Raw genomic sequence first — 55,760 nt, 5'->3', positions numbered from 1 at the left:
GACGCCCGCAAGCACCGCGACACCCGCAAGCACCGCACGTTAGAAAGGGTCCCCTGCTATGCACCAGGCGATAGCAGGGGACCCTTCCTTACATCACATCAAGGCGTCGAGGGCGAGGTCTACGTCCTCGGGGGTGGTGTAGAGGTGGAAGGAGGCGCGGACCCGACCGGCCCGGACGGCTGCCCGCACCCCGGCCCGTTCCAGCTTGTGCTGCGCGTCGGGCACCTCGACGGTGACGATCGCGCTGTCGCCGGGCGGTCGCCCCAGGCCGGTGAGGAACCGGTTGGCCAGCGCCACGTTGTGCGCGTGCACGGTCGGCACCCCGATCTCCAGCAGCAGTTCCAGCGCCGGAGCCGCACCAACCCAGTTAAACCAGGACGGCGAGATGTCGAACCGGCGGGCGTCGTCGGCGAGCCGCAGCGGCGGCCCGTAGTACGACGCGTGCGGGTCACTGCCCGCGTACCAACCGGCGGCGTCGGGCCGCAGCCGCTCCCGTAGGGCCGGATCGAGGTACGCGAACCCGGTGCCCCGGGGACCCATCAGCCACTTGTATCCGCCGACCACGACCACGTCGGCCCGGCTCGCGTCGAACGGCAGCCAGCCGCACGCCTGGGTGGCGTCCACCGCGACGAGCGCGCCGTGGGCCCGGGCCGCCGCGACGATCTCGTCGTACGCGGCCACCGTGCCGTCGGCGGACTGCACCAGGCTGAACGCCACCAGGTCGGTGTCGGAGTCGATCGCGTCGACCAGCCTGTCCAGCGGCACGGTGCGTACCTGCACGCCCCGCTCCTCCTGCACCAGCCAGGGGAAGAGATTGGAGGTGAACTCGACCTCGGGTACGACGACCCGCGCCCCGGCGGGCAGTGCGGCGGCGACCGGGGCCAGCATCTGGGAGACGACCGCACCGACCGACACGTCGGCTACCGGTACGCCGACCAGCTTGGCGAACGCGGCCCGGGACCGGTCGGTCGTCTCGCTCCAGCCCTCCCAGGAGCCGCGTCCGACCCGCCACGCCGCGAGCGCGTCCTGCAACGCCTCCCAGGTCGGGTCCGGCGGCAGCCCGTAGCTGGCGGTGTTCAGCCAACCGGGCTGTGGTTGCCACAGTTTCTGCGCCTGTTCCAGTTCCACGCCCCGACGCTAACCCTCGCCACACCCACTACCCAGCGCCAATCCTCGCCCGCTGGCTCCCGCAATCCCCGGCATCCGAAACCCCAGACATCCGACACCCAGACATCCGAAACCCCAGGCTCCCGAAACCCCCGGCGTCCGAAGCCGCCAGGCGTCCCGAAGCCGCCGAGTACCCGAGCAGGGTCAGCTCACGTTGGCGGGGCCGAGGACGCTCTTGAGGTCCCCCATCAGGGCGGTGGTCGGGGCGACGCGGAACAGGCCCAGTCGCCAGGTCTCGACGCGGCCGCTGCGGTGCAGCTTCACGTGCACCTCGGTGTCGCCGGGGTGCAGCAGCAGGGTCTCCTTGAGCCGGTCGGCGAGCGGTGGCGTGAGCCGGTTGACCGGGATCGTCAGGGTGACCGGTTTGCTCGCCGGGTTGCTGCTGACGTCCGGCAACTGCATGTCCATCGCCATGATGCGGGGGGTGTCGTCGCGCCGGTCGATCCGGCCCTTGACCACCACGATGGCGTCCTCGGCGATGTACTGCCCGATCACCTCGTAGGTGTTCGGGAAGAACAGCGCCTCCACCCCGCCGGCGAGGTCCTCCAGGGTCGCCGAGGCCCACGCCCGGCCCTGCTTGGTGACTCGACGCTGCACACCGGAGAGGATGCCGGCGAGGGTGACCACCGCGCCGTCGGGGACGGTGCCCTCCTCGGACAGGGTGGCGATGGTGCAGTCGGCCGCCGCGTTCAGCACGTGCTCCAGGCCGAACAGCGGGTGGTCGGAGACGTACAGGCCGAGCATCTCGCGTTCGAACGCGAGCTTGTCGCGCTTGTCCCACTCGCCGTCGCTGATGACGGGCATGACCGTGGTGGTGGTCGCCGTCTCGGTGTCGCCGAAGCCCGAACCGAAGAGGTCGTACTGGCCGACGGCCTCCTTCCGTTTGACGTCGGCGTACGCGTCGATGGCGTCGGCGTGCACGGTGAGCAGCGCCTTGCGCGAATGCTTGAGCGAGTCGAACGCCCCGGCCTTGATCAGCGATTCGATGGTCTTCTTGTTGCAGACCACCGCGTCCACCTTGGACAGGAAGTCGTAGAAGTCGGCGTACTCGCCCTTCTCGTCGCGGCACCGCATGATCGCCGCCACCACGTTGGCGCCGACGTTGCGGATCGCGCCGAGGCCGAAGCGGATCTCCTTGCCGACCGGGGTGAACGGCCCGGCGGAGGTGTTCACGTCCGGCGGCAGCACCTGGATGCCCATCCGGCGGCACTCCGACAGGTACATGGCCATCTTGTCCTTGTCGTCGCCGACGGAGGTCAGCAACGCCGCCATGTACTCGGCCGGGTAGTGCGCCTTGAGGTACGCCGTCCAGTACGACACCAGCCCGTACGCGGCCGAGTGCGCCTTGTTGAAGGCGTACCCGGCGAACGGGACCAGCACGTCCCAGACCTTCTGGACGGCCTCGTCGGAGTAGCCGTGTTCACGGCAGCCGTCCCGGAACGGGCCGAACTCCTTGTCGAGGATCTCCTTCTTCTTCTTGCCCATCGCCCGGCGCAGCAGGTCGGCCTGTCCGAGCGTGTAGCCGGCGAGGATCTGCGCGGCGCGCTGCACCTGCTCCTGATAGACGATCAGGCCGTAGGTGGGGGCGAGGATCTCCTTGAGCGGCTCCTCCAGCTCCGGGTGGATCGGGGTGATCTCCTGGAGGCCGTTCTTGCGCAGCGCGTAGTTGGTGTGCGAGTCGACGCCCATCGGGCCGGGACGGTACAGCGCCAGGACGGCGGAGATGTCCTCGAAGTTGTCCGGCTTCATCATCCGCAGCAGCGACCGCATCGGCCCGCCGTCGAGCTGGAATACGCCCAGGGTGTCGCCCCGGGCCAGCAGCTCGTACGCGCCCTTGTCGTCCAACGGCAGGCCCAGCAGGTCCAGTTCCTTGCCGTGGTTGAGCTCGATGTTCTTGACCGCGTCGTCGATGATGGTCAGGTTGCGCAGGCCGAGGAAGTCCATCTTCAACAGCCCGAGCGACTCGCACGTCGGGTAGTCGAACTGGGTGATGATGACCCCGTCGGAGTCTCGGCGCATCAGCGGGATGTGCTCGATGATCGGCTCGGCGGACATGATCACACCGGCGGCGTGCACACCGGTCTGCCGGATCAGCCCCTCGATGCCTCGGGCGGTGTCGATGACCTTCTTGACGTCGGCCTCGGACTCGTACATGCCGCGGATCTCGCCGGCCTCGGCGTACCGGGGGTGCTTCGGGTCGAAGATGCCTTCGAGCGGGATGTCCTTGCCCATCACGGCCGGTGGCATGGCCTTGGTGATCCGGTCGCCGACCGCGTACGGGTAGCCGAGCACCCGCGCCGAGTCCTTGATCGCAGCCTTCGCCTTGATGGTGCCGAAGGTGGCGATCTGAGCGACCTTGTCCTCACCCCACTTGTCGGTGACGTACTTGATCACCTCACCGCGCCGGCGCTCGTCGAAGTCGATGTCGACATCGGGCATGGAGACGCGCTCGGGGTTGAGGAACCGCTCGAAGATCAGCCCGTGCGGGATCGGGTCCAGGTCGGTGATGCCCAACGCGTACGCGACCAGCGAGCCGGCCGCCGAACCCCGGCCGGGGCCGACCGCGATGCCCTGGTTCTTGGCCCACTGGATGAAGTCGGCGACCACGAGGAAGTACGACGGGAAGCCCATCTGGATGATGACGCCCAGCTCGTACTCGGCCTGCACCACGTGGCCCTCGGGGATGCCCTGCGGGTACCGGCGGGCCAGACCGGCGAAGGTCTCCTTGCGGAACCAGGACTCCTCGGTCTCGCCCTCGGGCACCGGGAAGCGCGGCATCAGGTTGTGGAACTCGAACATCCCGGTCGGGTCGACCCGCTCGGCCACCAGCAGCGTGTTGCGGCAGCCCTCCAGCCAGACGTCGGAGCCGTCCACGCCGCGCATCTCGTCGGCGGACTTGATGTAGTAGCCGCTGCCGCCGAACTTGAACCGGTTCGGGTCGGCGACGTTGCTGCCCGTCTGCACGCAGAGCAGCACGTCGTGCGCCTCGGACTGCGCCTCGTGCGTGTAGTGCGAGTCGTTCGTGACCACCGGCGGGATGCCCAGCTTGCGGCCGATCTCGACCAGCCCGTCCCGGACCTTCTTCTCGATGTCCAGGCCGTGGTCCATCAGCTCCAGGAAGTAGTTCTCCTTGCCGAAGATGTCCTGGTACTTCGCGGCGGCTTCGAGGGCCTGCGCGTCGTGGCCCAGCCGCAGCCGGGTCTGCACCTCACCGGAGGGGCAGCCGGTGGTGGCCATCAGACCGTCGGCGCACTCGGCCAGCAGCTCGGCGTCCATCCGGGGCCACTTGACGAAGTAGCCCTCGGTGTACGCCTTGCTCGTCAGCGTGAAGAGGTTGTGCAGGCCGGTCTTGTTGCGCGCCCAGATCGTCTTGTGCGTGTAACCACCGCTGCCGGAGACGTCGTCGCTCTTCTGTTCCGGCCGACCCCAGCGCACCCGCTTCTTGTGGAACCGCGACTCCGGCGCGACGTACGCCTCGATGCCCAGGATCGGGGTGACCCCGGCGGCCATGGCCTGCTTGTAGAAGTCGTTCGCGCCGTGCATGTTGCCGTGGTCGGTCATCGCCACGGCGGGCATCCCCTGCCGCTTGACCTCGGCGAACAGGTCCTTGAGGCGGGCCGCACCGTCGAGCATCGAATACTCCGTGTGCACGTGCAGATGGGTGAACGAATCGCCCACGGAGCCCCCCGGGTCGGATGATCGAGACGGTCGGGGCTAACCCTAACCCCGCCGCCGGAGGCCGTTCCAGCGCGCCGCGCGCCCCCGGTCCGTCGGGGTGTCGTGGATCATGCTGGACCGGCCCACCGGCGACCACAGCGACGTGACGAGGCAAACACGACTGGTCACGAAGCGACGCGGCGAGTGGCCTACGGCAGTGGCCGGAGCGATGCGGGAGGTGCGGGCGGCCGCACGCGAAGCGGCGGCCGTATGTGCAGGCGGCGGGTCGCGGGGCGGCGCGGCGACGGCACTGCGGCGTAGCCTGGAGCGATACCAGCACGGGACGGCGCGATGACCCTGGCGGACGGGATCGACGACCTGGCCGGCGCGGCGGCGCGCGGCGACGCGGCGGCGCTCGACGCCCTGCTGACGGCGATCCGCCCCGAGGTGCTGCGGCTGTGCGGCCGACTGCTGCCCAACCGGGAGGATGCCGAGGAAGCCTGCCAGGACGCCCTGCTCGCGGTGGCCCGGGGCATCGGCCGCTTCGAGGGGCGCGCGTCGTTCCACACCTGGCTCTACCGGATCACCGCCAACCGGGCCCGCTCGACCTACCGCATGCTGCGGCGGCGGTGGCTCGTCGAGGCCGGCGGGGTGCCGCTGCCCGACCCGCCCGACCCGCGCCGCACCAGCGTGGTCGCCGGCACCCGGTTGGACCTGCTGGAGGCGTTGGACGCCCTTCGCCCCGAGTTGGCCGAGTCGCTCACCCTGCGCGACGTGCTCGACCTGGGTTACCGCGAGATCGCCGATCTGCTCGGCCTGCCCGAGGGCACGGTGAAGTCCCGCATCCACGAGGCCCGCCGACAGGTCCGGCAGAGGCTCACCGATGCGGGCGGCTGACCGGCCGTCGGCGGCCGGTGGGACCGGCGACCAGCGGGCCGGGCTCCGGCAGATCCGTTTCCGGTCGGCCATCCCGCTGGTCACCGTGTTCGTGATCGCCGCCGGTTGCGCCGACCAGCCGGTGTCGCCGCTGCCCGTCCGGCCCCCAGACCCCACTCCGCCGTCGTCGGCCGCGTCGTCGTCGCCGACTCCACCCACCACGGGCGCGCCACCGCTGGCCGGGCCGCCCACCACCGACGCCCGGCCGCCGACCAGCCGAGCCACGCGGAGCCCGTCGCCGCCCGCGCCGGTCTCCACCACCCGCAGGGGTACGCCCCACCCACCGTCCCCCACCCCGACCGACGCCTGCCTCGGCGCGGTCCGGTACGACCTGGTGCTCGCCGACATCGGCCCGATGCCATCGTCGCTCTGCTTCGCCACCGGCGGCGTGCTGCGGATCCAGGGCATCGGGCCCGGGCAGGTGACCGTGGACCGGCCGGAGCTGGCCGACAGTCACTACGAGGCCGGGGTGGTCGACGTCCGCTTCCTGCGCAGCGGCACCGTGGACGTCACCATCCCGCACGAGGGCACGGTCCACGTGGTCACCGTGGTCGTGCGTTAATCGACCCGTACCCCGTTCAGCAGGCTGTCGACGAACGCGTCGGCGGTGTCGGGTGGTGGCACCACCTGCGCGTACAGCAAACCGGCCGGGGCGCGGGCCGCCGCCTCCACCAGCACCGGCCGGTCCCGGGCACAGTCGAACCGGGCGACCACCCAGTCCAACCCGCCGCGACGTACCCGCCGCACCGGTGCCGGGGCGCAGTCGGCGTGCGGCTGCTCGGCGACGAACCCGGCCGGGTCGGTACGCCGCCCGGCCGACGCGGACAATCCCAGGAACGCACCCGGCACCCTCGGGTCGACGGCCCACCGGTCCGGCTCGGGCGAGACCACCAGGGCCGGTTCGAGCCGCCCGTCCCCGCCGTACCGGCCGGCCCAACCGGTGCCCGCCGCCCGCCACCCGGCCGGCAGGTCCACGCGCAACACTCCGCTCGTCGCGGTACGCGTCACCGCCGTCGCGTCGGCCGCCACCACACCCGCCGTAGTGGTCAACACCAGGACCAACCCGACCCCACCCCACCGCCAACGCCCCGACCGCACCAGCCCGCCGTCGTGCCCACCGTCCTGCTTGGCGCTCACGGCGGTTCCGGCAGCTCGGGTGGTTCCAGCGGTCCCGGCGGTCCCTACGGTCCCGGCGGTCCCGGCAGCTCGGGCGGTCCCGGCAGCTCGGGCGGTCCCGGCAGCTCGGGCGGTCCCGGCAGCTCGGGCGGTCCCGGCAGCTCGGGCGGTCCCGGCAGCTCGGGTGGTTCCGGCAGCTCGGGTGGTTCCGGCAGCTCGGGTGGTCCCGGCGGTTCGCGTGGTTCGCGTGGTCCCGGCGGTTCCGGCGGCGGCCCCGTCGAGGGCGTCGGCCGTCGCCCCGCCGACGGTGGTCCCGGTGGCGCCCGGGGGCGCAGTGGCAGTGTCGGCGGCGGCCAGCAGGGCGGCCCGGAAGGCGGCGGCGTCGGGATGGCGGTCGTCCGGTCGCTTCGCCCCGGCCCGGCGCAGCACTTGCGCCACGCCGGGTGGGACGCCCGGCCGCAGCCGCGTCCCGTCGACGTCCGAACGGTCGGCACGTCCGCCCGGCACGCCCGACGACATGGTCACGCCCTCCGGTCGAGGGTCGTCGGACAATGCCATCCCGGCCTCGGGGCGACGGTGCTCGGGCGTTGGGGACACGCCCTCGGGGCGACGGTGCTCGGGCGTTGGGGTGCCGAGTAGGCGCAGGCCGAGGCGGCTCAGCGCGTACACGTCGGCGCGCACGTCCACGACCGCGAGCGGGTCGTCCTGCTCCGGTGCCATGTAGCCGGGGGTGCCGGCGCGCACGGTGAGCCCGGAGGCGACAGCGAGCGCCTTGGCCAGACCGAGGTCGGCGATGAGGACCCGCACTCCGGCCGGTGTGCGGCGGAACAGAATGTTGCCGGGCGTGAGGTCGCGGTGCACCACCCGATGCCGGTGCAGCACGGCCACTCCGGCGGCGATCTCGCCGAGCACCGTCAGGGCGGTCGGCACCGGCAGCGGCCCGTCGGCGAGCTGGTCCCGCAGGCTGCCCCCGTCGGCCCAGTCCATCACCGTGTACGGCCGCCCGTCCGGCAGTTCACCGACGGCGCGTACCCGCACCAGCCGGTCGTCCTCCATTCGCCGTAGCAGCCGGGCCTCGTCCAGGAAGCGTTCCCGGACGCGTACATCGTGGTGCCAGTTCTCGGCCAGCACCTTGATCGCCACGTGGGCGTTCAGTCCCGGGTCGTGGGCCAGCCACACGGTCGCGAACGACCCCACTCCCAGCAGCCGCTCCACCCGGTACACCCCGAACCCCGCAGGCATCCCCACCGTCCCACCCTGCCCCTCCCCCACCACCCCCGGCAACCACCCCGTCCCACCTGCCCGCCCGCCCCACCCACGTGCACGTCCACGCCCGCCCCACCACGCCGGACCTGCCACACACCGCACCGCCCAGTCCCCCCACGCCACGCCCCGCCCGCCCCGTCCCGACTCGCCCCGCCCCGCCCCGCCCCGCCGATCATGGAGCTGTGGCAGTTCCATAACTCCTATATCAGTACAAAGTCAGAACCCTAACTCCATGATCGACGGAGCCAGCCATGGAACTCCCGACTGGTGCGGCCAACCCCTCGCCGGACCATCTACATCAGATCGCGTCATGCCGAGGACTGGGCGACGCAGCGGATGACCAAGGAGTTTGTGCCCTCGACACCGTTCCAAAGTGACCAAAACTTCTTGATCAACCCGGGCCAGGCGGGGTGCGGGGCCAGGCGGGGTGCGGGGCCGGGCGGGGTGCGGGCCAGGCGGGGCCGGGGCAGGGGCGGGGTAGGGAGGGGAAGAAAGGTGGGTGGGTTGGCGAACCGGGAGGGCCGGGGTGGAGACGAAGGGGGTAGGAACCCGATGCCGAGGAGGCGATCTCCGTGCACCGTCTCGTATATGTCGCTGTCGCGACCGTCCTGGCCCTCGTCGGGGCCACTCCGGCCCAGGCCGGGCCCGTATCCCGATCCGCCGCCCAGCCTGCGGCTTCTACCGGTGTCGCCGCTGTCCGGGCGGGTACCGATCTGTTGAGTGTCCAGGGGGCCGGTCCGTTCCGGATCGGCACGTCCCTGGACCGGCTGACCGCCGCCGGGCTCATCGACTGGACCGTCCCGGGCTGCGGGGGCGTGGTGGACGCCGGGGTGACCGGCGAGTGGGCGGGTGTCGTCCTGCTGACGTTCCAGCACGGGCGGCTGGTCCAGGTGTTCACGGCCACCGCGCCGCCGTACTCCCCGGCCGGGGCGGGCGTGGGGATGAGCTTCGACCGGTTGGAGGCGATCTACGGCCCGCGTGGTGAGTTGATCCGCAACGACGCCGACACCGCCAGCGCGTACCTGGTGCGGATCGGCTCGCGGGTGGAGTTGTTCACCGGGCACCCGATCCGGCCTGGAGTGGGTGGCTTCCAGGTGGGCCCGGCGGCCTACGTGGAGCGCACCTTCCGGCAGGGCACTGCCTGCTGACCGATCGCGCGAACAAAAGGCCGCGCGAGCAGAAGGACCGATCGCCCCGGGCGACAGTGCCCGGGGCGATCGGCGGTCGGCGGACCTCAGTGCATCGGCAGGCCGGCCTCCTGGCGGGCCCGCTCGTCGCCGCTGACGGTGTGCAGTGCCTTCTCGCGGATGAAGAGCACCGCGACCAGGGCGAGGAACGCGATCGGCGCGCCGATGAGGAACAGCTCGGAGGTGGCGGTGGCGTACGCGTCGCGCACGATCACCAGCACCGGCTCGGGCAGTGCGGACAGGTCGGGTACCTCGGTGGTGCCGCCGTCTGCGGCGCCTGCCGCCGGGCCGAGCTCTGCGGTCATCAGGCCGGTGACCCGGTTGGCCAGGACCGCGCCGAGGGCGCTCACCCCGATCGCGCCGCCCATGCTGCGGAAGAAGGTCAGCACGGAGGTGGCTGCGCCCAGTTCGTGGGCGGGTACGTCGTTCTGCGCCGCCAGCACCAGGTTCTGCATGAGCATGCCGACGCCGGTGCCGAGGATCGCCATGTAGGTGAAGAGCAGCGGCAGCGGGGTATCGGTGCCGATGGTGGAGAGCAGGAGCATGCCGACGACCATCACGGCGGCGCCGGCCACCAGGTACGCCTTCCACCGGCCGTACTTGGTGATGAGCTGGCCGGCGACCGTGGAGGAGACCAGCAGGCCGAGGATCATCGGCAGGCTCATCAGTCCGGCGATGGTCGGTGACTTGCCCAGCGAGGTCTGGAAGTACTGGGACAGGAAGACGGTGCCGCCGAAGAGGGCGACGCCGACCAGCATGCTGGCGATGGTGGTGAGCGCGACGGTCCGGCTGCGGAAGATCTTCAGGGGGATGATCGGCTCGGGGACCCGGGCCTCGACCCAGATCGCCGCGCCGAGCAGCGCCAGGCCGCCGACGACCATCAGCGCGGTCCAGCCGGAGGCCCAGGCGAACTTGTGCCCGGCCAGCGAGGACCAGATCAGCAGCGTGGACACCCCGGCGGTGATCAGTGCGGCGCCGGCCCAGTCGATGCGTACCCGGCGGCGGGTGACCGGCAGGTGCAGGGTGCGCTGGAGCAGCACGATGGAGAGGATGCTGAACGGCACGCCGATCAGGAAGCACCAGCGCCAGCCCAGCCAGGAGGTGTCCACCAGGACGCCGCCGATCAGCGGGCCGGCGATGGTGCCGACGCCGAAGACGGCGCCGAAGATGCCGGCGTAGCGGCCCAGTTCGCGTGGCGGGATCATGGCCGCCATCACGATCATCGCGAGCGCGGTCATGCCGCCTGCGCCGATGCCCTGCACCACCCGGCTGAACAGCAGCACCTCGACGGTGCGGGAGAGGCCGGCGATCAGCGAGCCGACCACGAACAGGCCGAGGGAGAGCTGGATGAGCAGCTTCTTGCTGTAGAGGTCGGCCATCTTGCCCCAGAGCGGCACGGTGGCGGTCATCGCCAGCAGCTCGCTGGTCACGATCCAGGTGTAGACGGTCTGGCTGCCCTGCAGGTCGGCGATGATGCGGGGCAGCGCGTTCGCCACCACCGTAGAGGCGAGAATCGCCACGAACATGCCGACCATCAGCCCGGAGAGTGCCTGGAGGACCTCCCGGCGGGACATCGTGCCGCTGCCCGCCTCGGGGGCGCCGATCGGCTCGGTTGTTGCGGTCATGGACGCTTCCTCACGCGTGGTTCTGCCCGGGGCACGGTCGCGCCCGCGGGTGGTGGCAGGTCGGTGTGCGGCGGCGGTCAGCCGGTACGCGGGTCGGGCAGTCCCGCCGCGACGGTGGCGAACGCCTCGTCGAGCAGCGCGGCGAGGGAGCCGGCCCCGTCGCAGGTCGCCCAGCGGATCATCGCGGTACGCAGTGCGGCCCCAGCGACCGCGACGACGAGCGCCGGGTACGCGTCGGTGGCCGGGCACCCGGTCCGGGCGGCGACCGCCTCGACCAGCGCCCGTTCGGTGACCGCGTTGCCGGTGATCAGGCGGGCCAACAGCACCGGGTGCTGGCTGACCACCCGCATCCGCAGCAGCGACAGTTCGGCGTTGCCCTGCACCTCGTCGACGACCTCGGCGAAGGCACGCCGGAGCGCCTCCAGTGTCGGCAGGTGCGCGGGGACGGCGGCGAGCGCGCCCAGCACCACCTCCCGGTCGGCCTCGGTGTCCCCGATCAGGGCGTCGTCCTTGGTCGGGAAGTAGTTGAAGAAGGTGCGCGAGGAAACGTCGGCCGCCTCGCTGATCTCCTCGACGGTGACCTGGTCGAGTCCGCGTTCGGCGACCAGGCGCAGCGCGGCGGTGGCGAGAGCGGCGCGGGTCTGCCGCTTCTTGCGGTCGCGCCGCCCCAGCGGCGTGGAGTGTTCCGAGGTCACGGCAGAACTGTAGGGCTAAAAATGCAGCCTCTGCAAAGTTTTATTTTGTGACGTGAAACGCTTCGTTTCGACACCATGTCGCGCAGCAGACACTATTGCGCGCTAGACAATGCTGTGTGGCACACACTATCGTGTGATGCATGGTCAGCGACGACGTCCTGCGGACACACCTCCAGGAACTACGCCGGGGAACGGTGGTGGTGGCCAGCCTGGTCGCGCTGCGCCGACCCGACTACGGCTACGCGCTCCTGCAACGGCTCACCGGGCACGGCTTCCCGGTGGACGCCAACACGCTCTATCCCCTGCTGCGACGGCTCGAGGAACAGGGGCTCCTGAGCAGCGAGTGGAACACCGAGGAGAGCCGGCCGCGCAAGTTCTATCGCACCAGCGAGTCCGGCGAGCAGGTGCTGCGCCGGCTGCTCGACGACCTCTCCGCCGTACAGACCTCCCTGACCGACCTGATCGAAGGAGCCCCGCGATGACGACCTCCCTGACCGACCGGTATCTCGCCGCCACGCTGCGTTCCGTGCCGACCGGACGGCGTGCGGAGATCGCCGACGAGCTGCGCGCGTCGATCGCCGACATGGTCGACGACCGGACCGCCGCCGGGCTCGACGCCACCACCGCCGAGCGCGAGGTGCTCACCGAGCTGGGCAACCCGGCGCAGTTGGCCGCCCGCTACCGCGACCGGAGACTCCAACTCATCGGCCCGGAGTACTACCCGTCCTGGCAACGCCTGATGATCGTGCTGCTGAGCACCGTGCCCGCCGTCGTCGGCGTGCTGATGGGCGTGCTGGAAGCCACCACCGCCGAGAACCCGGCCGGCGCCGTCGGCGAGGGCATCGGGGCGGCGTTCAACGTCGCGGTGCACATCGGCTTCTGGGTGACGCTGGTCTTCGCGGCGATGGAACGGTTCGGCACCCCGCTGCACCTGCCGGAATGGACCGTCGACCAACTACCCGAGGAGCCCGTCGAGCGGGACGTCACCCTCACCGACGTGTGCGCCTCGATCGTGTTCCTGGTCCTGCTCATCGCCTTCCTGCCGTGGCAGCAGTTCCAGCGGGTGCTCGGTGACGGCGACCGGCTGCCGATCCTCGACCCGGCGCTCTGGTCGTTCTGGCTGCCGGTGTTCCTCGTGGTCCTGGTCGCCAGCATCGGTCTGGAGTTCGCCAAGTACCGGGCCCGCCGGTGGACCTGGCCGCTGGTCGGCGTCAACGTCCTGCTCAACCTGGGCTTCGCGGTGCCGGCGATCTGGCTGCTCCAGGAGGAGCGGCTGCTCAACCCGGAGTTCGTGGACCGCTTCACCTGGCTGAGCGACGGCGGCCTCGCCACGGTCAGCCGGATCAGCATCGTGGTGATCGTCGCGATCGCCCTCTGGGACATCGGCGACAGCGCGGTCAAGGCGTACCGGGCCGGACGCTGATCCGACAGTCGGGTGAGGGCGGGACGCATGGCGTTCCCGCCCTCACCGGGCGTACACCTCAGGGGAGAACGGGCAGCTCTGGACCGTCGCCCGTACGATCATGAGCGCTGGAACCGACGTGCAACCGAGGGAGCGGCCATGGAACTGATCATCGGATTGCTGTGTCTGGTGGTGATCGTCGTAGCGGTGCTCGGCTTCGGCGTGTCGATCTACAACGGGCTGGTCCGGGCCCGCAACGCGTACCGCAACGCCTTCGCCCAGATCGACGTGCAGCTGGTCCGCCGGCACGACCTGATCCCCAACCTGGTGGAGACCGCCAAGGGATACCTCAAGCACGAGCGGGAGACGCTGGAGGCAGTCATCTCGGCGCGCAACAACGCCGTCAGCGCGCAGACCGCCGCGTCGGCCGCGCCCGGCGACCCGGCGGCGATGCAGCAGCTCAGCGGCGCGGAGAACGCGCTGAGCGCCACCCTGGGTCGGCTGTTCGCGCTCTCCGAGGCGTACCCGGACCTCAAGGCCAACCAGAACATGATGCAGCTCTCCGAGGAGCTGACCTCCACGGAGAACCGGGTCGCCTTCGCCCGGCAGGCGTACAACGACTCGGTGATGGCCTACAACAACAAGCGCGAGGTGTTCCCCGCGAGCATGCTGGCCGGGATGTTCTCGTTCGGCCCGGCGGCGCTGTTCCAGCCGGACGACCCGACGCAGCGCAATGCCCCGCAGGTGTCGTTCTGAGGCACCGATGAACTTCTTCGAACGACAGCGCCAGGTCCGCCGGCTGTCGACCCGCCTGGTCCTGCTGTTCGTGCTGGCCGTCATCGGCATCGTGGTGGCGGTGAACCTCGCGGTGGTGTTCGCTTTCAACGTCGGCACCAGCAACCCGCCCCAGCTCGCCGGGATGATCGTCATGGTCACCGTGGCCACCCTCGCCGCGATCGGGCTGGCCGCGACGGTGCGGACGCTCACGCTGCGCGGCGGTGGCGGGAAGGTGGCCCGTGAGCTGGGCGGGGTCCCGGTGCCGGCGGACACCACCGACCCGGAGCTGCGGCGGCTGCGCAACGTCGTCGAGGAGATGGCGCTGGCCTCCGGCGTACCCGTGCCCGAGGTCTACGTCCTCCCGGAGGAGACGGCGATCAACGCCTTCGCGGCGGGGTGGAGCCCCTCCGACGCGGCCGTCGCGGTCACCCGGGGCGCGTTGCAACGACTCAACCGCGACGAGCTCCAGGGCGTCATCGCCCACGAGTTCAGCCACGTGGTCAACGGCGACATGCGGCTCAACATCCGGCTGATGGGCCTGCTCTTCGGCATCCTGTTCCTGACCGTGGTCGGTCGAGGGCTGGCCCGGGCCGGCGCCCTCGGCGGCGGACGGAGCCGCAACAACAACGGCGGTGCCCTGCCGTTCATGCTGGTCGGGCTGGCGTTGCTGGTGGCCGGGTACATCGGCGTGCTCGCCGGCCGGCTCATCCAGGCGTCGGTGTCCCGGCAGCGGGAGTACCTCGCCGACGCCTCGGCGGTGCAGTTCACCCGGCAGACCAGCGGCATCGCCGGGGCACTGAAGAAGATCGGTGGCCTCTCCGACGGCTCCGAGCTGCGCACGCCCAAGCGCGACGAGGTCGGGCACATGCTCTTCGGCGCGGCGGGCCGGGCGTCCTGGCTCGCCACCCACCCGCCGCTGGCCAAGCGGATCCAGGCGTTGGAGCCCTCGTTCGACCCGAACGAGCTGCGGCAGCTCGCCCAGCGCTGGGCCGCCGCACCGCCGTCGGGCCGGCAGGAGGACATCGCCCTCGGCCTGGCCCCGAGCAGTCCGGGCGGCGCGCCCGCCCGCCGCGACTCCGCCCGCCCGGGCGCGCCGACGCTGCCGGTGGAGGGCACCCGGGTACGCGTGGCGCCGGCCGAGATGCTGGGCCGGGTGGCCGCGCCCACCGAGACGGCGTACACGCACGCCGCCGCGATCCTCGACCGCATCCCGGAGCACCTGCTGGATCGGGCCCGCAACCGGGACTCGGCCGTGCCACTGGTGCTCGGGCTGCTGCTCGCCGCCGAGCCCGACGTCCGGCAGCACCAGCACGAGGCCATCGCCCGGAAACACGGTCCGGCGCTGGCCGACGCCGCGCTGCGGGAGGCCGGTGAGCTGGCCGGGCTGCACCCGATGCTCCGGCTGCCCCTGGCCGAGCTGGCGTTCCCGGCCCTGCGGGCCCGCACGGACGCCGAACTCGAATCGCTGATGGCGGCCGTCTTCACGCTGATCCACGCCGACGGCGCGATCAACGTGTCCGAGTACTGCCTGTCCCGGCTGCTCCTGGCCGAGATCCAGGAGTCGCTCAAGCCGGACTCCCGCTGGCGCACCGACCGCCGTACGCTCACCGACTCCCGTTCCGCGGCTGCCTACCTGCTGGCCATCCTGGCCCAGGTCGGGCACGGCGACCGGACCGCCGCCGAGCGGGCGTTCCAGGCCGGTGTCGCCACGCTGCTGCCCGGCACCTCGCTGCCGTACGCTCCGCCGGAGAACGGCGTCCTGGCGCTGGAGACCGCCTGGCCGGTGCTGGACGGGCTGCGTCCGGGCGACAAGGAACGGCTGGTGGCGGCCGTGGTGGCGGTGATCAGCCACGACGGGATGATGACCGTGCCGGAGATCGAGCTGCTGCGCACCATCTGCGGCCTGCTGCACTGCCCGCTGCCGCCGATGGCCGGCGACGGCATCGGCTGACCGCCGCGCTATCCGCCGGTCGGGCCCGTCAGGGCGCGACCGGCGCGGCGGCCGGACGCCGGTCCCGCCACTCGCGGGCCAGCATCGCGTAGATCACCTCGTCGGCCCACTCCCCCTTGACGTACTCGTTCTCCCGCAGGTGGGCCTCACGCCGCATGCCCAGCCGGGTCAGCACCTGCGCGGAGGCGGTGTTGCGGGCATCCAGCCGACCGACGACCCGGTGCAGGTCGCACCGGTCGAAGGCCAGCGCCAGCATGGTCCGGGCCGCCTCGGTGGCGTAGCCGCGTCCCCGGTGGTCCGGATTCAGCAGGTAGCCGATCTCGCCCTGCCGGTGTTCCTCGCTGGTCCAGATCAGCAGCACCTCGCCGACGAGCTGCCCGGTCTCCCGCAGCACCACCGCCAACTGGATCGCGTCGCCCTGTTCCCGCAGCGCGGTCCGCTGCTGCCGCCGTGCCAGCACCTCGCGAGTGCCGTCGAGGTCGGCGGGTGCCTCGCTGTAGAGGTAGCGGTGCACGGCCGGGTCGCCGAAGTAGGCGTGCAGCTCGGTCACGTCGGCGGGCTGGAAGGCCCGCAGGTGCAGCCGCTCGGTCTCGATCGGCAGATCAGGCGTGAACACCGGGGCAGGTTACCCGGTGGCGGGATGGCATTCTCACCAGGTGACCTCCGAGAGCAGCGACGACTGGCGGCGGCCGGGCCCCACGCCCGAGCAGCGGCGCCTGGACCTCTACGCCGGGCTGGCCGCGACGGTCATCGCCCTGTTCAGCCTCACGCTGGCCCGCAGCACCGGCACGTTCCTGCTCGGGCCGCCGCCGTCCTGGCTCGAACAGATCCTCTGGACCGTCGCGGTGCCGCTGCCGCTGATCTGGCGACGCCAGTACCCGGTCGTCACCGCGCTGGTCGTGTCGGCCGCCTTCATCGGTGCCCAGGTCCGGGCCGTTCCCGAGTGGCAGCTCTCCCAGTGGGCGCTGTTCGCCGCCATCTTCACGCTCGGCGCCTGGGGGCCGGACCACCGGCTGTCCCGGCGGCTGCGGATCGGCATCATCGCCGCCATGTTCGGCTGGCTGGCCATCGCGTACGCGATCAGCCTCGACGAGATCACCCCGGACTCCTTCGAGAACGCGCTCGGGCCGGTACCGCCGGTGCTCGCCGCGATCGTCACCGGTCTGCTGATCAACGTGTTGTTCTTCGGGTTCGCGTACTTCTTCGGGGAGACCGCCTGGATCGCCGCCCGGCGGCAGCACGAGCTGGCCGAGCAGGCCGAGCGGCTACGCCGGTCGCAGGCGGAGGCCCGGGAGCACGCGGTGGTCGGCGAGCGGGTCCGGATCGCCCGGGAGCTGCACGACGTGGTCGCCCACCACGTGTCGGTGATGGGGGTGCAGGCGGCGGCCTGCCGCCGGGTCTTCGACAAGGATCCGGCCAAGGCGCGGACCGCGCTCGCCTCGATCGAGGAGTCGGCCCGGACGGCGGTGGACGAGCTGCGCCGGATGCTCGGGGTGCTGCGCGCCCGCGACAACGGCCCGGAGGGCACCGGGCAGCCCGCCGGGGTCGACCAGATCGCCGCCGTGGTGGACCGGGCGCGGGAGGCCGGGCTGCACGCCACGCTGGGCGTGTACGGCGAGCCGACACCGCTGCCCGAGTCGGTGTCCCAGGCCGCGTACCGGGTGGTGCAGGAGGCGGTGACGAACGTGTTGAAGCACGCGAGCGGGGCGACACTGCTCGACGTCCGGGTCCGCTATCTGGCTCAGGAGATGGAGGTCGAGGTGACCGACGACGGCCGGGCCACCCGCCCGGCGAACGACGACGGGCTGGGACTGGTCGGGATGCGGGAGCGGGTCGCCACCCACGACGGCGAGCTGGAGGTGGGCGCGCGTACCGGTGGTGGGTGGCGGGTGCGGGTCCGGTTCCCGCTGCCGCTGGCGGCCGGGAGCACGACGTGACCGGGGCGACGCCGCCGGTCCGGGTGCTGCTCGCCGACGATCATCACCTGGTGCGGACCGGCTTCCGGGTGATCCTGGAGATCGAGGACGACATCGAGGTGGTCGGCGAGGCCGCCGACGGGGAACGGGCGGTCGCCATGGCCCGGGCGCTGCGCCCGGACGTGGTGCTGATGGACGTGGAGATGCCCGGCGTGGACGGGTTGGAGGCCACCCGCCGGATCAGCACCGAGACGGACGAGCCGGGCGGCCCCGCCGTGCTCATGCTCACCACGTTCGACCGCGACGACTACCTGTTCGCCGCGTTGCGCGCCGGGGCGAGCGGGTTCCTGCTCAAGAACGGCACGCCGGAGTCGCTGGTCGACGCCATCCGGGTGGTGGCCCGGGGCGACGGTCTGCTCGCCCCGGAACTCACCCGCCGGGTGATCGCCACGTTCGCCCGGCCGGGCGGCCCGGCCGGGACCGTCGGCGGTCCCACCCCGGAGGAGGCGCTGCGCGACCTGACCCCCCGGGAGCGGGAGGTGCTGGTCCTGGTGGCCGGCGGGGCCAGCAACGCCGAGATCGCCACCGCCCTGCATCTGGGCGAGGCGACCGTGAAGTCGCACGTCAGCCGGGTGCTGGCCAAGTTGGGGCTGCGCGACCGGGTGCAGGCGGTGGTCTTCGCCTACGAGCAGGGGGTGGTCCGGCCAGGGGGATGACCTCCACCCGGAGGAGGAGCCCGGATTTCCGTCGACGGACGGAGGGCAATCGATGATCACGCTCATAGCGTGGAGAGCGTGACCACGGTACTCCGCCTCGACGGCGTCGACCGCAGCTTCGGCGACCGTCAGGTACTAAAGAATGTGTCCTTCGATGTCGTCGCCGGGCGGATGACCGGCTTCGTCGGCGGCAACGGCGCCGGCAAGACCACCACCATGCGGATCATCCTCGGCGTCCTCGCCGCCGACTCGGGTCGGGTGACGTGGCGGGACGCGCCGCTGACCCGGGAGATCCGGGGGCGGTTCGGCTACATGCCCGAGGAGCGCGGCCTCTATCCCAAGATGAGCGTCCGCGAGCAGGTGGTCTATCTGGGCCGGCTGCACGGGCTGACCGCCGAGGGCGCCCGGCGCGCCACCGACGACCTGCTGGAGCGGGTCGGCCTCGGCGAACGCGGCGACGACCTGCTGGAGACGCTGTCGCTGGGCAACCAGCAGCGCGCCCAGATCGCCGCCGCCCTGGTGCACGACCCCGAGGTGCTGGTGCTCGACGAGCCGTTCTCCGGGTTGGACCCGATGGCCGTGGACACCGTCGTGGCCGTACTGCGCGAGCGGGCCGCCGCCGGTGCCCCGGTGCTCTTCTCCAGCCACCAGTTGGACGTCGTCGAGCGGCTCTGCGACGACCTGGTGATCATCGCCGACGGGTCGATCCGGGCCGCCGGCAGCCGTGACGAGCTGCGGGCCGCGTACACCACGCCCCGCTACGAGCTGGTCGTGGAGACCGACGCCGGCTGGCTGCGGGACCAGCCCGGGGTGACCCTGGTCGACCTGGACGGCGCCCGCGCCGTCGTCGACCTGACGCCCGGCGCGGACGAGCAGGTCGTGTTGCGCGCCGCGTTGCAGCGCGGCGCGGTCCGCGCGTTCCGTCCGGTCACGCCCACCCTCGCCGAGATCTTCCGAGAGGTCGCCCAGTGAACACGATGCAGGCCACCCGACTGGTCGCCGCCCGCGAGATCCGGGTCAAGCTGCGCGACCGCACCTTCCTGATCAGCACGGTCGTCTTCCTGCTGATCGCCGCGGCGGCGACCATCCTGCCGCCGTTGTTCTCCGGCGGGCCGTCCACCGTGGCGGCGACCGAGGCGGCGGCGGCTCCGCTGCGCGCGGCCGGTCTGGAGGTACGCGTCGTCCCCGACGACGCCGCCGCCGAGCAGGCCGTACGCGACGGTGACGCGGACGCCGCAGTCGTCGCCGGCCCGAGGGTGCTGGCCATGAACGACGCCCCGGGCGACGTGGTCAACGCGTTGAGCACCCGGCCTCCGGTCGAGCTGCTGAACCCGGACGCGATCGATCCGTTGCTGGCCTTCCTGGTGCCGTTCGCCTTCGCGTTCATCTTCTTCATCACCTCGCAGACCTTCGGCGTGCAGATCGCGCAGAGCATCATCGAGGAGAAGCAGACCCGGATCGTGGAGATCCTCGTCGCGGCGGTACCGGTCAAGGCGTTGCTGGCCGGCAAGATGCTCGCCGGCACGATCCTCGCGCTCGGCCAGATAGCCCTGGTGGCCCTGGTCGCGGTGGCCGGCATGGCGATCAGTGGCAGCACTGACATGCTCTCCCTGCTCGGCCCGGCCATCGGCTGGTTCATCCCGTTCTTCCTGCTCGGTTTCGTGCTGATCGCGGCCATGTGGGCGGCGGCCGGTGCGCTGGTCAACCGGTTGGAGGACATCGGCGGGGTGTCGACGCCGGTGCAACTCGCGGTGATGCTGCCGTTCTTCGGGGTGGTCTTCCTCAACGACAACCCCACCGCCATGACGGTGCTCTCCTACCTACCGTTCTCGTCGCCGACGGCGATGCCGCTGCGGTTGTTCGCCGGGGACGCGGCGATCTGGGAGCTGTTCGCCTCGCTGGCGCTGCTGCTGGTGGCGGCGGCCGGGTTCCTGCTGGCCGGGGCCCGCGTCTACGAGGGGTCGCTGCTGCGCACCAACGGCCGCACCTCCCTGCGGACCGCCTGGCGGGAGCGCGAGACGATCGGCTGACCGGCCGACCCGCGCCCACGCGCCGGCGTCCCCCTGCGGGGACGTCGGCGCGTCGCCGTCAGCGCCCTCGGGCGAGCGTGAGCTGCGGCAGGGCGTGCCGTCAGTACCCGCGGGCAACCGCGTCGCGGCAGGGCGTGCCGTCAGCGCCCGCGCGCGACCTTGAATTGCGGCAGGACGTGCCGTCAGTGCCCGCGCGCGACCTTGAGTTGCGGCAGGTCGCGGGTGAACTCGCGGAAACCGACGCCGAGGTACATGCTCCGGGCCGCCGGGTGGCCCGGTGCGCCGAGGCAGGCGACCAGCATGCGGCGTGCCCCGGCCGACCGGGCGAGCCGCATCCCGTAGAGCTGCAACGCGGTGCCCAGTCCCCGCCGCCGGAAGTCCCGGTGGGTGCCGACCGGCTCGAACTCGGCGGTCCGCGTCGCCGCGTCCAGCCAGACGATCGCGGTCGCGGCGAGCGTGCCGTCCGGCGTCTCGACCAGCACGTGCAGGTCGGCGCGGTAGGGCCAGGTCCGCTGCACCCGCGCGCACGCGGTCTCGGTGAAGCTGGACCGGTGCCAGGCGTCCCGGTGCGCCTGGGTTAGGGCCGCCACCGACAGGTGCTCGGCGGTACGCAGCCGGAAGCCCTCGGGCAACACCGGCTCCGGCACGTCGACCAACTCCCGCACGTTGAACTGCACCCAGGACCCGGTGTCCGAGCCGGTCTCGGCGTCGAACGCGTACCCGTGGGCGGCCACCGCGGCACGCGACGCCGCGTCCCCGACCTGCACGGTCAACGCGCGGTCGACGTCGCCGGCCACCTCGTCGTACCAGCCGAGGACCTCGGGCAGCAGCTCCGGCCGGTCCGGATGCGCCTGCCAGATCAGGTTGGCCCTGGTGACCTCGCGGAACGTCCCGTCGCCGCGCGCGATCCGGTGCGGCAGGTACGCCCACCCCCACGCGGCCAGCCGGTCGTCAACGAACCACAGCCGGTGCCGCCAGTGTCGGTGCAGGGCGTCGTGGTCCTTGGCCCACCCCCAGGCCAGCTCACCGACGGTCGCCTCACCGTTGACCAGCTCCGGCCGCAGGGCCATCACCTGCTGGGCCAGCCCCTGCATCAACCGCAGCTCGCGCGGGCCGAGATCTGTCATCCGGGCACCCTCGCAGGGCCCCGGTCGGGCTGTCGAGGCATTTCGGTGCCGCCGGGACCGCCGCCGAGGTCAGCAGGGCACGGTGGACCAGCCGGCGGGCAGGCGCGGGGTCGGCCAGGCCGGGTCGGGCCGCCAGGTCGCCCAGGACTCGTCCCACCAGCGTTCCCCGGCGTCGAGGAGGGCGGCGATCCGGTCGCCTTCGGCGCGGATCGCCTCCCCCATCCCCGGGTAGCGCCCCTCCACCAGCCGCTGGGCGAAGATCTCCACATCCTTGAAGACGTACCGGTCGGCGTCCGCCGCCCACCACAGGTCCAGCTCGTGATCGAGGGTGTCGACCCCGATCGGGGTACGCCGGAACGGGTCCTGGAGGTTGACGTACCACCCGGCGAAGACGCGCTGCGGACCGGCCCAGAACACGTCGACCGAGTGGGCCTCACCAGGGCGCTGGAGCATCAGCTTGCCGTGCCCGGTCCAGGCGGTGTGCCCGGCCGTCTGCCACGGGTGCCGCCCGCACGGAAAGACGCCCTCGTCGGGGAAGCCGAACTCGGCACCCGGCGGCAGATAGAGCGCCAGCAGGTCGGCGGAGTCCTCGACGCAGATCGTCGGCACGGCGAACCAGACCTCGCGGACCGGGCCTTGATCACGCTCTTGATCACGCTCGATCCGGGATCGAGTGGTTTCCCCCGCCCGCCGAGACCACTCGATCCTGGATCGAGCGGGTCGTGACGCCGTTCGCGGCACCTCGCCGAGCATGATCTCCCGGCGGACGACCACGTCTCCGGGGCTGAACCGTCCCGTCTCCGTCACCGCTCCCCCGGCGCGCCCGTCAGTCCCCCGCCAGTTCCGGCCGATGCTCCCTGATCCACGCCTGCACATCCGACTTCCGCCAGATCTGGCCCATGATCAGCACCTGGTAGGGCGCCGGGAAGTCGCGTCGGGACGCGATCACCGATGCGCGGGCGCGGCTGACGCCGCCGAGCATCCCTCGGATCTCCGCGATACCCACGAACTCGCCCACATGTTGACGGTAGGCATCCCCGATCGACTCTCGATCGTTAACACTGATCGCTGTTGACGATCGTAGCCACCAGGTGCACGATGAGTGGGTGACCACGCCGAGCACTTCGCCCGATCGTGAGCCGCTGGGTCGGCTGCACCCGGTGTACCGGCACCTGCCCGAGCGGCCCGGCTGGACGTGTCGGGCGTGCGCGCGGGACTGGCCCTGTCCGGCGGCCCGGATGTTGCTGCGGGTCGAGTACGACCTGGACCGGGTGGGTCTCTCCGTCTATCTCGCCAGCCAGTTGTTCGACGCCACCGGCGACCTGTTGCGGCTGACCGAGGGCGCACCACCGTCACCCGGCGAGCTGTTCGACCGCTTCCTGGCCTGGGCGACCCCGCAGTCCTGGCGGCAGCCACCACCCCGGCGACAGCCGCAGGCCGGGCAGCAACCGCAGGCCGGGCGACCGACGCAGGCCAGGCGATTGCCGCAGGCCGGGCGACCGTCCGGGCTGCGGCGGCAGCCGCCTCCACCAGCCGGAATGTCACCCGTGGCTGGTACAAGTCCAGCACCCACCGACCCGAGGAGCAGGATCATGGACGTACGCGACGCGGCCCAACGGTGGGCCGACGCCTGGGCCACGGGCTGGCCCGCCCAGGACGGGGAACGCATCGTCGCGTTGCAGGCCGAGCAGGGCGACCACTGGGCGTCGATGTTCCGCGCCTGCCGGGGCCGCGCCGGGCTGCGCGCCTACGTCGAGGAGTGCTTCGGCGAGGAGACCCGACCGGCCGAGGTCTGGTTCGGCGTGCCACGAGTCGACGGCGACACCGCGACCGTCGAATACTGGGCGATCACCTACCCGTACGACCAGCCGGTCACCCTCTCCGGCTGCACGGTGGTCCGGTTCGACGCCGACGGCCTGGTCATCGAGTCCCGCGACTACTCGCACGCCAGGGAGGGCCGCATCCCCCCACCCACGATGGAAAAGCGCTCGATCTTCGGTTGTCCTGTTGGTCAAGTGTCTCCAGCAGATCAGGGCGCAGCCGAGGGATACGAGGGCGTTGTGAAGGTCGACGTGGCGTTCCCAGCCGATGGCCAGTCGGAACTGGTGCAGTAGTGCGATGCCCTGTTCCACGACGTAGCGCAGCTTGCCGAGGCCCTTGATGTGCTTGCGTCCGCGTTGCGGGATGATCGGCTCGGTCCGTCGCTTGCGACAGGCGTCTCGGAAGCCGGCGCTGTCGAATCCCTTGTCCGCGAGCAGGACGGGGAACCGTCGGCGGGGTGCGCCCCGGCGTCCGACGATCGGTGGTACCGCGTCGTGCAGGTCCACGGCCTTGCTGATGTCGGGCACGTTGCCGCCGGTGGTGATCACCGCGAGGGGTGTGCCGTCCCCGTCGGTGATCATATGATGCTTGCTGCCGGGTTTGCCACGGTTGACCGGGGATGTGCCGGTACCGTCGCCCCCTTTTCGCGTCGATGTACCCGCCGTCGATGACCGCCCTAGACCAGTCGATCCGACCAGCGCCGTTCAACTCGGCCAGCAGGAGCCGATGCAACCGGTCGAACACCCCGCGTCGGTCCAGCGGCGGAGCCTGCGCCAACAAACCATCCCGTAACCGAAACCAACACTTGGGGCAGATCCTCCCAGCCGATACCCGTATGCAGCACGAACAGGATCCCTTGTAGGCAGAGCCGATCCGGCACCGGCTGCGGTCCCGGCGACCGTCGTGGCCACGGGGGCAGCAACGGCTCGACCAACTCCCACAGCTCGTCATCAATAACCCACGGCTTGCCCACGCCGTACGCAACGACCAGAACCCACCACCGTCACGACCATAATCATCGATCAATAATGTTAGGAGCTCTTATGGTCCAGCCAAATCTCGTCCAGCCAAATCTCGTCCCGCCGAGTCGACCACTAGCCGAGACATTGCAGTTCTCACTTGGATCAGTTGCTGGACCTGACTCAATGCCACCTCGTTCTCTTCGATAATCGCCTGCTGAAGCGAGCTCTCCACGTTCCACCAGGTACCGATTAGGTCCGTCTCCTCCTTGCATGCAACGTCCGCGACGGCCACCTCAATCTCACGCGGTGTAATATTCTTGCCGCTGAAGGCTGGGTCATTAATCGCATCGCGCGGAGTCTCATAGTCCAATCCGGCCCTCTCCATGCAGATCTTCCACCCATTGAATACTTTCAGCACCTTCTCATTCTGCTGCGATGCCATCCAGGTGGAATGGGAGAGGCGATCTACGAGGCCTGGGTCAGACGACGGCTGAGCCCTGCCGTTCAAGTAGCGGTTCACTTCCGCGAGGCAACCCCCCTCAGGCACTAATCGACCATTAGCGACGCGCGAGCCTTCGCCTATCAAAATTGCCCTCGCCTCGTCGCTTAGCCTTGGCCGCTCGTTTTGGGCGGCCGCTTCGATGGCACTCGGATGATAGCCATACAACTCGGCATGCCGACCGTCCGCAAGACCATAACGTCGAGCGTTCTCACCGATTTCTGCCGGCAACGCTGGCGCTGCTGAATAACTTTCCCCGAAACTCTTCATGCAATCTCGGGTGAGTTGCACAGTGGCCCTGTAGATCAAAATCCGTTGTTCATGGCTTGGCCGATAGTCATCGAGTGGCAGCGTCAAAGCTACCGCATTAGACAAATCAATTGAATGATCGGCCTTTCGACCGACCTCCAATGGCTCCGCATCTGCTACACAACCACCAAGGAAAAAACCTGCCAAAACTAACGTCAAGGTACGACGATTACGCTTCAATCTCTTCACCCCTGGCAGATCCACCCTTAGCGAGCGCGACACCCATCGCAACCCACAGGACAGCCTGACGCCGTAGTTCAATACGGCGTCAGGCTTTCAGCTTGACCGCGCGGCAGTGTATGGCGGACCGCAAATTGTCGCCCCCACCGCCTTAGGTTTACCTCCCACGGATCTGGCCAGAACGAGGCAGGCCAGTGATCAGGCGGCACCTCTATAGCTTCCCCTGAATCCTCTTGAAGGAACAGGAAACCTCGTTAGTTGTTGTACCGCCAAGACGATATTTTATTGTCGAAGGTGGCACTCATCCACGAAATGGCAGCATATCCGTGATTGTCGAAGCAGCTGCCACCCCACCACGAGTCCGTGCAAAATCTGGTATTGTCGCCAGTCGTGATTCTGATTGAGGAGATGGCGTCGTTAGCGGGCGCACCGTTATTGAACGTGTTGTTATTAAGGTTGGTGTCCGCTGCATTTTGCCCCAGCCAAGATCCCCCATAGTAGGTGTCCTGGAACATGCACACGTTATAGCCGCAATTTGTTGCCAGCGCAGGGGTGGCGACCAGTGCACTGCCAATGACACCAAGTACAGTTCCGGACAGGGCGATTCTCGCGAAATTCACAAACTTTCCTTTCAACCGGAGAGCAGAGCGGCCCGTTTTCCCAACATAAGCTTGCAGGGCTTACACCGTAATCTGAATACCTTACAACGGCAACAGCGAGGAGGAATAAATCCTCTGCACTTCAAACATCCCGCCGCACTTACTTCAAGTGCTAGAAGTGGCATCCAACGACCCGTCGCAGACTTTCTCGACAACCCACGATCTAGCAATCTTCGATGAGGGTGAGCCAAAATTCTTCTGGTAAAGAGAGAACCAGGGGAATCAATTTAATGCAATGTGACAAAGGTCACCCGCGCCACCTTAGCAGCCCATTTAGGGTAATCGAGCCTTTCGCATGCCGGGTCACGGTTGACTTCGACGCCCGGGGCATGTATAGGGGCATCATCGATGCAGCGGTGTCCCGCAGGGCGAGATCTTATCGCCGATGCTGCCGAACATTGCCCTGTCGATCCGCGACGAGCACTTTGGGGGCAGTGGAGCAACTGGACCCAATAGGACCGCGAGCAACGACGCCGCAAGGGCTCTGGATTGGCGGGGCGTCTTAATCTTGTCCGCTTGGAGTTAGCGACTTTCGGCCGGTAGCCGGCAGGGGCGATGTCCATGGCTATCCGCAAAGTTCGTCCCGACTGATGCCGTGGCGATATGCCAGCTTCATTCCGCGGAACGTGCCTGATTCAGAAAGGCCCTCGTATCGTCGGACTGAGGGTGCGGATCCACAACACGGGATCCACAATGGCCACGAGGCGGGGCCAAACGACCCGCTTACCTCTCCGACCTGTCCGACGCCCGCTGGGCGCTGATCGCGCCACGGTTGAAGACCTGGCGTCAGGCCGCTCCGACGCCGGCATCGGAGGACGTACCGCCCACGACCTGCGGGAGATCGTCAACGCGATCCTCTACGTCAACCGCACCGGCATCGCCTGGCGCTACCTGCCCCACGACTTCCCGCCCTGGCAGACCGTCTACGGCTACTTCACCGCCTGGACCGCGGATGGCATCTTCGCCCAGCTCAACTACCAGCTCACCGGGCTGGCCCGCACCAAAGCCGGACGCGCCCCGCACCCGACAGCCGCCGTGATCGACACCCGGAGCGTGAAAACCTCCACCAACGCACCCCCTACCCACACAGGGCATCGACGCCGGCAAGAAGATCGTCGGACGCAAACGAGGCATCGTCACCGACACCCTCGGCCTACTCCTCGCCATCGCCGTCACCGCCGCCAGCGCCAGCGACAACACCATCGGCATCAACCTGCTCGACCAGGCCAAAGCCGCCCACCCCGCCCTGACCAAGACCTGGGTCGCCGCCGGCTTCAAGAACAAGGTCATCCAACACGGCGCCACCCTCGGCATCGACGTCGAAGTCGTCACCAAAGACCCGAACATCCGAGGATTCTCCGTGGTCAAACGCCGCTGGGTCGTCGAACGCACCCTCGGCTGGATCATGCCTTAGCGCCGATTGGCCCGCGATTACGAGGCCCCACCCCACCAGTCCGCCTGCATGATCCACATCGTGATGATCGACAACCTCACCAAACGCGTCACCAACGAAACCACCCCAACCTGGCGAGACACCCAAAGGTGGCATCACTCGCAAAACCCGTGAATCCGACGCCCTCTTAAGGGGCTTTCCTCGAGCACGTCGATCAGCTTGAAGATCTTGCGCGCCCCCTCCTCATCCAGCGGCAAAGTGACGCTGGGAATGAGCGAGGACTCGGCCGACTCGTACTCGAGGTTGGATCACTCGTCGGTCAGGTGATCCGCTCCTGGCTCAGTTGAGGCACGAGCCGGGCGACGATTTCGAAATCCGGGTCCTGATGAAGAACGACCAACTTGAGTCGCATGGCGGTGGCGATCACGAGGTGGTCCGCCACGGAAAGCCCCTGGTGGGCGCTCTGGTTGGCGAGCTCCTGCCGCACTGCCCGCACCACCTGCCAGGCATCGTCCGGGACGGGAACCCACGGGTAGACGTCACGCAGGGCACGCTCGACCCGCTCGTACGCCTTGGCGTCGGCGATGGTCAGGGTCTCCACGAGCACCGGGTCACAGATCGCGATGAGGCCGCGACTCGCCAGCTCGGACCACTGCGGTTCGGTCTGGCGGCGCACGATCCGGACCAGGGCGCTCGTATCGATCAGGTACTTCACCGGTCGAGTTCGTCGAGTCGATCGAAATGGAAGCCACCAGACTCGGCGATGTCCTCCAGGTCGGCCAGGGCCTGCTGTCGCCGCTCACGACTGGCCTCCACCGCCTGCCGAAGGGCCTCCGTCACCGTCTCCTTCTTCGTGGCGGTCCCCAGAGCCGCCGTCGCCTCCGCCAACAGATCCTCATCAAGGTCCAGCAGGGTCTTGGCCATGAGATACACCTCCCAAGCAACAATATATCCGAGGTTGACATATATCCGCGCCCGGTGCGTACTAGGGGGTCGGGGTGTCGCCGGTGAGGCGGGCGGCCAGCTCGGTGCGCGAGCGTACGCCCAGCTTGCCGAAGATGCGGGCCAGGTGTGACTCGACGGTGCGGCGGCTGAGGAACAGGCGCGAGGCGATCTCCTGGTTGGTCAGGCCGGCGCGGACCAGCTCGGCGATCTCCCGTTCCCGCGCGGACAGCGTGGTGGCGCTGCCGGTCGCCGCCGGGCGGGGATCCCGCTTCGGGCGGGAACCGATCGCGGCCGCGTGCCGGGCCAACACCGACGACAGCCAGCTCGCGCCGCAGCTCTCGTACCCCTCCTGGGCCTGCCGGAAGGCGTCCCGGGCGGCGGCCGAACGACCGTCGCGGGCGGACGCGATGCCGGTCAGGTGGCGGGCCAGCGCCTCCTCGACCGGTGCCCGGGCGGCGGCCAGTCGCGTGGCGGCGGCGTCGGCCAGAGCGGCGGCCTCGTCGTGCCGGTGGGCGGCGGTGGCCACGTACGCCTGCGCGTAGCCGGCCCAGCCCTGTTCGTAGGCGAGCCCGGCGGCGTCGGCCAGCGCGGCGGCGCGGGCGGCGAACCGGTGGGCCCGGGTGGTGTCGCCGGAGCGGGCCAGGGCGATCGCGTGCACCACGTCCCGGGGTACCGCGATCGGCGGCCCCGGTTGCCACGGTGCCGGGTCGGCGACGATCTCCAGGCACGACTCCGGCCGCCCGGCGGCCAGGTGGGCGACGGCCAGGTTCAGCCGGCCGACCCGCCGCCACATCCGCGAGCGCGGCCAGTCTCCGGCGGTCAGCCGGCCGACGACGGACGGGCCGGCGGTCAGCAGCAGCGGGCGCAGCGCGACCGCCTCCGCCATGGCCCGCATCTCGACGCTGCCGACGCGGCGGGCGAGCGCCACCGCCTCCTCGGCGAGGTGCACGGCCGTCTCCAGGTGACCGAGTCGCGTCAGCAGCGCGACGCGCACGACCAGCAGGTACGGCACCGCGCTGCTGTCCCGGACGCGCTCCACGACGTCGGCGGCGCGGTCCAGGTGATGGGCGGCGGCGGTCACCTCACCCAAATGCAACCGCACCCAGGCCAACGGGCCGAACAGCTCCACGTGCGGGCGTAACGCCGCGTTCGTCTCGCTGTCGACCAGCTCGGCGGCGTGTGCCGCGTCCCGCCGGGCCGCGTCCAGCTCTCCGGCGTAGAGGCGACCGAAGGCCCGCAACGCGTACGCGGCGGCGGACAGCGGCGGGCGGTCCCCGGCCAGCAGGGTGATCGCACGGTCGGCGTGGCCCACGGTGGTGTCGTCGTCCTCGCCGAGGGCGGCGATCGCGGCGAGTTCCACGTGGAGTTTCCCGGCCGAGGTGCGGGGCAGCCGCGCATCGGCGAGTTGGGCCGTGACCAGGGTCGCCGCCTCGTCGATGTCGCCGCGCAGGCGGGCCACGACCGCGCGGAACGCCGCCGCCTCGGCGCGTACGCGATCGTCGCCGTGCGCCAGTTCACGTAGGACGTCCCGGCTGCGTTCCAACTCGCCGCTGAGGCCCAGCGCCCGCGCGTACTGGAGCAGCACGGTCGGTCGGCGCCCCCCGAGCAGATGCCCTTCCGGCAGCAGGCGCAGTGCCGCGCCGAGCCAGCGGGCCGCCTGGGCCGGTGCGGGATAGGTGAAGGCCAGCCCGGCGTCGATGAGGCTCTCGGCCGCCGCCTCGTCGCCGGGTTGCGCCGAACGTTCGGTGTGGTGCGCCAGCACCTGCGGCGGCCCGTGGTGGGCGCGCAGGTGGGCCGCGGCGCGGGCGTGCGCGGTGACCCGCCACGCCGGCCCGGCCGACTCGTGCGCGGCGGCACGGACCAGCGGGTGCCGGAACCGCAGCCGGGCCGCGTCGACGTCCATCAGTCCGCGCCGGTGCAGCTCGTCGGCGGCGGTCACGACGGCGTCGGTCGACACCTGGGCGACCTGCGCCACCAGCCCGATGGAGGCGTGGTCACCGGCCACCGCCGCCGCGTAGGCGACCCGGCGGACCGGCTCGTCCAGGTCGGTGATCTCGCGGGCCAGTCCGGTGAGGACGTGCCGCTCCGAGACGTCCACGTCGTCGTTGTCCACCAGCGCGGCGAGCGTGTCGTCGCGGCACCGGGACAGCTCCTGGACATAGAGCGGGTTGCCGCCGCTGGCGCGGGAGATGAGGGTCCGACGGCGGCGCGGCACCCCCGGCAGCAGCGCGTCGATGTCGGCGGGGCCGAGGCGGGGCAGGTTGATCCGGGTGGCGGCCGGGCCGAGGTGCACGATCGCGTCGGCGACCCCGGACGGAGGCTGCTCGCAGCGGAAGGCGACCGCGACCAGCGCCGGACGGCGGGGTGGTTTCCGGATCAGGTACTCGGTCAGCTCCAGCGACGGCTCGTCCGCCCAGTGCAGGTCGTCGAGGAGCAGCGCGACACCGGGCGCCCGGACGCCGTCGATGAGTCGCCGTACCGCCGCGTAGATCCGGGCCCGGCCCACCGACGAGGTCGCGCCGTCGCGGACCGGCCGCCCGGTGAGCGCCCGCGACACCACCTCGCCGTCCTCCGCCGCCCCGCCGGCCGTGACGAGCGGCTCCAGCACGTCGGCGTACATCGCGAAGGGCACGTCGCGCTCGAACTCGGCGGCCCGGCCGTCACAGACCAGCAACCCGGCGGCGCTCGCCCGCTCCGCCAGCACCCGCAGCATGCTGGTCTTGCCGATGCCCGCCTCGCCGCAGAGGTTGACCGCCGCGAACTCCCCGCCGGCCACGGCCGAGACGGCCGCGTCGAGCGCCACCAACTGACCGGTACGCCCGACCAGGTGCGCCGCCGCACCGTCGCCCGACGGACGTACGGCCACGGCGCCTCCCCAGACTCGTGCCTCGCGCAGAGTTTAGACGCCGGTCCATGTCCTCGGGCACCACCACGACGAGTCCGACGACTGTCGTCCGGCACCACCTCACCGAATCCGGAGTTTGCGTAATTCCACGGATACCGCGCGCCTGTCCCGAGGCGGAGGCTGATCGTCATCGATCGGTCAGGAGCGAGGAGGAACGGAGTGCGGAGAACGAGAACTCTTCTCCACGGGGTCGTCGCCGTATCACTGGGCCTGGGCACGGCCATACCGGCAGCCCCGGCGGCGGCGGGACCGCCGCCGACCAGGGCACAGGTCGCCGACAACACCGACTACGGGGCAATCATCGACATCCTCCTCGCCGCCGCCGAGATGGGGCAGGACGGTGTCTACACCCCGCTGGAGATCAGCCGCCTCATTCAACAGCTGATCGGGGCGGTCAACGGCGCGAAGGTCGACCTGCTCACGCGCCTCAACAGTGAGGTCACCAACGACATCCGGGCCAGGACCGAAGCCGCCGTGACCAAGGTCGAACTGCTGCGGGTCCCGTGGGCCGCCGGGCCCGCGATCAACAGCACCCACGACGCCGCGTACGTGGCCAAGAACCACCTGCGGACGGTCCACGAGGACGACAACGCCCTCGATGCCGTGGGCCGGGCGATGATCGTCCTGTTCACGCAGCTGGAAGCCGCCTACCTCATGGTCGACGCCGAGGACGGCACGAACCTCGCGGCGGCCCAGCGCCCCTACTTCCGTCAGGGCCTGGAGTACCTCATCCAGGAGATGCGTCGGGAGTGCCCACCACAGGGCAACCCCAACGCCGGTGTCAGCACGTACTCCTGCTCGTTCGGCGGCCGGTCGATCTACGTCGACTACTACCCGCTCACCAACACGCATCGCATCAACGGCGGCCCGATGATCCAAGGGTCGATCACCAAAGAGGCCGTGGCGGAGATGTTGATGCGTGACACCGCGCTGCCGCTCGCCCAGCGGACCCTGGACCTGTTGATCAGCCGCGGCGTTCCCCTGCCGTGAAGACCCCCGCCTCTCCCAGGAACGAAGGTGCGTCCATGAAACACCGAATCGTCACCGGAATCGTCGCCGCGACCACCGCGATGGTGCTCACCGTGTCCGGCACCGCCCAGCCTGCCCGCGCGGCGATCCCGTGGCCCCAGATCATCACCGCGGTGGCCACGCACCTGCTGAGCAGCAGCGGCGGCGGGGGCCTCGAACAGGCCAAGCGAGAGATCATCGCCGCCGTCGAGAACTCCAAGCAGGAGATCCTCAACCACATCGACGCGATCGCCGCCGCCGACGTGGAGGCGTGCACCGAAGCCGCCGTCACCAAGATCGCGCAGATCGACAGCATGCCGGGAAGCCTGCTCGGCCCGTTCGTCAACGGCGCGGTGGACTGCGCCGCGCTCTCCAACGCCTATCTGAACGCCGTGCAGGACCCGCGCGCCGCCGACAACATCGGCAAGCTGATGGGGGTCATCTACTCGATCGCCATGGTCGCCTTCGCCAAGTACAACCTTCCCGTCAACGACCTGCTCAACAGCCTCATCCGGGGCTACGAGAACCTCGTCGTCAAGCTCGCCCCGACCTGCCGGGACGACACCATCCGGGAGTACGACTCACTCGGCCGGCTGGTGACCGTCGAGATCACGCACACCTGCGTGGCGTACAACGGCGACTCCGCCAGCGGCACGGAGATCTATTACCTGGGCCGACCGGTGAGGACCATCGACCGAGCCCTGATCAACAAGAACGCCACCCGGAACACGAGCCGCTGGATCGCCCAGCAGTCGCTGCCGACCCTGATCCCGCTGCGGCCGGTGGCCTGAACGCCGGACGGCCCGTCCCCGTTGATCGGGGGCGGGCCGTTCCGGTGTGCGCCGGTCGGTCGGCAGGTCAGCCGACCGCCTCCATCACCTCGTCGCTGACGTCGAAGTTCGCGAAGACGTTCTGCACGTCGTCGCTGTCCTCCAGCACGTCGATCAGCTTGAAGATCTTGCGCGCGCCCTCCTCGTCCAGCGGCACGGTGACGCTGGGGATGAGCGAGGACTCGGCCGACTCGTACTCGATGCCGGCGTCCTGGAGCGCGGTCCGCACGGCGATCAGGTCACCCGGCTCGGAGACCACCTCGAACGCCTCACCCAGGTCGTTGACCTCCTCGGCGCCCGCGTCGAGGACCGCCAGCATCACGTCGTCCTCGGTGGTGCCCGCCTTCGGCACGATCACCACGCCCTTGCGGGAGAACATGTACGACACCGAGCCGGCGTCGGCGAACGAGCCGCCGTTGCGGGTCAGCGCGGTGCGTACCTCGGTGGCGGCGCGGTTGCGGTTGTCGGTCAGGCACTCGATGAGCAGCGCGACGCCGTTCGGGCCGTACCCCTCATACATGATCGTCTGGTAGTCGGCGCCGCCGGCCTCCAGGCCGGAGCCGCGCTTGACCGCCCGGTCGATGTTGTCGTTCGGGACCGAGCTCTTCTTGGCCTTCTGGATCGCGTCGAAGAGGGTCGGGTTGCCGGCCGGGTCACCGCCACCGGTCCGCGCCGCGACCTCGACGTTCTTGATCAGCTTGGCGAACATCTTGCCGCGCTTGGCGTCGATGACCGCCTTCTTGTGCTTGGTCGTCGCCCACTTTGAGTGGCCGGACATCTGTTACCTCCGTTGCTACCCGCCGTCTGCATCGACCGCACCGCGCACGCCCCGCTCCGCACCCGCGCACGCGGTGGTGCCGGTCAGCTCTGGTGGAAGCCGTGGCGGCCAGAAGGCCCTGCCGAATCTCGACAATCCTACCGACGCGCGGCGGGTGGTCGTCACCCGCCGCACGTCGGCCGCCGGCCTGATCTCCCCCGAGCTTCACAGATCAGACAAAAGCCATTCACCTGCCGGTACGTGCCCGCGACCACCTGCCCGCCGACGCCACCTGCGCCGACGCGTTGGACCGCCTGCTGGGCCGACGTCCCGGCGCCCTGCGCTCGGTGGCCGGCTGAGTCCGACGCCCTGCACCCGTCGCGGGCTGGTTCGGCGCCCTGCCGACAGCGGGCAGCACCGCTTCCTGGCGGCTTTCTGACAGAAATGGCGGGGGTCGTCGACGGCGCGTACCACAATTCCCCTAAAACCGCCCGACGGTAGCCCTCGGCACATCCGGCAATTGCCGAGGATCCGCCGAACAGCCATTCTTCCGGCTCCGGGGCGCGCCTTTTCCGGCTGGCCCGGGTGCCACACACTGGCGCTGTCGTGAGCAGTCGACCGCACCCCGGAGGCGATACGTGCTGGAGGATTTCGAGGAATTCGGCCGTGACCTGCCGATGATCGGCAAGGGCGGCGTCAGCGCGCTCAACAAGTTCTCGCTCATGGTGGAACTGCCGTACGCACAGGATCTCGACCTGCCGCCCGAACGCAAACGCGCGGTGGGGGCCCGGTTGTACCGCAGCGTCGCAGAGGTGCTGGAGGCCGCCGAACTGTACTCGGTGCAGCACCTGCGGCTGGACTGGTCCGACGGCAACATCGGGATCGTCTACGACGACTCGTCCTTCGGCTTCCGGATGGCGATCCGGCGCGACCTGCGCATCATCCTCGAACGGCCCGGATCGTCGCTGCGCCTCTTCCACAATTGGTACCGCGTGTTCATGCCCTACATCCAGGGGCTGGTGTCGCGAATCGCGATCGACCTGTCCGACATCCTGCATTCCGATTTCGACCTCCAACCGATCCGGACCAGTTACCTGTTCTCCCTGCTCACCTACGATTTCATTCCGGTACGCGCACCCCGCCCGGTCAGCAGCCACCAACTGATCGGCAACCTGTTGTCGCACCGCCCCGGCGAGGACGGCCGATTCCTCTCCGTGCCCAGTGGTGGCGCCGCCGGTCCGCTGCGCACCGGCCGACTCGACGTGGAGATCTCCAACTTCCGCGAGGTCGCCCCCGACGTGCACGTACGCGAGATCTACGACATCCAGGCCCCCTCGAACCAGGGCTACCGCGGCATCTGGCTGGACTTCTACTGCATCTCGGAGACCGTCGGCGACGGTGACCCGGCCCTGGAGTCGCGCATCGCTCCACGGCCCGAGTTCCTGCTGGAGCAGTACACGGTCCCGTACCGCGACTTCTTCCGGGACCGCGTCGTCAAGGGCTTCCTGGCCGACTTCTTCAAGGACTGCGAGTTCTCCTGCGCCGTCGGGACGATGCCGTGACGCAGGAGACGCTCAACGTCATCCAGTTCGCGGGCCTGGTGGCCACCTTCGTGTGCAGCATCGTCGCGCTGTTCCTGTCCTGGCAGAACAACCGCTCCTCGGATCGGGAGGTGCGGGTGGCCGCCGAACAGCTCCGGGCCTCGATCATCCCCGTTCCGATGATCCAGGACTCCCGGCTGACCTGGCGCGGGCAGGCCCTGGTGGTGCTCTCCGTTCGGCTCCGTAACGTCGGGTCGGGGCCGATCCTCGGCATCCAGATCACCGGCATCCGGATCGACCGCACCAGCCTGGCCTTCGAGGCACTGAGCGCCCCGAAGGCGGACGTCGTCATGCCCACCACCGACGTCGAGCAGCGGCTCCGCTTCGTCGACCCACCGCAGGTCGCGCAGCCGAGTCTGGTGCTCGTCGAGATCGAGTACTTCGACGTGCTGGGCAACCACTACCAGCAGCCGCTGCCGTTGACGGTCGTCTCCGGCACCGGCAGCGGCGCCATGGCCGGAGTCCGTCCCGCCCGCATCAGCCGGAACCCCTAGAGAGGCAGTCGCGGATGTCCAAGCTCATTCTCGGCCGGGCAGTCGTGCGTCACCTGGAACCCGAGCCGCTGTCCAAGAGCCAGTTCGCCCAGCGGCGACCCAGCGACACCGGGGTACGCGCCCGCCTCGGACTCGGCGAGGAACACATCGTCGACGACGCCGAGCTGGGTCCGGTGGTCGCCTCGGACGACGACAGCCACCTGATGACGATCGCGCCCACCGGAGCCGGCAAGGGCCGAGACGTGATCATCCCGAACCTGCTCACCTACGAGGGCTCGGTGGTGGTCATCGACCCGAAGGGCGAGAACTACGACGTCACGCACGAGCACCGCCGTACCGTGCTGGGCAACGAGATCGTGCTGCTGGACCCGTTCGGTGCCAGCCACGGCGGCAGCGACAAGCGGGGTTCGCTGAACCCGTTCGACGTCTTCGGCGCGCTGCGGCGCGACGACGACGCCGCCGAGGAGGCCGAGGACTTCGGCCGGGTGCTCTCCGACATCCTGATGGGCGGCATCCAGTCGCTGTCCGACCCGTTCTGGGACGAGATGGCGCAACTGCTGATCGCCGCGCTCGCCACCGACCTGATGACCGGCCAGCCGGACCGACCGGACACCCTGCAGGAGCTGCGTACCCAGCTCTTCGAGTCGGACCTGCGCTACCGGCTCGCGGTGGCGCTCGACACGCGGTCGAAGTCGATGCCGCCGGGCACCCGCCAGGAGTTCGAGATGCTGCTCAGCATCGCGGACGCGGAGAAGACCTTCAGCGGGATCGTGGCCACCGCCGCCCAGCAACTGGCCGCCTTCAGCTCCCGGCGGACCGTGGACGCCACCGCCCGGACGAGCTTCGCCCTGAGCGACCTGACCAACCCCGAGCGGCGGATCTCCATCTACGTGGTCATCCCGCCGCACAAGCTGCGTACCCATCAGCGCCTGCTGCGGGCCTGGGTGGGTTGCCTGCTGTACTACGTGATGAACAGCCGGTCGATCAACCAGTCCCGGCTGCTGTTCCTCATCGACGAGGCGGCTCAGCTCGGCCGGTTCTCGCTGCTCCAGGAGGCGATCACGCTGCTGCGCGGGTACGGGCTGCGCACCTGGACCTTTTGGCAGGACCTCGCGCAGTTGTCCAGCCTCTACGGCCTCGCCGCCGAGACCATGATCAATAACTCGGGTGTGCTCCAGGTGTTCAGCCCGGCGAACTTCGGTGCCGCGACCGCCCTGTCGATGCGGATCGGGTGCAGCGTCGGTGAGCTGCTGCAACTCGCCCCGGACGAGCAGGTGATCGCGTTCAAGAACGAGTGGCCGACGAAGATGGAACGCTTCAACCACCTCACCGACCCGGTGCTGCGCGGCTGGGCCCGCGCCAACCCCCGACACGGCACCGCGCCACCGCCCGCGTGAGTTCGATTCGCCCGCGTGGGAGCGCGTTCCCGTGGCGCGGTCAGCGCGCCGCGCGGACCAGGTCCACGAAGTAGGCGTGCAGTCGCGCGTCACCGGTGAGTTCCGGATGGAACGAGGTGGCCAGCAGGTTGTCCTGGCGCACCGCCACGATCCGCCCGGCGGCCGGGCCGGCGGTGACCGTGCCGAGCACCTCGACATCGTCGCCGACCCGCTCCACCCAGGGTGCACGGATGAAGACCGCATGCAGCGGGCCGCCCTCGATTCCGGTGATCTCCACCGGCGCCTCGAACGAGTCGACCTGGCGGCCGAACGCGTTGCGCCGGACGGTCATCGCGATGCCGTCGAAGCCCCGCTGGTCGGGGCGGCCGTCGAGGACCTCGGTGGCCAGCATGATCATGCCGGCGCAGGAGCCGTAGACCGGCAGGCCGTCGGCGATGCGCTTGTCGATCGGCTCGCGCAACTCGAAGATGTCCACCAGTTTGCTGATCGTGGTGGACTCCCCGCCGGGGATGACCAGGCCGTCGACCGCGTCCAGCTCCGCCGGTCGGCGTACCGGTCGGGCCTGCGCGCCCGCCCCGGTCAGGGCGGTGACGTGTTCACGGACGTCGCCCTGCAGGGCGAGCACACCGATCACGGGTGCCGTCACAGGCGCTCCTTCCGGGGTGTTGGCGGGTGTTAGCGAGTGTTAGCAGGGGTCCCCTGCTATGCACGAGGCGTTAGCAGGGGGCCCTTCCTTACATGTCACCAGCCGCGGTCGGCGAGACGGTGCGGGACCGGGATGTCGTCGACGTTGATGCCGACCATCGCCTCGCCGAGCCCCCGGGATACCTTGGCCAGCACGTCCGGGTCGTCGTGGAAGGTGGTCGCCTTGACGATCGCGGCGGCCCGCTGGGCCGGGTTGCCGGCCTTGAAGATGCCGGAGCCGACGAAGACGCCCTCGGCGCCGAGCTGCATCATCATCGCCGCGTCGGCGGGGGTGGCGATACCACCGGCGGTGAACAGCACCACCGGCAGCTTGCCGCTCTCGGCGACCTCCTTGACCAGCTCGTACGGCGCCTGCAACTCCTTCGCCGCGACGAACAGCTCGTCGGTCGGCAACGTCTGGAGCCGCCGGATCTCCTGGCGGATCTTGCGCATGTGGGTGGTGGCGTTGGAGACGTCACCGGTGCCGGCCTCGCCCTTGGAGCGGATCATGGCCGCGCCCTCGGTGATCCGGCGCAGTGCCTCGCCCAGGTTGGTCGCGCCGCAGACGAACGGGACGGTGAACGCCCACTTGTCGATGTGGTTGGCGTAGTCGGCCGGGGTCAGCACCTCGGACTCGTCGACGTAGTCCACACCGAGCGCCTGGAGGATCTGCGCCTCCACGAAGTGCCCGATCCGGGCCTTGGCCATCACCGGGATGGAGACCGCCTGGATGATGCCGTCGATCATGTCGGGGTCGCTCATCCGGGACACCCCGCCCTGGGCGCGGATGTCGGCGGGGACGCGCTCCAGCGCCATCACCGCGACCGCACCGGCGTCCTCGGCGATCTTGGCCTGCTCGGGGGTGACCACGTCCATGATCACGCCGCCCTTGAGCATCTCGGCCATCCCGCGCTTGACGCGGGCGGTGCCGACGACCGGGCTGGCACTGCTGGTCGGGGAAGTCATCTGGACAGGCTCCTCAGGCGTACTCGGGGCGGGGGCAGCGCAGATGCTACGCGCGGCGCGAGGCCCCTCCGAGCGCCAATTCCAGGCGTGGTGGCCTGCTCTGTGGCCCCGGTCACCCACGCGCCGGAGACCGGCGCGGACGGCGGATCAGCGGGTACGCACGTCGGCAGCCGGCACGGTGAGCGTCGGATCGTCGATGTCGAAGTAGCGCGGCCAGGTGTGCCCCCGCCCCATCCGCAACAGCCGCACCAGTGGCCGGCCGCGCGCCGAACGGGCGTCCCGGACCAGGTCGGTGTGCACCTGCCGGGCCAGCGCGAGCCGCCGGCTGGCCGCGATCACCGCGTCGCAGTCCGGGTCGGAGGGGTTGAGTTCGACCGCGCGCAACTGCCGGGTCAGGTCGTTCTCGGCCGCCTCCCGCTCGTCCGGGCCGGCGTCCAGCGCGATCCGCGCCGCCGCGTACAGCTCGACGCCGTAGCGACGCTCCGCCAGCACCGCCGCCGCGGCGGCCCGACGCAGCAGATGGGCGTCCAGGGCGCGCGCGGCGAGCTGCGCACGGGACTGGAGCCGCTCGACCCGGCCGGCGGTCCAGATTAGGTACGCCGCCACCAGGGCGACGACCACCGTCGCGCCCACCACCCACCACATGCCCGGCATCGTAGTGCTGCTCCCGTTCCTCCCGGTCAGTCCGGCCCCACCCACTCCTGGTCGATCACCCGTCCGTCGGTCGCCTCGATCGCCGCTGCGTATACCTCCAGAACGCGGCGGGCAACCACGGGCCAGTCGAAATTCGCCACCACCTGGTGCCCGCAGGCGGTCAGCTCGGCCCGCTGGGCCGGGTCGTCCAGCAGCTCGGCCAGGCGGTGGCGCAGCGTCACCGCGTCACCGGTGGGGAACAACCGCCCGGCCCGCCCACCGTCGAGCACCCGGCGGAACGCGTCCAGGTCGCTGGCGACGACCGTGGTGCCGGCGGCCAACGCCTCGGTGAGGATCATGCCGAAGGACTCACCACCGGTGTTCGGCGCCACGTACAGGTGCACACTACGCAGCATCCGGGCCTTCTCCTCCTCGGAGACCAGCCCGAGGAAGGTCACCCGATCCCGAAGATCGGGCGGAAACTGGTCGAACAGGTCGTCCCGGTCACCCGGGCCGGCGACCAACAGGCGCAGCCCGCGGCGCTGCCGGGCCAACTCCACGAAGGCGTCGCGCAGGATCGGGAACCCCTTGCGGGGCTCGGTGAACCGGCCCAGGAAGCCCAGCGTCCCGCCGTCGCCCGGCGCGTACTCCCCCGGCCAGCCCGGCAACGACGCCACCCCGGCGAACTTGGCCACCGCCACCCCGTTGGGGATCTCCACCGCGCCGCCGTCCAGGTGCTCGACCTGCACCTTGCGGGCCAGCGCGCTGACCGCGATCCGCGCGGTGATCCGTTCCAGCACGATCTGCAGGACGCCCTGGGCGACCGAGAGCACCCGGGATCGGGTCATCGCGGTGTGGAAGGTGGCCACCACCGGCCCCCGCGCGGAGAGCACCGCGAGCATGGACAGGCTCAACGTCAGCGGCTCGTGCACGTGCAGCACGTCGAAGTCGCCCCGGGTGATCCAGCGACGCACCCGCGCGGTGGAGACCGGACCGAACGCGATCCGGGCCACCGAGCCGTTGTACGGCAGCGGCACCGACCGGCCGGCCGGCACCACGTACGGCGGCAGCGGCGAGTCCTCGTCCGCCGGCGCCAGCACGCTCACCTCGTGGCCGAGCCCGATCAGCGCCTCGGCGAGATCCATGACGTGGTTCTGCACCCCGCCCGGCACGTCGAAGGAGTACGGGGAGACGATGCCGATCCGCATTGCGTCCCGTCCCCTCAGTCCAGCCACATCCGCTGCAACATGTGCCAGTCTTGCGGATGCCGGGCGATGCCCGACGCGAGACCGTCGGCGATCCGCTGGGTCAGCGTACGGACCCGCTCGTCCAGCGAGCCCTCCGCCGGCCCCGGCAGCGGCAGCGGCCCCTCGATCGAGGCGCACGCCGCATCCGGTTCGTACCACAGCGACGCCACGTACAGGGGGGCACCGGTCCGCAGCGCCAGCAGCGCCGGACCGGCCGGCATCCGGCTCCGACCGTCGAAGAAGTCGACCTCCACGCCCCGGGCGGAGAGGTCCCGGTCGGCCAGCAACGGCACCACCGCACCGGCCTGCAGCCGATCGGTCAGCACGTCGATGGGCGGGCGGGCTCCCCCGGTGGTGGGCAGGATCTCCATGCCCAGGCCCTCCCGGAAGGTCACGAACCGCTCGAAGACCCCCTCCGGCTTGAGCCGCTCGGCGACGGTGGACAGCGGCCACCCGTTGGCGGCCACCCAGGCACCGGCCAGGTCCCAGTTACCGGCGTGCGGCAGCGCCACCACCGCGCCCCGGCCGGACGCCACGTCGGCGGCGAGCTTCTCGGTGCCGTCCAGCCGGAAACCGGCGAGCACCTGCTCCCGGCTCAGCGACGGCAGCCGGAACACCTCCATCCAGTAGCGGGAGTACGACCGCAGACCCGCCCGGACCAGCTCGTCCAGCTCCGCGTCGGGCAGTTCCGGCCCGACCACCCGGCGCAGGTTGGCGCGCAGCCGGCTGGCGCCCCTGCCCCGACGCCGGTGTGCCCGGTCCGCCACCGCGTCGAACGCCGCCGCCGCCACCGGTCGGGGCAGCACCCGGACCAGCCGCCAGCCGGCGACGAACCCGAGCTCGGTGAGGTTCACCTGGCTTGGGCCTGCCGGTAGACGTACCGCATCCGCTGGCCGACGGTGAACAGCGACACCGCCGCCAGCAGCCAGAGTGCGATCGGCAGCGCCGCCGGGTGGACCCACGCGGCGAGCAGGCCGCCGACGCCCACGATCAGCAGACGCTCGGTACGCTCCGCGATGCCGACGTTGCCGCTCATTCCGAGCCCCTCGGCGCGAGCCTTGACGTACGAGACGAGACCGCCCGCGGCCAGGCAGATCAGCGCGGCGGCCACGCCACCGCGGTCCCCCTCGCCGGCCAGATAGAAGGCGACCGCGCCGAAGACCGCGCTGTCGGCGACCCGGTCCATGCTGGAGTCGAGGAACGCCCCGAACGTGGTGGACCCGCCGCTCATCCGGGCCATCGTCCCGTCGAGCAGGTCGGTGAGCGCGAAGACCGTCACGATCAGCGCACCGGCGACCAGGTGGCCGCGCGCACCGAAGCCGAGCGCACCGACGAGCACTCCGACGGTGCCCGCGACGGTGACCGTATTGGGGGATATGCCCGCGCGCAGTAGGCTGCGGGCGATCGGCTCCACGACGCGGGTCATCCCCGCGCGGGCCGACACTTGGAAGATCTTCGCCATGGCGGTCCCACGATAACGGTCGGCCCCCTGGCCGGCGACACCGCCGGTCGGCGTGGCAAGGGTTGTGTCGGTCCGCCGACGGGTGTGAGATCGAGCCAGTAAGGTGACCCGGCTCACCCGACCACCCGTTGACTGCACGGTTCGGAGCGGTTGCCCGGAAGATATCGCCGCAGTACCCGCCCGGGCCGGTCCCCGTCGCGCGCGGCGGTCGCCACCTACCACCACCGGTTGAGGGAGGTGCGCCCGATGGCGCAGAAGAGTCACGACAAGGGGGCCGCCGGCGGCGTGCCGGCGGTGACCGACCCCGCCAGGATCCGCAACGTGGTGCTCGTCGGGCACTCCGGGGCGGGCAAGACGACGCTTGTCGAGGCGCTGCTCACGGCCAGCGGCACGATCGACCGGCCCGGCTCGATCGCCGACGGGACCACCGTCTGCGACCACGACCCCGCCGCCGTACGCCAGCAGCGCTCGGTGGCGCTGTCCTGCGCGCCGCTGCACCACGACGGCATCAAGGTCAACCTGCTGGACACGCCCGGCTACGCCGACTTCGTCGGCGAGTTGCGGGCCGGGCTGCGGGCCGCCGACGCCGCCCTGTTCGTGGTCTCCGCCGTGGACGGCATGGACGCCGCCACCGCCGCGCTCTGGGAGGAGTGCGCCGCCGTCGACATGCCCCGGGCGGTGGCCGTCGCCCGACTGGACCACCCGCGCGCCGACTTCGACGAGGCGGTGGCGCTGTGCCAGCGCGTCTTCGGCGACAACGTGGTCCCGCTCTACCTGCCGATGCTGGGTGACGACGGCGAGTCCGTCGCCGGCCTGCTCGGGCTGATCACCCGCCGGGTCTTCGACTACACCGCCGGCCTGCCCGCGCAGGTACGCGAGCCCGACCCGGAGCACCTGCCGGCGATCGCGGAGTCCCGCGACGAGCTGATCGAGGGGATCATCGCGGAGAGCGAGGACGAGACCCTGATGGACCGGTACCTCGGCGGCGAGGAGATCGATCCCGCCCTGCTGGTCGAGGACCTGGAGAAGGCCGTCGCCCGGGGCCACTTCTATCCGGTGGTGCCGGTCTGCGCGGCCACCGGCGTCGGGCTGGACGTGCTGCTGGAGGTGCTCACCGCCGGATTCCCGTCCCCGCCCGAGCACGACCTGCCGCCGGTCACCGGCGTCGACGGCTCGCCGCGCCCGCCGCTGACCTGCGACCCGGACGGTCCACTGGTCGCCGAAGTGGTCAAGACGACGGTGGACCGGCACGTCGGGCGGGTCTGCGTGGTACGCGTCTTCTCCGGCACGCTGCGTCCGGACCGTACCGTGCACGTCGCCGGACACGGCCTGGCCGAACGCGGCCACCCGGACCACGACGCCGACGAGCGCATCGCCCACCTCTACAGCCCGCTGGGCGCCACGCTGCGCGAGGTCGGCGTCGCGGTGGCCGGCGACATCTGCGCGATCACCAAGTCCGGCAGCGCGGAGACCGGCGACACCATCTCCGCCAAGGACGACCCGTTGCTGATCGCCCCATGGGAGATGCCCGAGCCGCTGCTGCCGGTGGCCGTGGTGGCGAAGACCCGCTCCGACGAGGACGCGCTGGCCCGCAACCTGGCCCGGCTGGTGGCCGGCGACCCGACGATGCGGCTGGAGCGCAACCCGGAGACCCACCAGTTGGTGCTCTGGTGCATGGGCGAGGCACACGCCGACGTGGTCCTGCACCGGCTGCGCGCCGGTGGGGTGGAGTTGGACACCGAACCGGTACGGGTGCCGATGCGGGAGACGCTGACCGCACCGGCCCGTGGGCACGGCCGCCACGTCAAGCAGTCCGGCGGGCACGGCCAGTACGCGGTCTGCGACGTCGAGGTGGAACCGCTGCCACGCGGAGGCGGTTTCGAGTTCGTCGACCGGGTGGTCGGCGGCGCCGTACCGCACCACTACGTCCCCTCGGTCGAGAAGGGCGTACGCGCCCAGATGGAACGCGGGCTGGTCGCCGGTCACCCGGTGGTGGATCTGCGGGTGACCCTGGTCGACGGCAAGGCGCACAGCGTCGACTCCTCCGACGCGGCGTTCCAGACCGCCGGGGCGCTGGCCCTGCGGGACGCCGCCGACCGGGGCGCACCGGTGGTGCTGGAACCGATCGACGAGGTGACGGTGCGGGTACCCGACGGCAGTGTGGGCGCGGTGATGGGCGACCTCTCCGGTCGGCGCGGCCGGGTGCTCGGCACCGAACCGGACCCGGACGCCGAGGGGCGCACCCTGGTCCGCGCCGAGGTGCCCGCCAGCGGGCTGCTCCGGTACGCGGTCGAACTGCGCGCGATGACCGCCGGCGCCGGCACCTTCCGCCGCCGCTTCCTCCGCTACGACTCCCACCGCACCCCCTGACACGGCCCTCGCCCCCCTCGCCCCGTCGCCCCCCTCGCCCCCCGTCGCCGTCGGCGCCGCGCCAGTCGTCGGTGGAGTCGCCGTCGATCATGGACTTGTGGCTGCCGTTTCGCCCCTTTCAGTGACATCTGGGCGTGCCACAACTCCATGATCGGCGCGGCAGCCACCGGGCGGAGGGCGGGAGGCGGGCGGGGTGGGGCCGGTCAGGGGCGGGCGGTGGGGAGCATGGGGCTGGGCCAGTAGGGGCGGTCGACCTCGCGCAGGGCGGCCGAGCGCAGGGCGGCGAGTCGACGTTCGACCTCGGCGAAGTGGTCCGGACGCAGCGGACCGAGGGCCAGTGCGGCGGCGTTCTCCTCGACCTGGGCGACGGTGCGGCATCCCGGGATCGGGATGGTGCGGTCGCTGCGAGCCCAGATCCAGCCCAGCGCGCCCTGCGCCAGGGTGCGCCCGTCGGCGGTCAGCGCCGCCCGCACGGCGTGTACCCGGCGCAGCCACTCCGGTGCCGGCCGCCCGCCCCGGAACCACTCCAGCCATCCCGAGGTCATGCCCCGTACGTCGTCGTGCGGCAGCGTCGAACAGTGGTGGTACTTGCCGGTGAGCAACCCCATCCCCAGGGGCCCCCGGTTGACGCTGGCCAGGTCGTACTTGTCGCAGACCGCGAGCAGGTCGGGGGCGTCCCGGAGCACCGACAGGCTGTGCTGCACGACCGCGCCGTGCCGGGCGTCCTGGCCGAGGGCGACGGCCCGGTCGACCCGGTCGGTGCTCCAGCCGTACGCCCGCACCAGCCCGTCGGCGACCAGGTCCTCCAGGACGCCGATCAGCGCCTGCGCCCGGGCCACCGGCAGGTCGGCCAGGTGCAGTTGGTACAGGTCGATCCGATCGGTGCCGAGGCGGCGCAGCGAGTCCCGTACCGCCCGGTGCAGGTACGCCGGGGACGCGTCCCGACCCGTGGCCTGCCGGGACCGCTCGTCGAACGTGTAGCCCCACTTGGTGGCGATCACCGCCTCGTCGCGCCGTCCGGCCAGCGCCCGGCCGAGCAGCCGTTCACCGTGCCCGGCACCGTACGAGTCGGCGGTGTCGAAGAGGGTCACGCCGAGGTCGAGGGCCCGGCGGACCGCCCGGACGGACTCCTCGTCGTCGACCGCCCCCCACCCCAGCGGGGTGTGCCCCTCGGACCAGGGACCGGCGATCGCCCAGCAGCCCATGCCGAGGGCACTGACCTCGATCCCGCTGCGCCCGAGCGTGCGCGTCGACTCCGCCACCGGCGCATCGTGCCATCTTCCGGACACGGTTTGACAGACATCCAGCACGATCATCCGTACGGGGGACCGTCGCCCACGGATCACCCCGGCGCGGCCCGGATCCGCCCCGTTTCGTGTCCCACCCGGACGACCTGCGAATCGCCGGAGGATCCGGTTGCCCTCGTGGCCGCCTTTGCTCTGCTCACCGATACGCATCGACTCCAGCGCGTAACCGTTGCGGGGGGTGAAGCAGAGCAAAGGCGGCGCGCGGCAGTGGACTCCGGCGCGGGTCCCGCCGGGGCACACGGTGGGTGCAGAGGCCCCGCGACGAAGCCCGCAGGACGCGAAGCGCGAGGCCCCGGACGCGGGGGCTGCGGGTCAGGTCAGGTCGGCCAGGCGCGGACGAACAGGTCGCGGGTGTCGCCGAGCAGTTGCGGCAACACCTTGGTACGCCCGATCACCGGCATGAAGTTGGCGTCACCGCCCCAGCGGGGCACCACGTGCTGGTGCAGGTGGGCGGCGATCCCGGCACCCGCCACCCCGCCCTGGTTCATGCCCAGGTTGAAGCCGTGCGCGTTGCTGACCTTGCGGACCACCCGCATCGCGGCCTGGGTGAACGACGCCAGCTCGACCGTCTCCGGCTCGTCCAGGTCGGTGTAGTCGGCCACGTGCCGGTATGGGCAGACCAGCAGATGCCCCGGGTTGTACGGATACAGGTTGAGCACCACGAAGACGTGCTCGCCCCGCGCCACGACCAGGCTCTCCTCCGCCGGTCGGGCCGGGGCCAGGCAGAACGGGCAGCCGGAGGGTTGCTCGTAGCCGCCCTCGGGTCGGTCCTCGCCGGAGATGTAGGTCATCCGGTGGGGCGTCCAGAGCCGGTCCAGCCCGTCGGCCATGTCCCTGTCGCTGTGCTCGTCCGCTCCCCCAGTCACACCGGCGATCCTACGGCCCCGCCGAGCGGGTGCCGAGCCTCGGCCCGGCACCCGGCGTGATCGATGGAGCGGCACCCGGCGTGCGTGTTAGGAAGGGTCCCCTGCTCTACCGCAGGCGTTAATAAGGTGCCCTTCCTTACATCTGGGCGGAGGGGCCGACGTTGGTGCGGGTGCGGACGACGTCGAGCACGTGGGAGACCGCCTCGGCCAACGGCACCCCGTTGCGCTGCGAGCCGTCCCGGTAGCGGAACGAGACGGTGCCGGCGGCCACGTCGTCGTCCCCGGCGATCACCATGAACGGGATCTTCTGCTGCTGGGCGGTCCGGATCTTCTTCTGCATCCGGTCGTCACCGGCGTCCACCTGGGCGCGGACGCCCTCGGCGCGCAGCGCGGCGACGAAGCCGTGCAGGTAGTCGGCGTGGTCCTCGCGGATCGGGATGCCCACCACCTGCACCGGGGCCAGCCAGGCCGGGAACGCCCCCGCGTAGTGCTCGGTGAGCACGCCGAAGAACCGCTCGATCGAGCCGAACAGCGCCCGGTGGATCATGACCGGCCGCTGCCGGCTGCCGTCGGCCGCCTGGTACTCCAGACCGAAGCGCTCCGGCAGGTTGAAGTCGACCTGGATGGTGGACATCTGCCAGGTCCGGCCGATGGCGTCCTTGGCCTGCACGGAGATCTTCGGGCCGTAGAAGGCCGCGCCGCCCGGGTCGGGCACCAGGTCCAGACCGGACTCTTCGGCCGCCGAGCGCAACGCCTCGGTGGCCCGTTCCCAGTTCTCGTCGGTGCCGACCGACTTCTCCGGGTTGCGGGTGGACAGCTCCAGATAGAAGTCGTCCAGGCCGTAGTCGCGCAGCAGTTCGAGCACGAAGGCGAGCAGGGACTTCAGCTCCCCCGCCATCTGCTCCTCGGAGCAGAAGATGTGCGCGTCGTCCTGGGTCATGCCGCGCACCCGGGTCAGGCCGTGCACCACACCGGACTTCTCGTACCGGTAGACCGTGCCGAACTCGAACATCCGCAGCGGCAGCTCCCGGTAGGAACGACCACGGGACCGGAAGATCAGGTCGTGCATCGGGCAGTTCATCGGCTTGAGGTAGTAGCTCGCGCCCTCCACCTCCATGGGCGGGAACATGCCGTCGGCGTACCAGTCGAGGTGCCCGGAGACCTCGTACAGGTGGCCCTTGGTGATGTGCGGGGTGTTGACGAACTCGTACCCGGCCTGCTCGTGCTTGAGCCGCGAGTAGTTCTCCATCTCGCGGCGGATGATGCCGCCCTTGGGGTGGAAGACCGCCAGGCCGGAGCCGAGCTCGTCGGGGAAGCTGAACAGGTCGAGGTCCGCGCCGAGCTTGCGGTGGTCGCGCCGGGCCGCCTCCTCCAGCAGCTTCAGGTACGCCTTGAGCGCGTCCCGCGTCGGCCAGGCGGTGCCGTACACCCGCTGGAGCTGCGGGTTGCGCTCGCTGCCCCGCCAGTACGCGGCGGCCGAGCGCATCAGCTTGAACGCGCCGATCAGGCGGGTGTTGGGCAGGTGCGGGCCCCGGCACAGGTCGGACCAGCAGACCTTGTCGGAGTCGGCGGCGAGGTTGTCGTAGATGGTCAGCTCGCCGCCGCCGACCTCCATCACCTCGGAGGAGTCCAGCCCCTCGCCCTTGACGTCGATGAGTTCCAGCTTGAACGGCTCGGCGGCCAGCTCGGTCTTGGCCTCGTCGAGGCTGTCGAAGCGCCGCCGCCGGAACCGCTGCCCGGACTTGACGATCTCCTGCATCCGCTTCTCGACCTTGGCCAGGTCGTCCGGCTGGAACGGCTTGTCGACGGCGAAGTCGTAGTAGAAGCCGTTCTCGATCGGCGGGCCGATGCCGAGCCGGGCCTCGGGGAAGACGTCCTGCACCGCCTGGGCCAGCACGTGCGCGGTCGAGTGCCGCAGCACGTCGAGCCCGTCCGGCGAGTCCAGCGCGACCGGCTCGACGGCGGTCTCCTCGGCCGGACGCCAGTCCAGGTCGCGCAGGGCGCCCTGCGGGTCGCGGACCACCACGATCGCCTTCGGGCCGGTGGTGGGCAACCCGGCCGCCGCCACCGCGTCGGCCGCCGTCGTCCCGGCGGCGACGACGACGGGGTCGGCCACGGCGGGGGTACGGGGTGCGGACACGGGTGAACTCCTCGCAGCAGATGTGACGGAAAGGTGCCGGTGACGGCTCACCGCGATGGTATCGGTCGGCGTGGTGGCCACCGTCCCCGACACCGTAGGGAACCAATCCCGCCACCGTTGAACCTTTTCGGCCCGGCATCCGAACTACCAGGTGTGGCCGGAGCCGGTTCCGGCCACGTCGACACGGATGGGAACCCAGCATGGCGATGACGCGCGGCGGCAGCCGTCGACGCCGGGGCGCGCTGGTGGCCGCCCTGGCCACGGCCGGGGTACTGCTCTGGCCCGCGAGCACGGCGTGGGCCGACGGTGTGACGTTCACTCCGGCCGAGGCCCAGCAGGGCAACTCGGTCAAGCTCGAGTTCCTGGTGCCCGACGAGCGGCCCGGGGTCCGGACCGAGCGGATCGAGATCCGGATGCCGGCGGAGACGCCGGTGGCCGAGGTGTATCCGCTCTCGGTGGAGGGTTGGGCGCCCGCCATCACCACCCGCAAGCTCGACGCCCCGATCGCAGGCATGCACGGTCCGGCGACCGACGTGGTGACCGCCGCGTTGACCTGGACCCGGGCCACCGGCGAGGCGGGGGCGGGCCCGGCCCGCCTGGTGTTCTCGATGGCGCCGCTGCCGCAGACCGAGCAGGTGCGGTTCGAGCTGACCCAGACCTACGCCGACGGCCTCCAGGTGCACTGGGGCAACCGTCCCGGCCAGCGCCCGCTGCCCGCGCTGACCCTCGCCCCGGGCGACCCGGCGTACCCGGGTGCCGCCCATGGCGGTCACGGCGCGGCACCCGGCGGTGCGGCGCCGGGCGACCCCGTGCCGACCGCCGCCACGCCCGACGAGGGCCCGAACGCCAACAGCCTGCTCGCCGCCGGCCTGGTCGCCGGTCTCGGCGGCGGCGCGGTGATCGGCTGGCTGATCAGCCGACGCCGTCGGGGCACCACCGAGGAGATCGACCGGTCGGTCCTCGACGAGCAGCCCACCGCCGAGCCGACGGCCGACGCGGACCCGGCGCAGCGCCGCGACGACGAGGTGGTCGAGGCCGGCGCGAACCGCTGAGGGTCGGCCTCGTCGTCGTACCAGCTCGGCGGGTTGTCGGGTGGGCCGCAACGACGTACCGCGCCACTCCGAGTACCGTTCTGGCGTGGCCACCGTCCTGCTGGTCGAAGACGATCACGTCGTACGCGGCGCGATGCTTCGCTCCCTCACCGACCGGGGCCACGCCGTGCACGCGGTCGGCACCGCGCTGGACGCGCTGCGCCGGGTGGCCGCCGAGACGCCCGATCTGGTGGTGCTCGACCTGGGCCTGCCGGACCTGGACGGATCGGACGCGCTGCGGATGCTGCGCGGCATCACCGACGTACCGATCATCATCGCGACCGCCCGCGACGACGAGCAGTCCGTGGTCAAGCTGCTACGGGCCGGCGCCGACGACTACATGGTCAAGCCGTTCACCGGCGCGCACCTGGACGCGCGGATCACCACCGTGCTGCGCCGGGTGGGCCGTGCCAGTCGCGGCGTGGCACCGGCCGTGCACAGCGTCGGCGGGCTGCGGGTCGACGTCGGTGAACGCAGCGCCCTCCTGGACGGTGAGGCGCTGGCGCTGACACGTAAGGAATTCGACCTGCTGGCCTATCTCGCCGCCCGACCTGGCCGGGTAGTGTCCCGGCGGGAGCTCTTGGAGGAGGTATGGCGGCAGCCATCGGTCGGCGAGGACCAGACCATCGACGTGCACCTGTACTGGCTGCGCCGCAAAATGGGCGAGTCCGCGGCGAAGCCTCGCTACCTGCGCACCGTGCGGGGGGTGGGCTTCCGGCTGGTGGCGCCGGACTGAGGCGCTCGCTGGCGCTGCTGACCGGCGGCACCGGCATCCTGCTGGCACTGGCCTTCCTGATCCCGCTCGGCCTGGCCCTGGGCGGCCAGGCCCGCGAGGAGGCGATCGCCGACGCGGCCCGACGCAGCGCGCTGGTCACCGGCGCGCTCGCGGTGAGCACCGAGCCGGCGGTGGTGGACCGCGCCATCGAGGCCAGCGGCGCCGACCCGGCGACCCGTCCGGTGGTGCACGGTCTCGACGACGTGGCCGCCGAGGCCGGACGCGCCGACGCCGGGCAGCTCGACCGGGCCCGCGACGAGGGACGTTCCCTGGTGGTCGACGTCGACGGCGGGGTATTGCGGCTGGACCCGGTGGTGCTGGGCGACCGGACGGCCGTGGTGGAGGTGTTCGTACCGGACGAGGCGCTCGGCGGCTCGGGCCGCTGGTGGCTGCTGGCCGGGGTGGCCGTCGCCCTGGTGGGCGCGGCCGTGCTGGTGGTCGACCGGCTGGCGGCGCGTACGGTCGACGCCACCCGGGGGCTGGTCAAGGCGGCGCTCGCAGTCAGCGACGGCGACCTGGGCGTACGCGTGGAGCCGAGTGGCCCGCGCGAGGTGGCCGAAGCCGGGCACGCGTTCAACCGGATGGCGGAGCGGTTCGTCGCGGCCCGCACCGAGGAGCGGGAGTTGGTGGCGGACCTGTCCCACCGGCTGCGGACCCCGTTGACCGTGCTCCGGCTCGACGCGGAGGCGCTGGAGTCCGACGACACCAGCGTGGACGCGTTCAGCCAGGCGGAGCTGGACCACCGACGCGGCATCCGGCGGATCCGGCAGGCGATCGTCACCCTGGAGGGTGAGATCGACGTGCTGATCAAGACCACCCGCAAGGCGGTGGCCACCGAGGCGGCTCCGGCGATGTGTGACGTGAGCGAGGTGGTCCGGGACCGGATGGTGTTCTGGGCGGCCCTGGCCGGTGACCAGAACCGCCCACACCGGGTGGTCGGCGCCCAGTTGCGCATCCCGGCGCCGGTGCCCCGGGCCGAGTTGGCCGCCGCGCTCGACGCGGTGATCGGCAACGTGTTCCGCTACACGCCGCAGGGCACCGCGTTCGAGGTGGCGGTGTCCCGGCGCGACGGGTACGTGGCCATCCGGATCGACGACGCCGGGCCGGGCATCGCCAACCCGGATCGCGCGCTGCGTCGGGGCACCAGCGACCAGGGTTCCACCGGCCTCGGACTGGACATCGCCAAGCGGGTGGCGTTGCAGGCCAATGGTTCGGTGAGCATCGACCGGGCGCGGCTGGGCGGCGCGAGCGTGGTGATGCTGCTCGCCGACCCGGAGGCGACGCCCCGGCAGGTCAGCCGGTTCGGCCTGGTGGGGCGGATGGCCCGGGAGGCACGGGAGCAGAAGGGCAGCGGACGGCGCTGGCCGAGGCAACGGCCCACCGACGGCTGAGCACACGGTCTGCGGGGTCGGTTGTGCGGCGGCACAAGTCTTCCTTAGATCCGAATTAACGACGTCCCATTGGCCCGGTAAGGGTGTCAGGATCAGCTCCGAACCCAGCAGTTCCGCCGGCTCTCCGCTCCCAGCGCACATCGGCCGGTGGAGCCGTGCGCGCGGCGGGAGACACGGTCCCCCCACACCTCCTCCCGTCGCGCGCACTTCCAGGCGTCCGCCGGTCCCGACCGGGACGGTCGGGACCGGGGACCTCCGCAGGCGAGGTCAGTCGCGCGGGGCGGCCAGGTAGGCGTCGATCTCTTCGATGATCCGCTGTTTGCCCGCCGGGTCGAGGAACGAGGCGGTCACCGCGTTGCGGCCCAGCGCCGCCACCTGCTCCGGGCCGGCGTCGAGCAGCCGGGCGGCCACCGCGTACTCGTCGTCGAGGGTGGTGCCGAACATCGGCGGGTCGTCGGAGTTGATCGTCACCAGCAGCCCGGCCTCGACCAGCGTGGGCAGCGGGTGCTCCTCGATGGCGGCCACCGCCCGGGTCCGCACGTTGGAGGTCGGGCAGACCTCCATGGCGATCTGCCGCTCGGCGAGGTACGCCAGCAGCTCCGGGTCCTGAGCGGCGGAGATGCCGTGGCCGATCCGCTCGGCGCCCAGCTCGCGCAGGGCGTCCCAGACGGTCTGCGGGCCGGTGGTCTCCCCCGCGTGCGGCACCGAGTGCAGTCCCGCCGCCCGGGCCTGGTCGAAGTAGGGCTTGAACTGTGGCCGGGGCACCCCGATCTCGGGGCCGCCGAGGCCGAAGCTGACCAGCCCGTCCGGGCGCTCGTCGAGGGAGATCCGCAGCGTCTCCTCGGCGGCCGGCAGGCCCGCCTCGCCGGGGATGTCGAAGCACCAGCGCAGCTCGATGCCGAAGTCGGCGGCGGCCCGCTTGCGGGCGTCCTCGATCGCCTCGCAGAACGCCGGGGCCGGAATGCCCCGGCTCACGTGCGAGTACGGCGTCACCGTCAGCTCGGCGTAGCGCACCTGCTGGCGGGCCAGCTCCCGGGCCACCTCGTGGGTGAGGATCCAGACGTCCTCCTGGTCGCGGACCAGGTCCACGACGCTCAGGTACAGCTCGATGAAGTGCGCGAAGTCGCGGAAGACGAAGTAGTCGGCGAGCAGCTCCGGGTCGGCGGGGACCGGTGTACGCCCCTCGTGGCGGGCGGCCAGCTCGGCCACGATCCGGGGCGAGGCGGAACCGACGTGGTGCACGTGCAGTTCGACCTTGGGCAGTCCGGCGATGAAGGTACGCAGATCGGTCACGGGTTCTCCTGGGCGATGGCACCGGCACACCGGCGACGACGACGGTCCGTGCGCAGTCTTGCAGGCCGTCGGCGTGATCCGGGGGCGGCACGTCCACCCGGGTCGGGCGCGCGGCCCGGCCTCGGCACGCGCACCAGGGGTCACTAGGCTCGGTCGTATGGAGCAACGCACCTTCCCCCGCATGGACCGACAGGTCGGCGTGGTCGGGCTCGGCGCCTGGCAGCTCGGGGCCGACTGGGGCACGGTCACCGAGGACGACGCCATGGCGGTGCTGGACGCCGCGGTCGACGCCGGCATCACCTTCCTGGACACCGCCGACGTCTACGGCGACGGCCGCAGCGAGCAGTTCATCGGGCGGTACCTGGCGGCCCACCCGGACGCCGGGCTGACGGTGGCCACCAAGATGGGGCGTCGGGTGATACAGGCCCCCGAAGCGTACATTCTGGACAATTTCCGTCAGTGGACGGATCGTTCGCGGGCCAACCTCGGCGTGGACACGCTGGACCTGGTGCAGTTGCACTGCCCGCCGACGCCCGTGTTCGCCACTGACGCGGTCTTCGACGCCCTCGACACCCTCGTCGGGGAGAAGCGCATCGCCGCGTACGGCGTCAGCGTGGAGACCTGCGACGAGGCGCTCACCGCGATCGCCCGGCCCGGGGTGGCCAGCGTCCAGATCATCCTGAACGCGCTGCGCCACAAGCCGCTGGAGCGGGTGCTGCCGGCCGCCTCGGCCGCCGGGGTGGGCATCATCGCCCGCGTACCGCTGGCCAGCGGACTGCTCTCCGGCCGGTACGACGAGCAGACCACCTTCGCCGCCGACGACCACCGTTCCTTCAACCGGCACGGCGAGGCGTTCGACGTCGGCGAGACGTTCTCCGGCGTCGACTACACGCTGGGGCTGGAGGCGGTACGCCGGCTCGCCCCGCTGGTCGGCGACGACCGGACGATGGCCCAGTTCGCCCTGCGGTGGGTGCTCGACCAGCCCGGCGTCACCGTGGTCATCCCCGGCGCCCGCGACGCGGCACAGGCCCGTGGCAACGCCGCGGTGGCCGGTCAGCGACCACTGTCCACGGAGGAACAGGCAGCGGTGGCCGCCGTCTACGACGAGCTGATCCGTCCCCAGGTGCACCAGCGATGGTGACCGGGGAGACGGCCGAGGGCACCAGCGCCCCGGCGGAGCAGAGCCCGGCCCCGCCGGACCGGATGAGCGGCTGGTTCCGGCTCACCAGCGGCCTGCTGGCCGTGGTGATCGGGGCGGTCTGGACGGTACAGGGCCTCGGGTACGTCGAGGACAGCCTGATGACCGGTCAGCGGATCTGGGCCGCGCTCGGTCCACTCCTGGCCCTCGTCGGTGCGGTGCTGCTCTGGCTGGGCATGCGGGCCCGGACGCGACGCTGACCGAGGGATGCGGAAAGCCCCGCGTCCGTACGGAACGCGGGGCTTTTGCACCTGGTCGGGGACTGCCTCGCCATCTGGCGGACGGCGGTCGCCGACCGGTGTGTCAGAGGGGGCGGACCTGCTCGGCCTGCGGACCCTTCTGGCCCTGGGCGATCTCGAACTCCACCCGCTGGTTCTCCTCCAGCGACCGGTAGCCGCTGGACTGGATGGCCGAGAAGTGGACGAACACGTCAGCACCCCCGCCGTCGACGGTGATGAAGCCGAAGCCCTTGTCAGCGTTGAACCACTTCACGGTTCCCTGCGCCATGTGTATCTCCTTCTAAAACTGGCGGCCGAGCACGCCGTGCGGCCGGTTGGCCGTTTTCGAGCAGCGGCGCCTGAGGCGGCCCCCAATGAAGGAGACTTCTCTCAACCCACGCCATCTCTCAACAGCGTGGAACAGCAAACCACGTACGCAAAAACTCTGCACAGCCTACCCGACGAAATTCTCCGACATGTGACCTGACGGATGCGAAAGATCCGCTGTGCGGCATCCGCGAGGTAAGGCAAAAGGCCCCCTTGACCGCGTACGGGCAAGGGGGCCGAACAGCCTGGACCGCAGTCCGGACGCCGTCCGGACCTAGTCGGGCCAGCGGCCGGTCAACCGGCGTACGCCCACCGCGCCGCCACGGTCCACGGCGGCCCGGACGACCGAGAAGATGGCGCCCTGCAACGCCGCCGCCGCGAGGATCTCGCCCCAGCGGCGGTCCTCGTCGACGGGATCGGGCGCATCACCGTCGCCGGCGGTCAACTTCCACACCTGGCGGAAG

Annotated in this window: 49 protein-coding genes and 3 pseudogenes (1 of these 52 running past the window's edge); 24 read left to right on the top strand and 28 right to left on the bottom strand. The window is 70.9% G+C overall.

Translation table 11 applies throughout. The features are described from left to right. Positions 1-93 precede the first annotated feature (93 nt). Together ACZ31C_RS22985 and dnaE are read right to left on the bottom strand one after the other, a co-directional pair. On the bottom strand, positions 94-1,128 hold the full coding sequence (locus tag ACZ31C_RS22985) for an aminotransferase class V-fold PLP-dependent enzyme (RefSeq protein ID WP_465797007.1): 1,035 nt from the start codon (positions 1,126-1,128) through the stop codon (positions 94-96). Positions 1,129-1,311: 183 nt separating this feature from the next. After that, positions 1,312-4,845, bottom strand: a complete 3,534-nt coding sequence (gene dnaE, locus ACZ31C_RS22980; RefSeq protein ID WP_465797006.1) for a DNA polymerase III subunit alpha — start codon at positions 4,843-4,845, stop codon at positions 1,312-1,314. Between the two features lie 330 nt (positions 4,846-5,175). Between dnaE and ACZ31C_RS22975 the strand changes: the two genes are divergently transcribed. Beyond that, a complete protein-coding gene (locus ACZ31C_RS22975; protein ID WP_465797005.1) occupies positions 5,176-5,721 on the top strand; it encodes an RNA polymerase sigma factor in 546 nt (181 codons plus the stop codon). After that, positions 5,708-6,322, top strand: coding sequence for a hypothetical protein (locus tag ACZ31C_RS22970; RefSeq protein ID WP_465797004.1), 615 nt, complete (start codon positions 5,708-5,710; stop codon positions 6,320-6,322). The genes ACZ31C_RS22975 and ACZ31C_RS22970 overlap by 14 nt, the downstream gene beginning before the upstream one ends. On the opposite strand, the gene ACZ31C_RS22965 is transcribed toward ACZ31C_RS22970, so the two are convergent. Further along, positions 6,319-8,118 (bottom strand): serine/threonine-protein kinase, encoded by a 1,800-nt coding sequence (locus ACZ31C_RS22965; protein ID WP_465797003.1) that lies wholly within the window; start codon positions 8,116-8,118, stop codon positions 6,319-6,321. The genes ACZ31C_RS22970 and ACZ31C_RS22965 overlap by 4 nt on opposite strands. Before the next feature lie 740 nt (positions 8,119-8,858). Between ACZ31C_RS22965 and ACZ31C_RS22960 the strand changes: the two genes are divergently transcribed. After that, the gene (locus ACZ31C_RS22960) at positions 8,859-9,290 is read left to right on the top strand and encodes a hypothetical protein (RefSeq protein WP_465797002.1); all 432 of its coding nucleotides are present in this window, start codon (positions 8,859-8,861) and stop codon (positions 9,288-9,290) included. Between the two features lie 86 nt (positions 9,291-9,376). Here ACZ31C_RS22960 and ACZ31C_RS22955 read toward each other — a convergent pair whose 3' ends face one another. Then, complete coding sequence (locus tag ACZ31C_RS22955; RefSeq protein WP_465797001.1) at positions 9,377-10,954, bottom strand: MDR family MFS transporter; 1,578 nt, start codon at positions 10,952-10,954, stop codon at positions 9,377-9,379. Between the two features lie 77 nt (positions 10,955-11,031). Continuing rightward, positions 11,032-11,649: an acyl-CoA-like ligand-binding transcription factor gene (locus ACZ31C_RS22950; RefSeq protein WP_465797000.1), complete on the bottom strand. Its 618-nt coding sequence runs from the start codon at positions 11,647-11,649 to the stop codon at positions 11,032-11,034. Positions 11,650-11,789: 140 nt separating this feature from the next. On the opposite strand from ACZ31C_RS22950, the gene ACZ31C_RS22945 reads away from it, so the two are divergent. The 4 genes from ACZ31C_RS22945 (at position 11,790) to ACZ31C_RS22930 (ending at position 15,779) form a co-directional block, all read left to right on the top strand. Further along, positions 11,790-12,131, top strand: coding sequence for a PadR family transcriptional regulator (locus tag ACZ31C_RS22945; protein ID WP_117229241.1), 342 nt, complete (start codon positions 11,790-11,792; stop codon positions 12,129-12,131). Continuing rightward, positions 12,128-13,072 carry a permease prefix domain 1-containing protein gene (locus ACZ31C_RS22940; RefSeq protein WP_465796999.1) on the top strand — a complete coding sequence of 315 codons (945 nt, stop codon included), beginning with the start codon at positions 12,128-12,130 and terminating at the stop codon, positions 13,070-13,072. Before ACZ31C_RS22945 ends, ACZ31C_RS22940 begins: the two co-directional genes overlap by 4 nt. A 138-nt stretch (positions 13,073-13,210) precedes the next feature. Further along, positions 13,211-13,807 (top strand): LemA family protein, encoded by a 597-nt coding sequence (locus tag ACZ31C_RS22935; protein WP_191088701.1) that lies wholly within the window; start codon positions 13,211-13,213, stop codon positions 13,805-13,807. A 7-nt stretch (positions 13,808-13,814) separates the two neighbouring features. Next, positions 13,815-15,779 carry a M48 family metallopeptidase gene (locus ACZ31C_RS22930; RefSeq protein ID WP_465796998.1) on the top strand — a complete coding sequence of 655 codons (1,965 nt, stop codon included), beginning with the start codon at positions 13,815-13,817 and terminating at the stop codon, positions 15,777-15,779. A gap of 28 nt (positions 15,780-15,807) precedes the next feature. Here the strand turns inward: ACZ31C_RS22930 and ACZ31C_RS22925 are convergent, their stop codons facing one another. Then, positions 15,808-16,395, bottom strand: a complete 588-nt coding sequence (locus ACZ31C_RS22925) for a GNAT family N-acetyltransferase (protein ID WP_465796997.1) — start codon at positions 16,393-16,395, stop codon at positions 15,808-15,810. 40 nt (positions 16,396-16,435) lie between these two features. Here ACZ31C_RS22925 and ACZ31C_RS22920 point away from each other — a divergent pair, with 40 nt between their 5' ends. The 4 genes from ACZ31C_RS22920 (at position 16,436) to ACZ31C_RS22905 (ending at position 20,441) form a co-directional block, all read left to right on the top strand. Beyond that, positions 16,436-17,716 carry a sensor histidine kinase gene (locus ACZ31C_RS22920; protein ID WP_396752699.1) on the top strand — a complete coding sequence of 427 codons (1,281 nt, stop codon included), beginning with the start codon at positions 16,436-16,438 and terminating at the stop codon, positions 17,714-17,716. Further along, on the top strand, positions 17,713-18,411 hold the full coding sequence (locus tag ACZ31C_RS22915) for a response regulator transcription factor (protein ID WP_350695070.1): 699 nt from the start codon (positions 17,713-17,715) through the stop codon (positions 18,409-18,411). Before ACZ31C_RS22920 ends, ACZ31C_RS22915 begins: the two co-directional genes overlap by 4 nt. A gap of 78 nt (positions 18,412-18,489) precedes the next feature. Beyond that, positions 18,490-19,383, top strand: a complete 894-nt coding sequence (locus tag ACZ31C_RS22910) for an ABC transporter ATP-binding protein (protein WP_465796996.1) — start codon at positions 18,490-18,492, stop codon at positions 19,381-19,383. Then, the gene (locus tag ACZ31C_RS22905; RefSeq protein ID WP_396752704.1) at positions 19,380-20,441 is read left to right on the top strand and encodes an ABC transporter permease; all 1,062 of its coding nucleotides are present in this window, start codon (positions 19,380-19,382) and stop codon (positions 20,439-20,441) included. The genes ACZ31C_RS22910 and ACZ31C_RS22905 overlap by 4 nt, the downstream gene beginning before the upstream one ends. A gap of 182 nt (positions 20,442-20,623) precedes the next feature. Here the strand turns inward: ACZ31C_RS22905 and ACZ31C_RS22900 are convergent, their stop codons facing one another. From ACZ31C_RS22900 to ACZ31C_RS22890, 3 genes are all read right to left on the bottom strand, one after another. Next, entirely contained in the window at positions 20,624-21,568 is a 945-nt protein-coding gene (locus tag ACZ31C_RS22900; RefSeq protein WP_465796995.1) for a GNAT family N-acetyltransferase, read from the bottom strand. A 69-nt stretch (positions 21,569-21,637) separates the two neighbouring features. Beyond that, positions 21,638-22,177 carry a ribonuclease FAU-1 family protein gene (locus tag ACZ31C_RS22895; RefSeq protein WP_465796994.1) on the bottom strand — a complete coding sequence of 180 codons (540 nt, stop codon included), beginning with the start codon at positions 22,175-22,177 and terminating at the stop codon, positions 21,638-21,640. A gap of 217 nt (positions 22,178-22,394) precedes the next feature. Continuing rightward, positions 22,395-22,586, bottom strand: coding sequence for a hypothetical protein (locus ACZ31C_RS22890; protein ID WP_387259586.1), 192 nt, complete (start codon positions 22,584-22,586; stop codon positions 22,395-22,397). Between the two features lie 220 nt (positions 22,587-22,806). Here ACZ31C_RS22890 and ACZ31C_RS22885 point away from each other — a divergent pair, with 220 nt between their 5' ends. Beyond that, a complete protein-coding gene (locus tag ACZ31C_RS22885) occupies positions 22,807-23,682 on the top strand; it encodes a nuclear transport factor 2 family protein (protein WP_465797021.1) in 876 nt (291 codons plus the stop codon). Here the strand turns inward: ACZ31C_RS22885 and ACZ31C_RS22880 are convergent. Then, a pseudogene (locus ACZ31C_RS22880) lies at positions 23,590-24,362 on the bottom strand (IS5 family transposase); the annotation flags it as partial. The gene ACZ31C_RS22885 and the pseudogene ACZ31C_RS22880 sit on opposite strands and share 93 nt — an antisense overlap. A 68-nt stretch (positions 24,363-24,430) precedes the next feature. Then, complete coding sequence (locus ACZ31C_RS22875; RefSeq protein ID WP_465796993.1) at positions 24,431-25,348, bottom strand: hypothetical protein; 918 nt, start codon at positions 25,346-25,348, stop codon at positions 24,431-24,433. Positions 25,349-26,734: 1,386 nt separating this feature from the next. Here ACZ31C_RS22875 and ACZ31C_RS22870 point away from each other — a divergent pair. Next, positions 26,735-27,565, top strand: a pseudogene (locus ACZ31C_RS22870) (IS5 family transposase). 20 nt (positions 27,566-27,585) lie between these two features. Here the strand turns inward: ACZ31C_RS22870 and ACZ31C_RS22865 are convergent. The 4 genes and pseudogenes from ACZ31C_RS22865 to ACZ31C_RS22850 all read right to left on the bottom strand — a co-directional run. Next, positions 27,586-27,699, bottom strand: a pseudogene (locus ACZ31C_RS22865) (YebC/PmpR family DNA-binding transcriptional regulator); the annotation flags it as partial. Positions 27,700-27,710: 11 nt separating this feature from the next. After that, positions 27,711-28,106, bottom strand: coding sequence for a PIN domain-containing protein (locus ACZ31C_RS22860; RefSeq protein WP_465796992.1), 396 nt, complete (start codon positions 28,104-28,106; stop codon positions 27,711-27,713). Further along, complete coding sequence (locus tag ACZ31C_RS22855; RefSeq protein ID WP_465796991.1) at positions 28,103-28,315, bottom strand: type II toxin-antitoxin system VapB family antitoxin; 213 nt, start codon at positions 28,313-28,315, stop codon at positions 28,103-28,105. The genes ACZ31C_RS22860 and ACZ31C_RS22855 overlap by 4 nt, the downstream gene beginning before the upstream one ends. Positions 28,316-28,376: 61 nt before the next feature. Beyond that, complete coding sequence (locus ACZ31C_RS22850; RefSeq protein ID WP_465796990.1) at positions 28,377-31,202, bottom strand: ATP-binding protein; 2,826 nt, start codon at positions 31,200-31,202, stop codon at positions 28,377-28,379. Between the two features lie 198 nt (positions 31,203-31,400). On the opposite strand from ACZ31C_RS22850, the gene ACZ31C_RS22845 reads away from it, so the two are divergent. Both ACZ31C_RS22845 and ACZ31C_RS22840 read left to right on the top strand, forming a co-directional pair. Beyond that, positions 31,401-32,231: a hypothetical protein gene (locus ACZ31C_RS22845; protein WP_465796989.1), complete on the top strand. Its 831-nt coding sequence runs from the start codon at positions 31,401-31,403 to the stop codon at positions 32,229-32,231. 35 nt (positions 32,232-32,266) lie between these two features. Then, positions 32,267-33,040 (top strand): hypothetical protein, encoded by a 774-nt coding sequence (locus ACZ31C_RS22840; protein ID WP_465796988.1) that lies wholly within the window; start codon positions 32,267-32,269, stop codon positions 33,038-33,040. A gap of 67 nt (positions 33,041-33,107) precedes the next feature. Here the strand turns inward: ACZ31C_RS22840 and ACZ31C_RS22835 are convergent, their stop codons facing one another. Further along, complete coding sequence (locus ACZ31C_RS22835; RefSeq protein WP_131053942.1) at positions 33,108-33,857, bottom strand: YebC/PmpR family DNA-binding transcriptional regulator; 750 nt, start codon at positions 33,855-33,857, stop codon at positions 33,108-33,110. 617 nt (positions 33,858-34,474) lie between these two features. On the opposite strand from ACZ31C_RS22835, the gene ACZ31C_RS22830 reads away from it, so the two are divergent. Genes ACZ31C_RS22830 through ACZ31C_RS22820 form a run of 3 tightly spaced genes read left to right on the top strand, consistent with a single transcriptional unit; the run spans position 34,475 to position 37,328 of the window. Beyond that, on the top strand, positions 34,475-35,398 hold the full coding sequence (locus ACZ31C_RS22830; RefSeq protein ID WP_350695082.1) for a hypothetical protein: 924 nt from the start codon (positions 34,475-34,477) through the stop codon (positions 35,396-35,398). After that, positions 35,395-35,931 (top strand): hypothetical protein, encoded by a 537-nt coding sequence (locus ACZ31C_RS22825; protein ID WP_350695084.1) that lies wholly within the window; start codon positions 35,395-35,397, stop codon positions 35,929-35,931. The genes ACZ31C_RS22830 and ACZ31C_RS22825 overlap by 4 nt, the downstream gene beginning before the upstream one ends. 14 nt (positions 35,932-35,945) lie before the next feature. Beyond that, entirely contained in the window at positions 35,946-37,328 is a 1,383-nt protein-coding gene (locus ACZ31C_RS22820) for a type IV secretory system conjugative DNA transfer family protein (RefSeq protein WP_350695085.1), read from the top strand. Between the two features lie 40 nt (positions 37,329-37,368). Here ACZ31C_RS22820 and pdxT read toward each other — a convergent pair whose 3' ends face one another. The 6 genes from pdxT to pgsA form a co-directional block, all read right to left on the bottom strand. After that, positions 37,369-37,974 carry a pyridoxal 5'-phosphate synthase glutaminase subunit PdxT gene (pdxT, locus tag ACZ31C_RS22815; protein ID WP_465796987.1) on the bottom strand — a complete coding sequence of 202 codons (606 nt, stop codon included), beginning with the start codon at positions 37,972-37,974 and terminating at the stop codon, positions 37,369-37,371. A 95-nt stretch (positions 37,975-38,069) separates the two neighbouring features. Continuing rightward, entirely contained in the window at positions 38,070-38,978 is a 909-nt protein-coding gene (pdxS, locus tag ACZ31C_RS22810) for a pyridoxal 5'-phosphate synthase lyase subunit PdxS (protein ID WP_449953406.1), read from the bottom strand. 147 nt (positions 38,979-39,125) lie between these two features. Then, on the bottom strand, positions 39,126-39,632 hold the full coding sequence (locus ACZ31C_RS22805) for a hypothetical protein (RefSeq protein ID WP_465796986.1): 507 nt from the start codon (positions 39,630-39,632) through the stop codon (positions 39,126-39,128). A gap of 26 nt (positions 39,633-39,658) precedes the next feature. Next, positions 39,659-40,819 carry a glycosyltransferase family 4 protein gene (locus ACZ31C_RS22800; protein WP_465796985.1) on the bottom strand — a complete coding sequence of 387 codons (1,161 nt, stop codon included), beginning with the start codon at positions 40,817-40,819 and terminating at the stop codon, positions 39,659-39,661. Between the two features lie 14 nt (positions 40,820-40,833). After that, complete coding sequence (locus tag ACZ31C_RS22795) at positions 40,834-41,712, bottom strand: phosphatidylinositol mannoside acyltransferase (RefSeq protein WP_465796984.1); 879 nt, start codon at positions 41,710-41,712, stop codon at positions 40,834-40,836. Continuing rightward, a complete protein-coding gene (gene pgsA, locus ACZ31C_RS22790; RefSeq protein WP_396746696.1) occupies positions 41,709-42,320 on the bottom strand; it encodes a phosphatidylinositol phosphate synthase in 612 nt (203 codons plus the stop codon). Before pgsA ends, ACZ31C_RS22795 begins: the two co-directional genes overlap by 4 nt. 246 nt (positions 42,321-42,566) lie before the next feature. Here pgsA and ACZ31C_RS22785 point away from each other — a divergent pair, with 246 nt between their 5' ends. Continuing rightward, on the top strand, positions 42,567-44,690 hold the full coding sequence (locus ACZ31C_RS22785) for an elongation factor G-like protein EF-G2 (RefSeq protein ID WP_465796983.1): 2,124 nt from the start codon (positions 42,567-42,569) through the stop codon (positions 44,688-44,690). A 203-nt stretch (positions 44,691-44,893) separates the two neighbouring features. Here ACZ31C_RS22785 and ACZ31C_RS22780 read toward each other — a convergent pair whose 3' ends face one another. From ACZ31C_RS22780 to thrS, 3 genes are all read right to left on the bottom strand, one after another. Beyond that, positions 44,894-45,952: an aldo/keto reductase gene (locus ACZ31C_RS22780; protein WP_350695100.1), complete on the bottom strand. Its 1,059-nt coding sequence runs from the start codon at positions 45,950-45,952 to the stop codon at positions 44,894-44,896. Positions 45,953-46,314: 362 nt separating this feature from the next. After that, positions 46,315-46,827 carry an HIT family protein gene (locus tag ACZ31C_RS22775; protein ID WP_396746761.1) on the bottom strand — a complete coding sequence of 171 codons (513 nt, stop codon included), beginning with the start codon at positions 46,825-46,827 and terminating at the stop codon, positions 46,315-46,317. Positions 46,828-46,999: 172 nt separating this feature from the next. Then, positions 47,000-49,003 (bottom strand): threonine--tRNA ligase, encoded by a 2,004-nt coding sequence (thrS, locus tag ACZ31C_RS22770; RefSeq protein ID WP_465796982.1) that lies wholly within the window; start codon positions 49,001-49,003, stop codon positions 47,000-47,002. 200 nt (positions 49,004-49,203) lie between these two features. Between thrS and ACZ31C_RS22765 the strand changes: the two genes are divergently transcribed. From ACZ31C_RS22765 to ACZ31C_RS22755, 3 genes are all read left to right on the top strand, one after another. Continuing rightward, entirely contained in the window at positions 49,204-50,055 is an 852-nt protein-coding gene (locus ACZ31C_RS22765) for a DUF1775 domain-containing protein (RefSeq protein ID WP_465796981.1), read from the top strand. A gap of 85 nt (positions 50,056-50,140) precedes the next feature. After that, positions 50,141-50,830, top strand: a complete 690-nt coding sequence (locus tag ACZ31C_RS22760; protein ID WP_131054346.1) for a response regulator transcription factor — start codon at positions 50,141-50,143, stop codon at positions 50,828-50,830. Between the two features lie 152 nt (positions 50,831-50,982). After that, entirely contained in the window at positions 50,983-52,260 is a 1,278-nt protein-coding gene (locus ACZ31C_RS22755; RefSeq protein ID WP_465797020.1) for a HAMP domain-containing sensor histidine kinase, read from the top strand. A 267-nt stretch (positions 52,261-52,527) separates the two neighbouring features. On the opposite strand, the gene ACZ31C_RS22750 is transcribed toward ACZ31C_RS22755, so the two are convergent. Next, on the bottom strand, positions 52,528-53,553 hold the full coding sequence (locus ACZ31C_RS22750) for an adenosine deaminase (protein ID WP_465796980.1): 1,026 nt from the start codon (positions 53,551-53,553) through the stop codon (positions 52,528-52,530). A 157-nt stretch (positions 53,554-53,710) separates the two neighbouring features. Here ACZ31C_RS22750 and ACZ31C_RS22745 point away from each other — a divergent pair, with 157 nt between their 5' ends. Then, positions 53,711-54,694 (top strand): aldo/keto reductase, encoded by a 984-nt coding sequence (locus ACZ31C_RS22745; RefSeq protein WP_465796979.1) that lies wholly within the window; start codon positions 53,711-53,713, stop codon positions 54,692-54,694. Positions 54,695-54,756: 62 nt separating this feature from the next. Continuing rightward, complete coding sequence (locus ACZ31C_RS22740; RefSeq protein ID WP_350695584.1) at positions 54,757-54,951, top strand: hypothetical protein; 195 nt, start codon at positions 54,757-54,759, stop codon at positions 54,949-54,951. 103 nt (positions 54,952-55,054) lie between these two features. On the opposite strand, the gene ACZ31C_RS22735 is transcribed toward ACZ31C_RS22740, so the two are convergent. After that, on the bottom strand, positions 55,055-55,258 hold the full coding sequence (locus tag ACZ31C_RS22735; protein WP_067306996.1) for a cold-shock protein: 204 nt from the start codon (positions 55,256-55,258) through the stop codon (positions 55,055-55,057). Positions 55,259-55,570: 312 nt separating this feature from the next. Then, on the bottom strand, positions 55,571-55,760 hold the 3' portion of the coding sequence (locus tag ACZ31C_RS22730) for a DUF4235 domain-containing protein (RefSeq protein WP_350695110.1). It continues 83 nt past the right edge of the window; 190 of the gene's 273 nt are visible here — the last part of the coding sequence; the start codon falls outside the window, past its right edge — the gene reads right to left on this strand; it ends in the stop codon at positions 55,571-55,573.

This window comes from Micromonospora sp. NPDC023869 (genome assembly GCF_055559695.1).
Note: the sequence above shows the minus strand (reverse complement) of the source record. Positions and strands in the feature narration are given on the sequence as shown.

Excerpts from the sequence above, each read along its gene's own strand:
- ACZ31C_RS22820 (WP_350695085.1), top strand. The coding sequence starts at position 35,946 with ATGTCCAAGCTCATTCTCGGCCGGGCAGTCGTGCGTCACCTGGAACCC.
- ACZ31C_RS22745 (WP_465796979.1), top strand. The coding sequence starts at position 53,711 with ATGGAGCAACGCACCTTCCCCCGCATGGACCGACAGGTCGGCGTGGTC.
- pdxS (WP_449953406.1), bottom strand. The coding sequence starts at position 38,978 with ATGACTTCCCCGACCAGCAGTGCCAGCCCGGTCGTCGGCACCGCCCGC.
- ACZ31C_RS22740 (WP_350695584.1), top strand. The coding sequence starts at position 54,757 with ATGAGCGGCTGGTTCCGGCTCACCAGCGGCCTGCTGGCCGTGGTGATC.
- ACZ31C_RS22885 (WP_465797021.1), top strand. The coding sequence starts at position 22,807 with ATGTTGCTGCGGGTCGAGTACGACCTGGACCGGGTGGGTCTCTCCGTC.
- ACZ31C_RS22965 (WP_465797003.1), bottom strand. The coding sequence starts at position 8,118 with ATGCCTGCGGGGTTCGGGGTGTACCGGGTGGAGCGGCTGCTGGGAGTG.
- ACZ31C_RS22765 (WP_465796981.1), top strand. The coding sequence starts at position 49,204 with ATGGCGATGACGCGCGGCGGCAGCCGTCGACGCCGGGGCGCGCTGGTG.
- ACZ31C_RS22975 (WP_465797005.1), top strand. The coding sequence starts at position 5,176 with ATGACCCTGGCGGACGGGATCGACGACCTGGCCGGCGCGGCGGCGCGC.
- ACZ31C_RS22800 (WP_465796985.1), bottom strand. The coding sequence starts at position 40,819 with ATGCGGATCGGCATCGTCTCCCCGTACTCCTTCGACGTGCCGGGCGGG.
- pgsA (WP_396746696.1), bottom strand. The coding sequence starts at position 42,320 with ATGGCGAAGATCTTCCAAGTGTCGGCCCGCGCGGGGATGACCCGCGTC.
- ACZ31C_RS22955 (WP_465797001.1), bottom strand. The coding sequence starts at position 10,954 with ATGACCGCAACAACCGAGCCGATCGGCGCCCCCGAGGCGGGCAGCGGC.
- ACZ31C_RS22835 (WP_131053942.1), bottom strand. The coding sequence starts at position 33,857 with ATGTCCGGCCACTCAAAGTGGGCGACGACCAAGCACAAGAAGGCGGTC.
- ACZ31C_RS22940 (WP_465796999.1), top strand. The coding sequence starts at position 12,128 with ATGACGACCTCCCTGACCGACCGGTATCTCGCCGCCACGCTGCGTTCC.
- ACZ31C_RS22935 (WP_191088701.1), top strand. The coding sequence starts at position 13,211 with ATGGAACTGATCATCGGATTGCTGTGTCTGGTGGTGATCGTCGTAGCG.
- ACZ31C_RS22900 (WP_465796995.1), bottom strand. The coding sequence starts at position 21,568 with ATGACAGATCTCGGCCCGCGCGAGCTGCGGTTGATGCAGGGGCTGGCC.
- ACZ31C_RS22855 (WP_465796991.1), bottom strand. The coding sequence starts at position 28,315 with ATGGCCAAGACCCTGCTGGACCTTGATGAGGATCTGTTGGCGGAGGCG.
- ACZ31C_RS22785 (WP_465796983.1), top strand. The coding sequence starts at position 42,567 with ATGGCGCAGAAGAGTCACGACAAGGGGGCCGCCGGCGGCGTGCCGGCG.
- ACZ31C_RS22775 (WP_396746761.1), bottom strand. The coding sequence starts at position 46,827 with ATGGCCGACGGGCTGGACCGGCTCTGGACGCCCCACCGGATGACCTAC.
- ACZ31C_RS22735 (WP_067306996.1), bottom strand. The coding sequence starts at position 55,258 with ATGGCGCAGGGAACCGTGAAGTGGTTCAACGCTGACAAGGGCTTCGGC.
- ACZ31C_RS22840 (WP_465796988.1), top strand. The coding sequence starts at position 32,267 with ATGAAACACCGAATCGTCACCGGAATCGTCGCCGCGACCACCGCGATG.
- ACZ31C_RS22970 (WP_465797004.1), top strand. The coding sequence starts at position 5,708 with ATGCGGGCGGCTGACCGGCCGTCGGCGGCCGGTGGGACCGGCGACCAG.
- ACZ31C_RS22930 (WP_465796998.1), top strand. The coding sequence starts at position 13,815 with ATGAACTTCTTCGAACGACAGCGCCAGGTCCGCCGGCTGTCGACCCGC.
- ACZ31C_RS22945 (WP_117229241.1), top strand. The coding sequence starts at position 11,790 with ATGGTCAGCGACGACGTCCTGCGGACACACCTCCAGGAACTACGCCGG.
- ACZ31C_RS22805 (WP_465796986.1), bottom strand. The coding sequence starts at position 39,632 with ATGCCGGGCATGTGGTGGGTGGTGGGCGCGACGGTGGTCGTCGCCCTG.